The organism is Nocardioides carbamazepini (genome assembly GCF_024614185.1).
GTDB lineage: Bacteria > Actinomycetota > Actinomycetes > Propionibacteriales > Nocardioidaceae > Nocardioides > Nocardioides carbamazepini.
Genome location: NZ_JAHTLF010000015.1, coordinates 111027 through 166060 on the forward strand (window position 1 = coordinate 111027; position 55034 = coordinate 166060).

The 55034-nt window shown below is 71.2% G+C and carries 57 protein-coding genes (2 of these 57 cut by a window edge); 21 read left to right on the forward strand and 36 right to left on the reverse strand.

The window, feature by feature from the left end; all coding sequences use genetic code 11:
* Positions 1-465, forward strand: the 3' portion of a protein-coding gene (pgl, locus tag KVF89_RS10420; protein ID WP_257425439.1) for a 6-phosphogluconolactonase. It extends 297 nt beyond the left edge of the window; only the last 465 of its 762 coding nucleotides appear in the window; the start codon falls outside the window, past its left edge; its stop codon occupies positions 463-465.
* 193 nt (positions 466-658) lie between these two features.
* Entirely contained in the window at positions 659-1630 is a 972-nt protein-coding gene (locus KVF89_RS10425; RefSeq protein ID WP_257425440.1) for a type IV toxin-antitoxin system AbiEi family antitoxin, read from the forward strand.
* Positions 1631-1757: 127 nt separating this feature from the next.
* Here KVF89_RS10425 and KVF89_RS10430 read toward each other — a convergent pair whose 3' ends face one another.
* The 9 genes from KVF89_RS10430 to uvrC form a co-directional block, all read right to left on the reverse strand.
* Positions 1758-2117: an RNA polymerase-binding protein RbpA gene (locus KVF89_RS10430; protein WP_141007576.1), complete on the reverse strand. Its 360-nt coding sequence runs from the start codon at positions 2115-2117 to the stop codon at positions 1758-1760.
* 68 nt (positions 2118-2185) lie between these two features.
* The gene (gene secG / locus KVF89_RS10435; RefSeq protein ID WP_257425444.1) at positions 2186-2422 is read right to left on the reverse strand and encodes a preprotein translocase subunit SecG; all 237 of its coding nucleotides are present in this window, start codon (positions 2420-2422) and stop codon (positions 2186-2188) included.
* A 27-nt stretch (positions 2423-2449) separates the two neighbouring features.
* On the reverse strand, positions 2450-3244 hold the full coding sequence (gene tpiA, locus KVF89_RS10440; RefSeq protein ID WP_257425446.1) for a triose-phosphate isomerase: 795 nt from the start codon (positions 3242-3244) through the stop codon (positions 2450-2452).
* Position 3245: 1 nt separating this feature from the next.
* Positions 3246-4472, reverse strand: a complete 1227-nt coding sequence (locus tag KVF89_RS10445; protein WP_257425448.1) for a phosphoglycerate kinase — start codon at positions 4470-4472, stop codon at positions 3246-3248.
* A gap of 5 nt (positions 4473-4477) precedes the next feature.
* Positions 4478-5476 (reverse strand): type I glyceraldehyde-3-phosphate dehydrogenase, encoded by a 999-nt coding sequence (gene gap, locus KVF89_RS10450; RefSeq protein WP_257425450.1) that lies wholly within the window; start codon positions 5474-5476, stop codon positions 4478-4480.
* A 121-nt stretch (positions 5477-5597) separates the two neighbouring features.
* Positions 5598-6584, reverse strand: coding sequence for a DNA-binding protein WhiA (whiA, locus tag KVF89_RS10455; protein WP_257425452.1), 987 nt, complete (start codon positions 6582-6584; stop codon positions 5598-5600).
* A 22-nt stretch (positions 6585-6606) separates the two neighbouring features.
* Entirely contained in the window at positions 6607-7602 is a 996-nt protein-coding gene (locus tag KVF89_RS10460) for a gluconeogenesis factor YvcK family protein (protein WP_257425454.1), read from the reverse strand.
* Complete coding sequence (gene rapZ, locus KVF89_RS10465; RefSeq protein WP_257425460.1) at positions 7599-8465, reverse strand: RNase adapter RapZ; 867 nt, start codon at positions 8463-8465, stop codon at positions 7599-7601. The genes KVF89_RS10460 and rapZ overlap by 4 nt, the downstream gene beginning before the upstream one ends.
* Positions 8458-10416 (reverse strand): excinuclease ABC subunit UvrC, encoded by a 1959-nt coding sequence (gene uvrC, locus KVF89_RS10470; protein WP_257425462.1) that lies wholly within the window; start codon positions 10414-10416, stop codon positions 8458-8460. The genes rapZ and uvrC overlap by 8 nt, the downstream gene beginning before the upstream one ends.
* A gap of 136 nt (positions 10417-10552) precedes the next feature.
* On the opposite strand from uvrC, the gene KVF89_RS10475 reads away from it, so the two are divergent.
* Complete coding sequence (locus KVF89_RS10475) at positions 10553-11926, forward strand: tetratricopeptide repeat protein (RefSeq protein ID WP_257425464.1); 1374 nt, start codon at positions 10553-10555, stop codon at positions 11924-11926.
* Here KVF89_RS10475 and KVF89_RS10480 read toward each other — a convergent pair.
* The 4 genes from KVF89_RS10480 to uvrA form a co-directional block, all read right to left on the reverse strand.
* A complete protein-coding gene (locus KVF89_RS10480; RefSeq protein ID WP_257425465.1) occupies positions 11827-12252 on the reverse strand; it encodes a Rieske (2Fe-2S) protein in 426 nt (141 codons plus the stop codon). The two genes, KVF89_RS10475 and KVF89_RS10480, sit on opposite strands and share 100 nt — an antisense overlap.
* Positions 12249-12722 carry a Rieske (2Fe-2S) protein gene (locus KVF89_RS10485; protein WP_257425466.1) on the reverse strand — a complete coding sequence of 158 codons (474 nt, stop codon included), beginning with the start codon at positions 12720-12722 and terminating at the stop codon, positions 12249-12251. Before KVF89_RS10485 ends, KVF89_RS10480 begins: the two co-directional genes overlap by 4 nt.
* Positions 12723-12829: 107 nt before the next feature.
* Positions 12830-13285 carry a hypothetical protein gene (locus KVF89_RS10490; RefSeq protein WP_257425467.1) on the reverse strand — a complete coding sequence of 152 codons (456 nt, stop codon included), beginning with the start codon at positions 13283-13285 and terminating at the stop codon, positions 12830-12832.
* A 160-nt stretch (positions 13286-13445) separates the two neighbouring features.
* Entirely contained in the window at positions 13446-16490 is a 3045-nt protein-coding gene (uvrA, locus tag KVF89_RS10495) for an excinuclease ABC subunit UvrA (RefSeq protein ID WP_257425468.1), read from the reverse strand.
* Positions 16491-16638: 148 nt separating this feature from the next.
* Here uvrA and KVF89_RS10500 point away from each other — a divergent pair, with 148 nt between their 5' ends.
* A complete protein-coding gene (locus tag KVF89_RS10500) occupies positions 16639-17322 on the forward strand; it encodes a maleylpyruvate isomerase family mycothiol-dependent enzyme (protein ID WP_257425471.1) in 684 nt (227 codons plus the stop codon).
* Positions 17319-17990, forward strand: coding sequence for an MBL fold metallo-hydrolase (locus KVF89_RS10505; RefSeq protein WP_257425472.1), 672 nt, complete (start codon positions 17319-17321; stop codon positions 17988-17990). The genes KVF89_RS10500 and KVF89_RS10505 overlap by 4 nt, the downstream gene beginning before the upstream one ends.
* 69 nt (positions 17991-18059) lie before the next feature.
* Here KVF89_RS10505 and KVF89_RS10510 read toward each other — a convergent pair whose 3' ends face one another.
* Together KVF89_RS10510 and KVF89_RS10515 are read right to left on the reverse strand one after the other, a co-directional pair.
* Complete coding sequence (locus KVF89_RS10510; protein WP_257425473.1) at positions 18060-18623, reverse strand: dihydrofolate reductase family protein; 564 nt, start codon at positions 18621-18623, stop codon at positions 18060-18062.
* 157 nt (positions 18624-18780) lie between these two features.
* Positions 18781-19374 carry a hypothetical protein gene (locus KVF89_RS10515; RefSeq protein WP_257425474.1) on the reverse strand — a complete coding sequence of 198 codons (594 nt, stop codon included), beginning with the start codon at positions 19372-19374 and terminating at the stop codon, positions 18781-18783.
* A gap of 91 nt (positions 19375-19465) precedes the next feature.
* Here KVF89_RS10515 and KVF89_RS10520 point away from each other — a divergent pair, with 91 nt between their 5' ends.
* Positions 19466-20059: a TetR/AcrR family transcriptional regulator gene (locus KVF89_RS10520; RefSeq protein WP_257425475.1), complete on the forward strand. Its 594-nt coding sequence runs from the start codon at positions 19466-19468 to the stop codon at positions 20057-20059.
* 13 nt (positions 20060-20072) lie between these two features.
* Positions 20073-20606, forward strand: coding sequence for an NUDIX hydrolase (locus KVF89_RS10525; protein WP_257425476.1), 534 nt, complete (start codon positions 20073-20075; stop codon positions 20604-20606).
* On the opposite strand, the gene KVF89_RS10530 is transcribed toward KVF89_RS10525, so the two are convergent.
* Positions 20590-21195, reverse strand: a complete 606-nt coding sequence (locus KVF89_RS10530; protein ID WP_257425477.1) for a DNA-3-methyladenine glycosylase I — start codon at positions 21193-21195, stop codon at positions 20590-20592. The two genes, KVF89_RS10525 and KVF89_RS10530, sit on opposite strands and share 17 nt — an antisense overlap.
* Positions 21196-21326: 131 nt before the next feature.
* Between KVF89_RS10530 and KVF89_RS10535 the strand changes: the two genes are divergently transcribed.
* Positions 21327-21722, forward strand: coding sequence for a hypothetical protein (locus tag KVF89_RS10535; RefSeq protein WP_257425478.1), 396 nt, complete (start codon positions 21327-21329; stop codon positions 21720-21722).
* A gap of 78 nt (positions 21723-21800) precedes the next feature.
* Here KVF89_RS10535 and KVF89_RS10540 read toward each other — a convergent pair whose 3' ends face one another.
* The 3 genes from KVF89_RS10540 to KVF89_RS10550 are packed head-to-tail and all read right to left on the reverse strand — an operon-like array spanning position 21801 to position 24383.
* Positions 21801-22898: a ferredoxin--NADP reductase gene (locus KVF89_RS10540; RefSeq protein ID WP_257425479.1), complete on the reverse strand. Its 1098-nt coding sequence runs from the start codon at positions 22896-22898 to the stop codon at positions 21801-21803.
* Between the two features lie 26 nt (positions 22899-22924).
* Complete coding sequence (locus tag KVF89_RS10545) at positions 22925-23227, reverse strand: hypothetical protein (RefSeq protein WP_257425480.1); 303 nt, start codon at positions 23225-23227, stop codon at positions 22925-22927.
* Positions 23228-23240: 13 nt separating this feature from the next.
* Positions 23241-24383 (reverse strand): 3-ketosteroid-9-alpha-monooxygenase, oxygenase component, encoded by a 1143-nt coding sequence (locus tag KVF89_RS10550; RefSeq protein ID WP_257425481.1) that lies wholly within the window; start codon positions 24381-24383, stop codon positions 23241-23243.
* 61 nt (positions 24384-24444) lie between these two features.
* On the opposite strand from KVF89_RS10550, the gene KVF89_RS10555 reads away from it, so the two are divergent.
* Genes KVF89_RS10555 through KVF89_RS10565 form a run of 3 tightly spaced genes read left to right on the forward strand, consistent with a single transcriptional unit; the run spans position 24445 to position 28209 of the window.
* Positions 24445-25635 (forward strand): acyl-CoA dehydrogenase family protein, encoded by a 1191-nt coding sequence (locus tag KVF89_RS10555; RefSeq protein WP_257425482.1) that lies wholly within the window; start codon positions 24445-24447, stop codon positions 25633-25635.
* 22 nt (positions 25636-25657) lie between these two features.
* A complete protein-coding gene (locus KVF89_RS10560; RefSeq protein ID WP_257425483.1) occupies positions 25658-26701 on the forward strand; it encodes an acyl-CoA dehydrogenase family protein in 1044 nt (347 codons plus the stop codon).
* Positions 26698-28209 (forward strand): AMP-binding protein, encoded by a 1512-nt coding sequence (locus KVF89_RS10565; RefSeq protein ID WP_257425484.1) that lies wholly within the window; start codon positions 26698-26700, stop codon positions 28207-28209. The genes KVF89_RS10560 and KVF89_RS10565 overlap by 4 nt, the downstream gene beginning before the upstream one ends.
* Here the strand turns inward: KVF89_RS10565 and KVF89_RS10570 are convergent, their stop codons facing one another.
* Genes KVF89_RS10570 through KVF89_RS10590 form a run of 5 tightly spaced genes read right to left on the reverse strand, consistent with a single transcriptional unit; the run spans position 28210 to position 34129 of the window.
* Positions 28210-29721 carry an LVIVD repeat-containing protein gene (locus tag KVF89_RS10570; protein WP_257425485.1) on the reverse strand — a complete coding sequence of 504 codons (1512 nt, stop codon included), beginning with the start codon at positions 29719-29721 and terminating at the stop codon, positions 28210-28212.
* A gap of 12 nt (positions 29722-29733) precedes the next feature.
* Complete coding sequence (locus KVF89_RS10575; RefSeq protein ID WP_257425487.1) at positions 29734-30387, reverse strand: SDR family oxidoreductase; 654 nt, start codon at positions 30385-30387, stop codon at positions 29734-29736.
* A 22-nt stretch (positions 30388-30409) separates the two neighbouring features.
* Positions 30410-31333 carry a hypothetical protein gene (locus KVF89_RS10580; protein WP_257425488.1) on the reverse strand — a complete coding sequence of 308 codons (924 nt, stop codon included), beginning with the start codon at positions 31331-31333 and terminating at the stop codon, positions 30410-30412.
* A gap of 58 nt (positions 31334-31391) precedes the next feature.
* The gene (locus KVF89_RS10585; protein WP_257425489.1) at positions 31392-32498 is read right to left on the reverse strand and encodes an NAD(P)H-dependent flavin oxidoreductase; all 1107 of its coding nucleotides are present in this window, start codon (positions 32496-32498) and stop codon (positions 31392-31394) included.
* Positions 32498-34129: an acyl-CoA synthetase gene (locus tag KVF89_RS10590; protein WP_257425490.1), complete on the reverse strand. Its 1632-nt coding sequence runs from the start codon at positions 34127-34129 to the stop codon at positions 32498-32500. The genes KVF89_RS10585 and KVF89_RS10590 overlap by 1 nt, the downstream gene beginning before the upstream one ends.
* 111 nt (positions 34130-34240) lie before the next feature.
* Between KVF89_RS10590 and KVF89_RS10595 the strand changes: the two genes are divergently transcribed.
* The 3 genes from KVF89_RS10595 (at position 34241) to KVF89_RS10605 (ending at position 36898) form a co-directional block, all read left to right on the forward strand.
* Positions 34241-35023 (forward strand): crotonase/enoyl-CoA hydratase family protein, encoded by a 783-nt coding sequence (locus KVF89_RS10595; RefSeq protein WP_257425491.1) that lies wholly within the window; start codon positions 34241-34243, stop codon positions 35021-35023.
* 109 nt (positions 35024-35132) lie between these two features.
* Entirely contained in the window at positions 35133-36104 is a 972-nt protein-coding gene (locus tag KVF89_RS10600; protein WP_257425492.1) for a hypothetical protein, read from the forward strand.
* A gap of 95 nt (positions 36105-36199) precedes the next feature.
* Entirely contained in the window at positions 36200-36898 is a 699-nt protein-coding gene (locus KVF89_RS10605; RefSeq protein ID WP_257425493.1) for a type III secretion system chaperone family protein, read from the forward strand.
* A gap of 23 nt (positions 36899-36921) precedes the next feature.
* Here KVF89_RS10605 and KVF89_RS10610 read toward each other — a convergent pair whose 3' ends face one another.
* The 5 genes from KVF89_RS10610 to KVF89_RS10630 form a co-directional block, all read right to left on the reverse strand.
* Positions 36922-37410, reverse strand: coding sequence for a hypothetical protein (locus KVF89_RS10610; protein WP_257425494.1), 489 nt, complete (start codon positions 37408-37410; stop codon positions 36922-36924).
* Between the two features lie 72 nt (positions 37411-37482).
* Positions 37483-38934 carry an aldehyde dehydrogenase family protein gene (locus tag KVF89_RS10615; protein ID WP_257425495.1) on the reverse strand — a complete coding sequence of 484 codons (1452 nt, stop codon included), beginning with the start codon at positions 38932-38934 and terminating at the stop codon, positions 37483-37485.
* 1 nt (position 38935) lies between these two features.
* Positions 38936-40312, reverse strand: coding sequence for a glutamine synthetase family protein (locus tag KVF89_RS10620; RefSeq protein ID WP_257425498.1), 1377 nt, complete (start codon positions 40310-40312; stop codon positions 38936-38938).
* On the reverse strand, positions 40309-41079 hold the full coding sequence (locus KVF89_RS10625; RefSeq protein ID WP_257425499.1) for an SDR family NAD(P)-dependent oxidoreductase: 771 nt from the start codon (positions 41077-41079) through the stop codon (positions 40309-40311). The genes KVF89_RS10620 and KVF89_RS10625 overlap by 4 nt, the downstream gene beginning before the upstream one ends.
* On the reverse strand, positions 41076-41819 hold the full coding sequence (locus KVF89_RS10630) for a gamma-glutamyl-gamma-aminobutyrate hydrolase family protein (protein WP_257425501.1): 744 nt from the start codon (positions 41817-41819) through the stop codon (positions 41076-41078). Before KVF89_RS10630 ends, KVF89_RS10625 begins: the two co-directional genes overlap by 4 nt.
* 299 nt (positions 41820-42118) lie before the next feature.
* Here KVF89_RS10630 and KVF89_RS10635 point away from each other — a divergent pair, with 299 nt between their 5' ends.
* Positions 42119-43561, forward strand: a complete 1443-nt coding sequence (locus KVF89_RS10635; RefSeq protein WP_257425502.1) for an APC family permease — start codon at positions 42119-42121, stop codon at positions 43559-43561.
* Positions 43562-43573: 12 nt separating this feature from the next.
* Complete coding sequence (locus KVF89_RS10640; protein WP_257425504.1) at positions 43574-44296, forward strand: FadR/GntR family transcriptional regulator; 723 nt, start codon at positions 43574-43576, stop codon at positions 44294-44296.
* 18 nt (positions 44297-44314) lie between these two features.
* Here the strand turns inward: KVF89_RS10640 and fadD8 are convergent, their stop codons facing one another.
* The 3 genes from fadD8 to KVF89_RS10655 all read right to left on the reverse strand — a co-directional run bounded on the left by fadD8 (position 44315) and on the right by KVF89_RS10655 (position 47466).
* The gene (gene fadD8, locus KVF89_RS10645) at positions 44315-45913 is read right to left on the reverse strand and encodes a fatty-acid--CoA ligase FadD8 (RefSeq protein ID WP_257425505.1); all 1599 of its coding nucleotides are present in this window, start codon (positions 45911-45913) and stop codon (positions 44315-44317) included.
* Positions 45914-45968: 55 nt separating this feature from the next.
* A complete protein-coding gene (locus KVF89_RS10650; protein WP_257425507.1) occupies positions 45969-46358 on the reverse strand; it encodes a hypothetical protein in 390 nt (129 codons plus the stop codon).
* 64 nt (positions 46359-46422) lie between these two features.
* The gene (locus tag KVF89_RS10655) at positions 46423-47466 is read right to left on the reverse strand and encodes an LLM class F420-dependent oxidoreductase (protein WP_257425508.1); all 1044 of its coding nucleotides are present in this window, start codon (positions 47464-47466) and stop codon (positions 46423-46425) included.
* Between the two features lie 80 nt (positions 47467-47546).
* On the opposite strand from KVF89_RS10655, the gene KVF89_RS10660 reads away from it, so the two are divergent.
* The 5 genes from KVF89_RS10660 (at position 47547) to KVF89_RS10680 (ending at position 52758) form a co-directional block, all read left to right on the forward strand.
* Positions 47547-48497, forward strand: a complete 951-nt coding sequence (locus tag KVF89_RS10660) for a Zn-ribbon domain-containing OB-fold protein (protein WP_257425509.1) — start codon at positions 47547-47549, stop codon at positions 48495-48497.
* A gap of 24 nt (positions 48498-48521) precedes the next feature.
* Positions 48522-49592: a thiolase family protein gene (locus tag KVF89_RS10665; protein WP_257425511.1), complete on the forward strand. Its 1071-nt coding sequence runs from the start codon at positions 48522-48524 to the stop codon at positions 49590-49592.
* On the forward strand, positions 49592-50755 hold the full coding sequence (locus KVF89_RS10670) for a thiolase family protein (protein WP_257425512.1): 1164 nt from the start codon (positions 49592-49594) through the stop codon (positions 50753-50755). The genes KVF89_RS10665 and KVF89_RS10670 overlap by 1 nt, the downstream gene beginning before the upstream one ends.
* 65 nt (positions 50756-50820) lie before the next feature.
* Positions 50821-51588: a type I methionyl aminopeptidase gene (gene map / locus KVF89_RS10675; protein WP_257425514.1), complete on the forward strand. Its 768-nt coding sequence runs from the start codon at positions 50821-50823 to the stop codon at positions 51586-51588.
* Positions 51589-51660: 72 nt separating this feature from the next.
* Positions 51661-52758, forward strand: coding sequence for a carboxylate-amine ligase (locus KVF89_RS10680; protein ID WP_257425515.1), 1098 nt, complete (start codon positions 51661-51663; stop codon positions 52756-52758).
* Between the two features lie 25 nt (positions 52759-52783).
* Here the strand turns inward: KVF89_RS10680 and KVF89_RS10685 are convergent, their stop codons facing one another.
* From KVF89_RS10685 to KVF89_RS10700, 4 genes are all read right to left on the reverse strand, one after another.
* A complete protein-coding gene (locus KVF89_RS10685; RefSeq protein ID WP_257425516.1) occupies positions 52784-52936 on the reverse strand; it encodes a hypothetical protein in 153 nt (50 codons plus the stop codon).
* A 71-nt stretch (positions 52937-53007) separates the two neighbouring features.
* The gene (locus tag KVF89_RS10690; RefSeq protein ID WP_257425517.1) at positions 53008-53601 is read right to left on the reverse strand and encodes a PepSY domain-containing protein; all 594 of its coding nucleotides are present in this window, start codon (positions 53599-53601) and stop codon (positions 53008-53010) included.
* Positions 53602-53688: 87 nt separating this feature from the next.
* Entirely contained in the window at positions 53689-55023 is a 1335-nt protein-coding gene (locus KVF89_RS10695) for a sensor histidine kinase (RefSeq protein WP_257425518.1), read from the reverse strand.
* Positions 55010-55034, reverse strand: partial view of a response regulator transcription factor gene (locus tag KVF89_RS10700; protein WP_257425519.1) — the 3' portion only. 653 nt of this gene lie beyond the right edge of the window; the window shows 25 of its 678 coding nt (coding positions 654-678); the start codon falls outside the window, past its right edge; its stop codon occupies positions 55010-55012. The genes KVF89_RS10695 and KVF89_RS10700 overlap by 14 nt, the downstream gene beginning before the upstream one ends.

Below are 55034 nucleotides of genomic sequence, written 5' to 3' on the forward strand. Positions count from 1 at the left end.
GCGTTCCTCGACGAGGTCGGCGCCCACCGGGTCCACACCGCGCCCTCCTCGTCCGAGGTGGACTCGGTCGAGGAGTCCGCGGCGTCGTACGCCGACACGATCCGGGCGCAGGGCAGTGGCACCTTCGACGTCCTGATGCTCGGCCTGGGCCCCGACGGCCACGTGGCCTCGCTCTTCCCCGGGCACCCCGGACTCGACGCCGCGGGCGCACCCACCGTCGCGGTCCACGGCTCCCCCAAGCCGCCGCCCGACCGGGTCAGCCTCACCTTCGAGGCGCTGAACCGGGCCCAGTCGGTGTGGTTCGTCGTCAGCGGCGATGCCAAGGCGGACGCCGTACGCCGTGCCCTCGCGGAGGTGTCGCCCGCTGCCGAGCCCGCCGCGCTCCGGGAGACTCCCGCCCGCGGTGTCACCGGCCAGGCCGAGACCATCTGGTTCCTCGACTCCCCTGCCGCCTCTCGTATCTAGCGCGACCCGGCGCAGATTGAACCCAGGAGCTCGCCGAGCCGGCGCAGATTGAACCCAGGAACTCACCGACCCGGCGCCAGGTGATGTCGAGAGACGGTCGGACCGGCGCACGCTGCACGCGGTTCACGCTCCCATCCACAGGGCGTCGCACCCGATGATTGGTCCACAGGCCACAGCGGGCACGCCGCGGGCCATGAGAAGAACCGAACTCGAGGGACTGCCCTTCCTCCCCGCCAGCTTCCCCCTCCCCCTGGACGCTCCGTTCACCACGGCCACAGCTCGCCAGGAGGCCGGGATCTGGCCGACCGACCTCACCTGGCTGGTCGATCGGGGGTACCTGCGCCGGCTCGTCGAAGGCGTCTACGTCGCGAACCCGGTGCCGGACAGCCTCGGTCTGCGCTGCGCCGCGCTGCGGCTCGTCGTACCCACGGACGCGGTGATCTGTGATCGCCATGCCGGCTGGCTGCACGGCGCAGAGATGGTCCTTGCGCCGAACGAGCACATCCACGTCGCACCGGTGTGCGTGTTCCTGCCTTCGCCGGGACGACGGCTGCGCAACGACCTCGCGGACAGCGGTGAGCGAGCCTTCGTCCGCGGTGACGTCGTCGAGGTGAACGGGCTGCGCGTGACCTCTCCGCTCCGCACGGCCTGGGACCTCGGTCGCCACCGGTACGTCGAGCGCTCGCTGGCGGCGATGGACCAGATGCTCCGCCTCGGCTTGTTCTCGAAGGAGGAGCTCGCCGCCGGCGTACCTCGGTTCCGGGGGATGCGCTGGGTCCGGACCCTGCGCGTGATGGTGGACTACGTCGATGGCCGGGCCGAGTCGCCTCCCGAGTCGATCTTGCGGTTGCGCTGGATCCAGGCCCATCTCCCCACACCGGTCCCGCAGCTCGAGGTGTACGACGACCTCGGCGAGTTCCTCGCCCGGCTCGACGTGGGCAATCCCGAACTGTGGTTCGCGGCCGAGTACGACGGCGACGAATGGCACTCGAGCCCGGAGCAGCTGGAGCACGACCGGCGCCGCCGAGCCGCGGTGGAGGCGCAGACTCCGTTCATCGTCAAGGCGCTCCGCAAGGAGAACCTGTTCGGACCACGAGCCGACGCCGAGGCCATCCTTCGCAACGGCATCATCGAGGCGCGGCGGCGTTCTGGCCGGGGACGTTGACCACGGAGAAGCTCAGACTGCGCCGGGTCGGCGCCTTCTCGACCTCAATCTGCGCCGGTTCGGCGACATTCCGAGTTCAATCTGCGACGGGTCGGCGAGCCATCAGACTCAGTTCGAGACGGGTCGGTCAGAAGATGATCTCGCCGGACTTGCGGCGGGAGCGGAGCAGCTGGATCGCCTCGTCGAGGATGACCTCGGCCTCCTTGTCGGAGCGCCGCTCCTTCACGTAGGCGAGATGGGTCTTGTAGGGCTCGATCTTGGGCGCCGGGGGCGCGTTCTCGGAGTCGAGACCGGCGGGCAGGCCGCACTTGGGGCAGTCCCAGGAGTCCGGCACGGACGCCTCGACGGAGAAGGTGATCACCGAGCGGTGGTCGTTCGCACAGAAGTACGTGACCGCCTGACGGGGAGCGGCCTCGCCCCGCTCGGCCTCCCCCATCGGACCCGCACCGACGCGACTACCGCGGATCGCGTTCCCACCACCAGCCAACGGATTCTCTCCTCAAGCCATCGGACGGCACGGCACTCGCCGGGCCGGTTGCAAGACGGTCAGTGCTGCTACTTCTGATAGGCGAGCAGGAGGCCCAGCGCGATCACGCAGGCGAACCAGATCACGCCGATCCCGACCGTGAACCGGTCGAGGTTGCGCTCGGCGATCGAAGAGCCGCCGAGCGAGCTCGACACACCGCCGCCGAACATGTCCGAGAGGCCACCGCCCCGACCCTTGTGCAACAGCACGAGCAGGATCAGGATCAGGCTCGTGATCACGAGCAGCACAGTGAGAAGCGTCGACACGCGAGGAATCCTACGTCAGCCCTGGTTCTACGACAGCACCGGCATGTCGTAGAACCGGCAGATTCCGCCGAACTCGTCCACCTCGAGGCTCGCGCCGCCGACGAGGGCGCCGTCGACATCGGGCTTCACCATGATCCCGGCGACGTTCGCGGCCTTCACCGAGCCGCCGTAGAGGACCCGGACGGCGTCCGCGGCCTCGTCGCCGTACGACTCCCGCACCTGCCCTCGGATCGCCGCGCAGACCTCCTGGGCGTCGTCCGGCGTGGCCACCTCCCCGGTGCCGATCGCCCACACGGGCTCGTAGGCGATGACCAGACCGGCGACCTGCTTCGGCGAGAGACCGGCGAGCGAGCCCTCCACCTGCGCCATCGTGTGCGGCACGTGCTCACCGGCCTGGCGGACCTCGAGACCCTCGCCGACACAGACGATGGGAGTGATCTTCGCGCCGAGCGCGGCCCTGGCCTTGGCGTTGACGACAGCGTCGGTCTCGGCGTGGTACTGCCGGCGCTCGGAGTGGCCCACCACGACGTAGGAGCAGCCGAGCTTGGCGAGCATCGCCGCCGAGATCTCGCCGGTGTAGGCGCCGCTGGCATGCTGCGACACGTCCTGGGCGCCGTACCGGATGGAGAGCCGGTCGCCGTCGATGAGGGTCTGCACGGAGCGGATGTCGGTGAACGGCGGGATCACCGCGACCTCGACCTTGCTGTAGTCGTGCCGCTTGTCGGACAGCGTCCACGCCAGCTTCTGCACGAGGACGACGGCCTCGGCATGGTTGAGGTTCATCTTCCAGTTGCCCGCCATCAGCGGGGTACGGCCTGCCATGTCAGCTCTCCTCCAGGACGGTGATGCCGGGCAGCTCCCTGCCCTCGAGAAACTCCAGACTCGCTCCGCCGCCGGTCGAGATGTGGCCGAAGGCGGCCTCGTCGAACCCGAGGGCCCGTACGGCGGCCGCCGAGTCGCCGCCACCGACGACCGTCAGGACGTCGGCCCCTCGATGTGCAGCCAGCGCCGCCGCGACGACTCGAGTTCCGCCTGCGAACGCCGGCTGCTCGAAGACGCCCATCGGGCCGTTCCAGAACACCGTCCTCGCATCGGCCAGCGCGGCGGCGAACGCGGCCCCGGACTCCGGGCCGATGTCGAGGCCGAGGCTGTCGGCCGGGATCCCCGCGGCGGGTACGACGCGAGCGGAGCTCTCGTCGCCGAAGCTGTCGGCCACCACGATGTCGGTGGGCAGCACGATCTCGACGCCGAGCTCCTTGGCCCGCTCCTGGTAGGTGCGCACCGTGTCGAGCTGGTCCTCCTCGAGGAGGCTGTTGCCGACCTCGAGGCCGGCGGCCTTCAGGAAGGTGAAGACCATGCCCCCGCCGATGAGCAGCTTGTCGGCCTTGCCGAGCAGGTTGTCGATCACGCCGAGCTTGTCGGAGACCTTGGAGCCGCCGAGCACGACGACATAGGGCCGCGCCGGGTCGACGGTGAGGCGGCGCAGCACCTCGACCTCGGCCGCGACGAGGCCGCCCATGGCGTGCGGGAGCCGCTGCGCGACGTCGTACACGCTGGCCTGCTTGCGGTGCACGACACCGAAGCCGTCGGAGACGAAGGCCCCGTCCGCACCGGCGAGCGCCGCGAGCCGGTCGGCGAAGGCGCCGCGCTCGGCGTCGTCCTTGCTCGTCTCACCGGCGTTGAACCGGACGTTCTCCAGCAGCGCGACCTGGCCGTCGGCGAGGCCGGCGACCGTCTCCTGCGCGGAGGCGCCGACCGTGTCGGTCGCGAACGCCACGGGGGCGTCGAGCAGCTCGCCGAGGCGGGCGGCGACGGGCGCCAGCGAGTAGGCCGGGTCCGGCGCGCCCGCCGGACGCCCGAGGTGGGCGGTGACGACCACGCGGGCACCGGCGTCGGCCAGCGCCTTGATCGTCGGGACGCTGGCGCGGATCCGCCCGTCATCGGTGATCCTGCCGTCGTCGAGCGGGACGTTGAGGTCGGAGCGGACGAGGACGCGCTTGCCGCGCACCCCGCCCAGGAATTCCGGGGAGAGGCCCTTGAAGTCGGTCACAAGCGTCAGAGCGTAGCGCCGACGTGCGTGATGAGGTCCGCGAGCCGGTTGGAGTAGCCCCACTCGTTGTCGTACCAGCCCGCGACCTTGACCTGGTTGTCGATCACCTTGGTGAGAGGCGCGTCGAAGATGCACGACGCGGGATGGGTGACGATGTCGGAGGAGACGATCGGGTCGGTGGAGTAGACGAGGTAGCGGCCGTCGGCGGCCGCCTTCACGATCGCGTTGACCTCCTCGACGCTGGTCGAGCGCGACGCCTCGAAGGAGAGATCGGTCAGCGAGCCGGTGGGAGTCGGCACCCGCAGGGCGTAGCCGTCGAGCTTGCCCTTCATCTCCGGCAGCACCAGGCCGATCGCCTTGGCGGCGCCCGTGGAGGTCGGCACGATGTTGATCGCGGCGGCGCGGGCCCGGCGCAGGTCCTTGTGGATGTTGTCCTGCAGGTTCTGGTCGGCGGTGTAGGCGTGCACCGTGGTCATCAGGCCCTTGACGATGCCGAGGCCGTCGTTGAGCGCCTTCGCCATGGGGGCCAGGCAGTTGGTGGTGCACGACGCGTTGGAGATGACCGTGTGCGCCGCCGGGTCGTAGCTGTCGTGGTTGACGCCCATCACGATCGTGACGTCCTCATGGGACGCCGGCGCGGAGATGATGACCTTCTTCGCGCCACCGCCGTCGACATGGGCCCGCGCCTTGGTGGCGTCGGTGAAGAAGCCGGTCGACTCGACGACGACGTCGACGCCGAGGTCGCCCCAGCCCAGCGCCGCCGGGTCGCGCTCGGCGAACGCCCGGATCTCGGTGCCACCGACGATGATCGCGCTGTCGGTCGACTCGACGTCGGCATCGAGCGGCCCGAGGATCGAGTCGTACTTCAGCAGGTGGGCCAGGGTCGCGTTGTCCGTGAGGTCGTTGACTCCGACGATCTCGATGTCGGCACCGCTCGCGCGCACCGCGCGGAAGAAATTGCGGCCGATCCGACCGAATCCGTTGATTCCTACACGAACAGTCACTGCGAACCTCCTGGGAGAGCGGACCTACGTCGGTCCTCCGACCCTATCTCGGGGCGCCGCGCCATCGGAGGGAGGAGGTGATCCGCGCCACAGGCCGGATCAGGACATGGCCGCCGACGTCTCAGGCGTCGCCGGCGAGCATCTCGGGGGTGAGCGACGCCTCGGTGTCCGGTACGCCGAGGTCCTCGGCCCGCTTGTCGGCCATCGCCAGCAGCCGGCGGATCCGCCCGGCGATGGCGTCCTTGGTGAGCACCGGCTCGTGCAGCTGACCGAGCTCCTCCAAGGAGGCCTGCTTGTGCTCCAGCCGCAACTCGCCTGCCATCCGCAGGTGGTCGGGCACCTCGTCGCCGAGGATCTCCATCGCCCGCTGGACGCGCGCGCCAGCGGTCACCGCCGCGCGCGCGGAGCGGCGCAGGTTGGCGTCGTCGAAGTTGGCGAGGCGGTTGGCGGTGGCGCGCACCTCGCGCCGCATCCGTCGCTCCTCCCAGGCCATCAGCGTCTCGTGGGCACCGAGCCGTGCCAGGAGCTGGCCGATCGCGTCGCCGTCGCGGATCACGACCCGGTCGACGCCGCGGACCTCGCGGGCCTTGGACTGGATGCCGAGCCGACGCGCCACACCGACGAGGGCGAGGGCGGCCTCGGAGCCGGGGCAGGTGACCTCGAGCGAGGACGAGCGGCCGGGCTCGGTCAGCGAGCCGTGGGCGAGGAAGGCCCCGCGCCACGCCGCGACCGCGTCGCACGCGCCGCCGGACACGACCGCCGGCGGCAGACCGCGGACCGGTCGGCCGCGCTGGTCGAGCAGGCCGGTCTGGCGGGCCAGCGCCTCGCCGTCCTTCACGACCCGCACGATGTAGCGGCTGCCCTTGCGCAGCCCGCTGCCCTGCACCATCACGACCTCGGAGCCCTGTCCGTAGATCTCCGAGATGTCCTTGCGCAGCCGGCGCGCCGCGGCTCCGGTGTCGAGCTCGGCCTCGACGACGATCCGGCCGGCGACGATATGGAGCCCGCCCGCGAACCTCAGCATCGAGGCGACCTCGGCCTTGCGGCAGCAGACCTTCGTCACCGGGATGTTGGCGAGCTCCGCCTTGACCTGTGCCGTCATCGCCATAGGGGCGATCCTCCCACGCGGGTCAACAATCCGACGCCTCGAAGACTCGTGCGTACGCCGCCGCGAGCTTGACCGGGTCGTGACGCGACCTGCTGTCGTCGGACGCCACCTCGGCGACCACCAGCCGGGCGCCGAGTGCGGCCACGGTCTCCTCGAGCTCGCCCAGGTCCTCGGCGACCGAGCGCCGGTCGGCGAGGACGACGTCGATGCCGAGATCGGGCGCGTGCTCGGCCAGCACGGCGAGGTGGTCGGCCGGCCCGAAGCCGCCGGTCTCGCCCGCCTGCTCCTCCAGGTTGAGGACCACCACCAGCCGCGCGTCGGTGGCGACGAGGGCATCGCGCAGCCGTGGGACGAGCAGGTGCGGCAGCACGCTGGTGAACCACGACCCCGGACCGAGGATCACCCAGTCCGCCTCGGCGATCGCGTTCACGACGGCCGGGCTGACCTCCGGGTCCGCGGGCTCGAGGGCGATGGAGGTGATGACCCCGTCGGTCGTCGCCACCTCGACCTGGCCGCGCACCGAGGTCAGCCCGTCGGGCAGCCCCGATGCCAGGCCGCGCACCTCGGCGGTGATGTCCATCGGGGTCATGGCCATCGGCAGCACCCGGCCTTTGGCGCCGAGGAGCCGTCCGACCCAGTCCAGGGCGTCGACGTGGTCGCCGAGCAGCTCCCAGAGTCCGACGATCAGCAGGTTGCCGACGACGTGCCCCCGCATCTCGCCGTCGCCCTCGAACCGGTGTTGCAGCACCTTCGCCCAGGTGTCGCCCCACTCGTCGTCGCCGCACAGCGCGGCCAGCGCCATCCGGAGGTCGCCGGGCGGCAGCACCCCGAACTCACCGCGCAGGCGACCGGACGAACCTCCGTTGTCGGCGACCGTGACGACGGCTGTCAGCTCGTCGACGGTGAGGTCGTCGACCAGGTGCCGCAAGGCGCTGAGCGAGGCGTGCAGGCCGTGGCCGCCCCCCAGCGCCACGACCGCCTGCGCCCGCTGGTCCGCCCCGAGGTGGTCGGAGCTCACTCGCGCCCCAGGTCGCGGTGGATGGCGCGGGCGACGTGGCCCTGCTCCCCCAGCCGCCGGGCGATCTCCTCGCTCATCGCCACGCTGCGGTGCTTGCCGCCGGTGCAGCCGATCGCGACCCGCATGAACCGCTTGCCCTCGCGGACGTACCCTTGGGCCACCCCCGCCAGCAGCGGGACGTAGGCGTCGACGAACTCCGCGGCGCCCGGACGCCCCAGGACGTACGCCGACACCTCGGCGTCCTGCCCGGTGCGGGGTCTCAGCTCGGGAACCCAGTGCGGGTTGGGCAGGAAGCGCATGTCGGCCACGTAGTCGGCGTCGACCGGGATGCCGTACTTGAAGCCGAAGCTGATCACCGAGACCCGCAGCCGGGTCGTCTCGAGCGTGCCGAACGACTCCGCGATCCGATCGGTGAGCTGGTGCACGTTGAGGCTGGTGGTGTCGATGACGAGGTCGGCCTCGGAGCGCAGCTCGGCGAGGACGACCCGCTCGCGCTGCAGGCCGTCGAGCAGCCGGCCGCCCTGCTGGAGCGGGTGCGGGCGCCGCGCCGCCTCCTGGCGCCGCACCAGCACCTCGTCCGTGGCATCGAGGAACACCAGCGTCGTGACCCGACCGGCGACGCCGTGGGCCAGCGCGCTGCGCAGCCCTTGGAAGAAGGACCCGGAGCGCACGTCGACGACGACCGCGACCGGCTGGGCGGGGCCGTGGCTCTCGTCGACGAGCCGGACCACCTCGGGCAGCAGGCTGGGCGGGAGGTTGTCGACCACGAAGAAGCCGAGGTCCTCGAGCTCCTTGGCGGCGGTGCTGCGGCCGGCACCGGTCATGCCGGTGACGACCACGAGCTGGCCGTGCGTGTCATCCATGGGCGTCATTGTGCCCACTGTCGGTGTGCAGGGCCGCCTTGATGGCCGCCGCGGTCCGGGGCCCGACACCGGGGACCGCGGCGATCTCCTCGACCGTCGCGGCACGGAGCTTGCGCAGGGAGCCGAAGTGGCGCAGCAGCGTCCGGCGGCGTACCTCGCCCAGCCCGGGGACGTCGTCCAGCAGGCTCTCGACCATCGACTTCGAGCGCCGGTTGCGGTGGTGGGCGATCGCGAAGCGGTGCGCCTCGTCGCGGACCCGCTGCAGGAGGTAGAGACCCTCCGAGGTGCGCGGCAGGATGACCGGGTCCTCCTCGCCGGGAACCCAGACCTCCTCGAGCCGCTTGGCCAGGCCGCAGATCGGGATGTCGTCGATGCCGAGCTCGTCGAGGGCGCGCTGCGCGGCGGCGACCTGCGGCGCCCCGCCGTCGACGACGACCAGCCCGGGCGCGTAGGCGAACTTCCGGGGGCGCCCGGTATCGGGATCGACCAGCATCGGACCGGTGCCGGCCGCGGGATCGCCCGGCCGCAGCTCGGAGCGCGCCTGCTCGTCGAGCAGGCGGCGGAAGCGGCGGGTGATCACCTCGTGCATCGCCTTGACGTCGTCGGAGCCGTCCTGGTCCTTGATGACGAACCGCCGGTACTCCCCCTTGCGGGCCAGCCCGTCCTCGAACACGACCATCGAGGCCACGATCTCGGTGCCCTGCATGTGGGAGACGTCGTAGCACTCGATGCGCAGCGGGGCCTCCTCGAGCTCCAGCGCCTCGGCGATCTCGGTGAGCGCCTGGTTGCGGGTGGTCAGGTCGCTGGCGCGCTTCGTCTTGTGCAGGGCGAGGGACTCGGTCGCGTTGCGGGCCACCGTCTCCTGGAGCGTCCTCTTGTCGCCGCGCTGCGGGACCCGGATCTCGACCTTGGAGCCGCGCAGGTCGGAGAGCAGCTGCTCGAAGGTCTCGTGCTCGGCCGGCAGCGCGGGGACGAGGATCTCGCGGGGCACGGCGTCACGGACGTCCTCCGGCGCCACGCCGGCGTACAGCTGGAGCAGGAAGTCCTCCACCAGGGCGGCGGTGTCGCCGTCGTCGGTGCGGTCGGCCACCCACCCGCGCTGGCCGCGGATCCGGCCGCCGCGGACGTAGAAGACCTGGACGGCGACCTCGAGCGGGTCCTCCGCGAGCGCGATCACGTCGGCGTCCGAGCCGTCGCCGAAGACGACGGCCTGCTTCTCGAGGGCCTTGTTCATCGCGCCCAGGTCGTCCCGCAGCCGCGCGGCCTTCTCGAAGTCGAGAGCCTCGGACGCGGCGTACATCTGCTGCTCGATGCGCTTCATGAACGGCCGGGTCCGGCCGGCCATGAACTCGCAGAAGTCGTCCACGATCGCCCGGTGGTCCTCGGGCGAGACATTGCCGACGCACGGCGCCGAGCACTTGTCGATGTAGCCGAGCAGGCAGGGGCGGCCGATTTGGCTGGAGCGCTTGAACACCCCGTTGCTGCACGAGCGCATCGGGAAGACGCGCAGCAGGATGTCGACGGTCTCGCGGATCGCCCAGGCGTGGCCGTAGGGGCCGAAGTAGCGGGTGCCCTTGCGCTTCGCCCCGCGCCCGACCATGACCCGGGGGAACTCGTCGGACACCGTGACCGCGAGCCAGGGGTAGGACTTGTCGTCGCGGTACTTCACGTTGAAGCGCGGGTCGTACTCCTTGATCCAGGAGTACTCCAACTGCAGCGCCTCGACCTCGGTCCCGACGACCGTCCACTCCACCGACGTCGCGGTGGTGACCATGCTCGCGGTGCGCGGGTGCAGGTTGCCGATGTCTTGGAAGTACGACGACAGGCGGGCCCGGAGGTTCTTGGCCTTGCCGACGTAGATGACCCGCCCGGTGCGGTCGCGGAACCGGTAGACCCCCGGCTGGGTGGGGATCGAGCCGGGTTTCGGCCGGTAGCTCAGCGCGGGTGCCACGACACCAACCCTACGGAGGGGCACCGACAGGTCTGCACTGTCGCCCCTCTCACGGCGAGCGGGCTTGGTTTGCGCCAACCCTACGGAGAGCCGTGGCATCTCTTTAATGCCCTTAGTTGCGTGCTTTACTAGACATATGCGATGTCGGGATGCCTACGGCTACGAGCTCACCGCCGGCCCCCTGGCCGCCGACGCCTATGTCGGCGGCATCCGCGACCTGCTCCGGCTGCGCACCGGCGCGGCCGACCGGATCGCGAGCGCCATCGCCTTCGACCCGACCTTCGCGCTCGGTCACGCCACCCTCGCGCTGCTCGGGCACGAGATGTGCGTCGAGGTCGACATCGCCGCCCGGCTCGCCGACGCCCGGCTGCACGCCGGCCGCGCGACCGAGCGGGAGCGCAGCCACGTCCATGCGATCGACCGGCACCTCCAGGGCGACGCCGCTCCCCTGGTGGCCCATCTGGCGTCGTACCCGCGCGACGCGCTTCTGCTCTCCGTCGCCATGCCTACCATCGCCTTCGCGGGGGTCACCGATGTGCCGGAGACCGCCTGGCGCATCGTCGAGGACGCCGCGCCGGCGTACGGCGACGACCCGTGGATCACCGGCCTGATGGCGTTCGTGCGCCAGGAGCAGCGCCGCTTCGACGAAGCGATGGATCTCTCCTGTCGTTCGCTGCGCGCCGAGCCGTCCGGCGGCCATGCCGCCCACGCGCGGGCGCACGCCCACTACGAGACGGGCGACCACACGGCGGGGCTCGCATGGATGGACGCCTGGATCATCGGCGACGGCGCCGCGACCGACAGCCTCACCCACTTCTCGTGGCACGCCGCGCTCCACGAGCTCTCGATCGGCGACCTGGCCGCGGTCCGGGCCCGCTACGACGCCCAGCTGCAGCCGCGCCATGCCGTCGGGTGCCGGGCTCTCGTCGACAGCGGGTCGCTGCTCTTCCGCTGGGCGATCACGCCCGACGCCACCGGCGTCCCGTCGGTGGACGAGGTGGTCGCCCTCACCGGCCGCGACGTACTCGAGCGGCCCGGGACGGCGTTCCTCGGCCTGCACGCCGCGGTCGCCCTGCTGGCCGTCGACGACCGACCCGGCCTCCACGACCTCGCCACCTGGTGCGCCCGGCATCCCGACCCGACGCATCGCGAGGTCGTCGCGCCGCTCGCCGCCGCGCTCGGACTGCTGGCCGCCGGATGCAGCTCGGCCGCGGCCGACCGGCTCGCCGACCTCGCGTCGTCGACCTGGCGACTGGGCGGCTCGGACGCGCAGCGCGAGATCGTCGAGGAGGCCCGGATCGCCGCCCTGCTCCGCGCGGAACGGTACGACGACGCCCGGCAGGTCCTGGACGCCCGCCTCGATCGGCGAGAGTCGCCGCGGGACCGTCGGTGGCGCGCGACCGCGTCTCGTCAGGCGGCCAGGATCCTGTCGCCGTCGACCGTGATGTCCACCGTGGCCAGCGCTGACGGTGCCGGGCCACCCTCGACCTCGCCGGTGCTGGCCGAGTAGGACGAGCCGTGGTTGGCACAGCGGATCGTGCCGTCTTCCACCGAGGTCACCAGGAGGCTCTGGTGGGTGCAGACGGCCGTGAACGCGTGGAACGTGCCTGCCGTCGGCTGAGTGAGCACGACCTTCTCGTCGGTGAGGACGATCCCGCCGCCGACAGGCACCTCGGCCGTCGTCGCGAGCTCGGCGCCCGCGGCGACCTTCGGCCCCGCGGATCCGCCACCGTCTCCGTCGTCCCCGGCACAGCCGGCCAGGGCGGCGGCCACACCGAGCGCGCCCAGGCCCGAGAAGACGATGCGCCGGGTGGCCCGGATCTCACCTGCTGTCACGACCGCCGCACCTGACCGTCGGCGACGGTGACAGCCACCTCGGCCAGCGGTCCGTTGGCGGGACCGCCCTCGACCGAGCCGTCGGTGGCCGAGAAGGAGCTGTCGTGGCAGGGACAGTGGATCGCGCCGTCCGACACCGAGCCCACCAGGCAGCCCTGGTGCGTGCAGACGGCCGTGAATGCCTTGAACTCGCCAGCCGTGGGCTGGGTCACGACGATCTCCTCGTCGTTGAGGACCACCCCACCGCCCACCGGGACGTCGGCTGCGGCGACCAGGCCGGCCTCGGCGGGCGGCGTCGTCGTGGTCGAGCTCGCCGGATCCGAGGACGGCGGCGGCGAGGTCGGGTCGGCGGTCACCGGATCGTCGGCCGACGATGCACCGTCGTCGCCACACGCAGCCAGGAGAGGTACGCCGACGCCGAGCGTCGCGACCCCGGTCAGTGCGCGCCGCCGGCTCACGGAGGAAGTCATGGCGCCAGGCTACGGGCCGCGTGTGAGAGCCGGCTGAGACAGACTCCCGCTACGACCGCGTCGCGGCCTTCGCGCCGCCGCCGCAGCTGACCACCGACCATCCTCGCTCAGTTCGGACCAGCGACCTCCGACTGAAGGTCATCGATGGAGTTGCATTCCTGGACAGTTGCGGGTGACGCGAACCAGCCGCCATCCAGTGTCGGGTGGACGACATAGCTGGACGTGCCCATGGTGACCCACACCGGAGCAGCATTGCCTCTGGCGATCGGTGCGTAGGTCGCTGCCGCCGCTGCCTCCGTCCCCGTCACCGAGGCCATCGCAGCCGCCACCGAATCGGCGCCAACTGTCTTGCCGTTCGGGAAGTTCTCGATGTCGAGCATCGGGACCTTTCCGTCAGGACAGAGCTCCGCCACGGTGTTCTCCGGTGCCGCGACGGCGCCCGAGACGTCAGCGGAAGCCCGTGGGGCGTCGGCGGCGGCGTTGGCGGCGTTTCCGATGACCCACCCAGCTCCGGCAACGGCCGACAGTGTGACTACGGAGGCTGCGACGACGTCCCTCATCATGACCTTGAGGCTAGGGCCCAGGTCCAGCAGAGCAGCCAAGAACCAAGCTATTCGGATTCTCTCCCCTCGACGTTGTCACCGACGTAACAAGTCAGGGAAATGCCGGCTTGAGGCGGCCCTGGACGATGAGGAGGGCGTCGGCGGGCCATCGCCCCCGGCCTCAACCGCGCCGAGACCCCGCCCGCGCGCCTGTCTTCGTCGCAACGGTCTTGGCCGCCGTCTTCTTCGCCGGAGCCTTCGTCGCGACAGCCTTCTTGGCCGCCGGCTTCTTCGCTGCCGCCTTCTTGGCCGGCGCGGCCGCGGGCGGCCGCTTGAGTCCGGTCGGCTGCTCCGCCGACCGCCCGTCCAGCAGCGGCCGGAGGAAGTGACCGGTGTGGCTGGTCGGCGTCACGGCGACGTCCTCGGGGGTGCCCTCGGCGACCACGGTCCCGCCGCGGGAGCCACCCTCGGGACCCATGTCGATCAGCCAGTCCGCGGTCTTGATCACGTCGAGGTTGTGCTCGATGACCAGGACCGTGTTGCCCTTGTCGACCAGTCCGGACAGGACGCCGAGCAGCTTGCGGATGTCCTCGAAGTGCAGGCCGGTGGTCGGCTCGTCGAGGACGTAGACGGTGCGGCCGGTCGAGCGCTTCTGCAGCTCCGCGGCGAGCTTGACCCGCTGCGCCTCTCCACCCGACAGCGTGGTGGCCGGCTGGCCGAGCCGGACGTATCCGAGCCCGACCTCGGTCAGCGTCTTCATGTGCCGCGCGATCGGCGGCACGGCGGCGAAGAACTCCTGGGCCTCCTCGATCGGCATGTCGAGGACCTCGGCGATGGTCTTGCCCTTGTAGTGCACCTCGAGGGTCTCGCGGTTGTAGCGGGCGCCGTGGCAGACCTCGCACGGGACGTAGACGTCCGGCAGGAAGTTCATCTCGATCTTGATCGTGCCGTCGCCGGCGCACGCCTCGCAGCGGCCGCCCTTGACGTTGAACGAGAACCGGCCCTGCTGGTAGCCGCGCATCTTCGCCTCGGGCGTCTGCGCGAACAGCTTGCGGACGTGGTCGAACACGCCGGTGTACGTCGCCGGGTTGGACCGCGGCGTGCGTCCGATCGGCGACTGGTCGACGTGGATCACCTTGTCGACGTGCTCGAGCCCGGTGATCTTCTGGTGGCGGCCGGGGATGGCCCGGGCGTTGTAGATCTGCTTGGCCAGCGAGGTGTAGAGGATGTCGTTGACCAGGGTCGACTTGCCGGACCCCGAGACACCGGTGACCGCGGTGAAGACGCCGAGCGGGAAGCTGACGTCGACGTTCTGCAGGTTGTGCTCGCGAGCACCGACCACCGTGAGCTCGCGGCCCTTGGTGCGCGGGCGGCGCACCGCGGGGACCGGGATCTCGCGGCGCCCGGAGAGGTACTGCCCGGTCATCGAGTCGGGGTGCTCGAGCAGGCCCTTGACCGTGCCGGAGTGGACCACCTGACCGCCGTGCTCGCCGGCGCCGGGGCCGATGTCGACGATCCAGTCGGCGACCCGGATGGTGTCCTCGTCGTGCTCGACGACGATGAGCGTGTTGCCGAGGTCCTTGAGCCGGACCAGGGTCTCGATCAGCTTCTGGTTGTCGCGCTGGTGCAGGCCGATGGACGGCTCGTCGAGGACGTAGAGGACGCCCACCAGGCCGGCGCCGATCTGTGTCGCGAGCCGGATCCGCTGCGCCTCGCCGCCGGACAGCGAGCCGGACGGCCGGTCCAGCGAGAGGTAGTCGAGCCCGACGTCGAGCAGGAAGTTGAGGCGCTCCTGGATCTCCTTGAGCACCCGCTCGCCGATCTGGCGCTCGCGGGCGGACAGGTCGAGGTCGCGCAGGTAGGCGGCCGCCTCGTTGATCGGCAGCGCGCAGACCTCGGCGATGTTCTTGCCGCCGCGCCCGTCAGTACTGTCGCGGGCGCCGAGGGTGACCGACATCGACACCGGCTTGAGCCGGCTGCCCGCGCAGGTCGGGCACGGCACCTCGCGCATGAAGCCTTCGAACCGCTCGCGGCTGGTGTCGCTCTCGGCCTCGCGGTGACGGCGCTCGACATAGGTCCGCACGCCCTCGAAGTCGGCGTAGTAGGAGCGCTCGCGGCCGTAGCGGTTGCGCGTGACGACATGGACCTTGGTGGAGTGGCCCTCGAGGATCGACTTGCGCGCCTTGGGCGAGAGCTGCTCCCAGGGTGTGTCGACGTCGAAGCCGAGCTCCTCGCCGAGGGCGATGAGCAGGCGGCCGAAGTAGTCGGCGACATGGGCGTGGCTCCACGGCTGCAGCGCCCCCTCGGCGAGGGTCGCGGTCGGGTCGGGCACGACCAGCTCGGGATCGACCTCCATCCGGGTGCCGAGGCCGGTGCAGGCGGGGCAGGCGCCGAACGGCGAGTTGAACGAGAACGAGCGGGGCTCGAGGTCGTCGGTCTCGATCGGGTGGTCGTTGGGGCAGGCCATCTTCTCGGAGAACTTCAGCTCACTCTGCTCACCCTTGGCGGCGTCGACGAGGTCGAAGACCACGAGCCCACCTGCGAGGCCGAGCGCGGTCTCGACGGAGTCGGTGAGCCGGCGCTTGGCCGACTCCTTCACCGCGAGCCGGTCGACGACGACCTCGATCGTGTGCTTGAGCTTCTTGTCGAGCGTCGGCGGCACGTCGAGGTTGTGGATCTCGCCGTCGACCCTGGCCCGGGAGAAGCCCTGCGTCTGGAGCTGGCGGAACAGCTCGACGTACTCGCCCTTGCGCCCGCGGACGACCGGTGCCAGCACCTGGAACCGGGTGCCCTCGTCGAGGGCGAGCATCCGGTCGACGATCTGCTGCGGTGTCTGCCGCTCGATCGGCGCGCCGCAGGTCGGGCAGTGCGCGCGGCCGGCGCGGGCGTAGAGCAGGCGGAGGTAGTCGTAGACCTCGGTGATCGTGCCGACCGTCGAGCGCGGGTTCTTGGAGGTCGACTTCTGGTCGATGCTCACCGCGGGCGACAGGCCCTCGATGAAGTCGACGTCGGGCTTGTCCATCTGGCCCAGGAACTGACGGGCGTACGCCGACAGCGACTCGACGTAGCGCCGCTGGCCCTCCGCGAAGATCGTGTCGAACGCGAGGCTCGACTTGCCGGAGCCCGACAGCCCCGTGAACACGATCAGGGAGTCGCGGGGGAGGTCGATCGAGACGTCCTTGAGGTTGTGCTCGCGCGCCCCACGGATGATGAGCTGATCGGTCACTACCGGTCCTTCTCCTCGAAGGTTCGTCTTTCGAACAAGTGTTCGCCATCGTACGTCGACAGGCAAGCCGCCACGCACAGGGACCAGCCTCTCACCCGCCACCGACAGCCCCGCTGTCCGCGCTGCCCCGCACGGGCATGATGGGGGCGTGACCTCCCTCACCGCCGCGACCGAGCGGCTCCTCACCACGGCCCGGTCCCTCACCGACGACGACTGGGCCGCCCCGTCGCTGTGCGCCGGCTGGAGCCGTGCGCACGTGCTCGCCCACCTGGCCCTCAACGCGGAGGGGCTCGCCGGCGTGCTCCGTGGCATCCGGGACGGGCGACCGACGACGATGTACGCCTCCGACGGCGCCCGCGACGGCGATATCGACGTGCTCGCGGCCGAGCCGCCGGCCGTCGTCATCGAGCGGCTCGTCGCCGGCAGCGCGGCACTTGCCGACGTCGCCGGCGTCTCCGCCGGCCTGGCCCCGGGCACCACCTTCGAGCGGACGCCGGGCGGGCAGCTGATGCCGGCCGACGGCGTACCCGCGCTGCGGCTGCGGGAGGTCGAGATCCACCACGCCGACCTCGATGCCGGCTACTCCGCCTCGGACTGGCCGCCCGCCACCGCGATCGCGTTCGTCGGCAACGACGCCGCTCGGTACGACGGCCCCGGCTTCCACGTCGTCGCCACCGACGAGCCCGCCCGGTGGGCCTTCGGCTCCCCCGCCGCGAACGCCCCGACGGTCAGCGGTCCCCTCGGCGCCCTCGCCTGGTGGGCGACCGGACGCGAGCCGGCGGCAGTACTGTCGAGCACGACCGGAACGCTGCCGAGCCTGGAGGGACGATGACCTACACCGGAGAGGTGCGCGTCGGCGGAGCCGCCGACGTGCGCGAGCTGGCCGGCCTGACGATCACCAAGGTCGCCGTCGACGAGAAGATGTCGAACAACTGCTACCTGCTGCGCTGCAACGACTCCGGCGAGCAGGTGCTGATCGACGCCGCCGCGGCACCCGAGACGCTGCTGCCGCTCATCGGCGACGCCGGGCTCACCGCCGTGGTCACCACCCACCAGCACTGGGACCACCACCGGGCGCTGGCGGACGTCGTCCGCGCCACCGGTGCGGCCGTCGTGGCGGGCGAGCCCGACGCGGACGCCATCACCGAGCAGACCGGGGTTCCGGTCGACCGCCGGGTCGGCGACGGCGACACCGTGCCCGTCGGCTCGTGCGAGTTGGAGGTCATCCGGATCACCGGCCACACCCCCGGCTCGATCTGCCTGCTCTACCGCGATCCCGAGGGACACCCCCACCTGTTCACCGGGGACTCGCTCTTCCCCGGCGGCGTCGGCAACACCTTCGGGGACGCCGATGCCTTCGCGACCCTCGTCGACGACGTCGAGTCCAAGCTCTTCGGCACGCTGCCCGACGACACCTGGTTCTACCCGGGCCACGGCAACGACTCGCAGCTCGGCGTCGAGCGCCCGCATCTCGCGGAGTGGCGCAAACGGGGCTGGTGACGCTGCCGGCCGGCGCGGCCACTCCTGCGTGGGCGTCCGGCGGCGGAGTCGCCGGTCCGAGGCCCGGTTTCAGCCCCGGGTCTCGTACCTGGCGAGGTGCACGCCGCCGGGGAAGGTGCGCGTCTCCACCAGACTCAGGTTCACCCAGCTGTCCAGGGCGGTGAAGAACGGTCTGCCACCGCCAACCAGGACCGGGTGGGTGACGACGGTGTACTCGTCGATCAGCCCGGCCCGCATGGCGGCGCCGGCGAGGCTGGCGCCGGTGACGTCCATGGGACCGCCCTCGCCGTTCTTGAGCCGGGTGATCTCGGTGACCGCGTCGCCGGTGACCAGGCGGGCGTTCCAGTCGACCGGGATGGTCGTGGAGGAGAACACCACCTTCGGCATGTCCCGCCAGCGGCCGGCGAACTCGATGTGCGCCGGCGTGGCGCCGGGCTGTTGGTCGGCGGTCGGCCAGTGAGGGCTCATCGTCTCCCATAGCCTGCGCCCGTACAGCGCCAGGCCCGTCGCGGCGACGCGGTCGGACCAGAACTGGAACAACTCGTCGCTCGGCACGCTCCAGCCGAGATCGTCCCCCGGCGCCGCGACGTAGCCGTCCAGACTGATGTTCATGCCAAAGGTCAGTCGCCGCACGGCGTCAGCCTCCTCAGGATCGGTGTGGGCCTACAGGCCGACACAGCTTCTTGTGCTCTGTTCTTGTCGAGAGTCGCGGTTGTGGTGCCAGGGCGAGACGCCGACCGTCGGCAGTCCCGTCGTGGTCCTGGGCGGTTCCGTGGGACGCCCGGTGCGACTACCACGGGAGCAGGACGACGGCGATGAGCCCGAGGCCGAGCAGGAGGTCGAGGCTGAAGCACGCCTCCGCCAGCGGACGAGGCACCACGAGCCGACGGCGATAGTGGATCATGTCCCAGATCGCGTGCGAGGCCAGCACGAGACCGGCGAGCACGACGCCCGCGCGATGGCCCAGGCCCAGGGCAACGACAGCGAGCAGGCCGACCAGGGTGAAGGCCGCCGCCTGGGCGAGGAGCACGGCGCGAGCGCTCGCGTGGCGCAGACCGATGAGCACGAGGACGAGAGCCCCGAGGGCCAGTCCGGTCCACCACGGGAGCCCCATCACCTCACTGGACACGACCACCAGCGAGGCGCCGGGCACGGCGACCCAGGCGACCCAGGGCCGACCGGACGCGGCGGCGGCGACGTAGCACCACGCGGCGGCCGTGGCGCCGATGGCCAGCGTGTCGCGGCTGGCCGCGCCCGTGGCCAGGAGCAGGCTCGCGACGCCCAGGCCCAGGGCCGTCGGCCATCCCTTCCCCCAGCCCTCGGCGCGGCACCCGGGGACGGGGGCGACGGGGGCCGTCGCCTCGACCCGTGGGGGACGCGCCATGGCCGATTCCTGCTTTCCTAGATTGTGAACTGATGTTCATGAACGCTAGTTCACGATATGATGGACGTCAACCACCCACGAAAGGCTCGTGATGGCTCCGCCTCGCCCCCCGACCGACATCGGCGCGCTCCGCCGCACTCTGCTGCACCACGCCCGGACGGTCATCGCGCGCGACGGCGTGGACGCCTTGACCATGCGGACCCTGGCAGGCCAGTCGGGCATGGCGGTCGGCATGTCGTACAAGGCGTTCGACTCGCGGGAGGATCTGCTGCGCGAGCTCGCCCTGACCTCCCTACAGGAGCTGGCGGACCAGATCGAGGAGTGGGCGTCACGATCGGGCGGACAACTCGTCGACCGGCTGATGGAGTTCGCCGACCTGCAGTCCGCGTCCGTCGCGCCTGCTCTCGTGGCACACCTCAGCAACAGCTCCGGTGGGGGCGAGGTTCTTCAGCACGCGGTCGACGAGGGCGTCATCCGATCGTGGGCGAGTGTCATGACCGAGTTCCTGCAGACCCGGCAGCGGGAAGGCACCGTGCGGCAGGACGTCGACGTCGCGGCGTTCGGCTTCTTCATCACCGCCGCCCTCCACTACGTGCTCGTGACGGACGAGCCGTTCCTGGCCCCGGCCCGCGCCACCCTCCGGCAGCACGTCGCAGGCGTCGCCACCCAGATCGAGGGCTCCTGACAGGATGCGACCCATGGCTGCACCGCCGGAGGACACCGTGACCGATCCCGGCGAGGAGCGGGTCGCGCTGTACGGCGCCGACGGCCTCCCGACCGGCGAGGCGGTGCCGCGCTCGCAGATGCGGGCCCGCAACCTGCGCCACGCGGCGACCCTGGTCGTCGTGCGCAACAGCGCCGGCGAGGTCTACGTCCACCGGCGCACCGACACCAAGGACGTGTTCCCGGGGCGCTACGACTTCGCGGCGGGCGGCGTGCTCCAGGCCGGCGAGGAGCCGTACGCCGCGGCGGTGCGCGAGGTGGCCGAGGAGCTGGGTGTCACGGGCGTGACGTTGGCGCCGCTCGGCGAGGACGACTACGCCGACGCGGACACGTCGTACCACGCGTTCGCGTACACCTGTGTCTACGACGGACCGATCACCTGGCAGCCGGAGGAGGTCGCCTGGGGCGAGTGGGTCGGCGTGGAGCGGTTGCGGGAGATGGTGGCGACGCTGCCGTTCGTGCCGGACACGGTGGCGGTGCTGGGCGGGCGGATCATGCCGGAGGCGTGAACGCCCGCCGCGCGGTCGCGACCTCGTCGCGGGTCACACAGCCGACCACGTGGTCGTTGAGCAGCCCCATCGCCTGCATGAACGCGAACATGGTGGTGGGTCCGACGAACTTCCAGCCGCGCCTCTTGAGGTCCTTGGACAGCGCGATGGCAGCGGGCGAGGTGGTGAGCGTCTGCGGCTCGGCCACCTCGCCGGCGGGCGGCTCGAACCCCCACAGGTAGGCCGCGAGCGAGCCGTGCTCGTCGACGGCCTCGATCGCGCGGGCGGCGTTGTTGATCGTGGCCTCGATCTTGCCGCGGTGGCGGACGATGCCGGCATCGGCGAGGAGACGCTCGACGTCGCCCTCGTCGTAGCCTGCGACGACCCGGAAGTCGAAGCCGGCGAAGGCCGCGCGGAACGCCGGACGCTTGACCAGGATGGTGCGCCAGCTCAGTCCCGCCTGGAAGCCCTCGAGCGAGACCTTCTCGAACAGCCGCTGGTCGTCGACGACGGGGAAGCCCCACTCGGTGTCGTGGTAGGGCAGCTCGTCGGGCGAGAGGGACCACCGACAGCGGGGCAGGCCGTCGGGGCCGGGTGCGGCAGCGTTCATCCCCCGACCCTCCCACGAGCCACCGACACGTCCGGAGCCCGGCCCGAGCCCAGGCTGAGCCGATGTAACGGTCCGGACCGTTCGCGACATGTACCGGGTGACGAACGATTCGACCAGAAGGAGCGTCACCCATGACCCTCGCCCGCACCGCCGCAGCCGCGGCCGTCCTCACCCTGGGCATCTCCATCGCGCCCCTCGCGGGCGCCGTCGCCGCACCGCCGACGGACGACGTCCCGTGCGCCAAGGAGCAGGGACAGCTCGACAAGGCCCAGGCCAAGCTCGAGTCCCTGACCGCCAAGCTCGCCGCCAAGAAGGAGGCGATCGCCGAGGCCAAGGCCGAGGTGAAGGCGTCGACCACCGCCCAGGAGAAGCGCTCCGCCCGGGCCGCGGTCGCCACGGCCAAGGAGAAGAAGGCCACGGTCAAGAAGGCCAAGAAGTTCCAGGTGCAGCGCGTCGAGCACGCCCAGGAGCGCCTCGACAAGTGCCTGGCCAAGAACCCCGCTCCGGCGCCGGCTCCGGCCGCCTGACCGGAGGGCACGAGACCAACGGCCGCCGGCTGCATCCTAGGGGGAGGCAGCGGGCGGCCGTTGTCGTCGAGCGCCGACCTACGAGTAGCTGACCTTGACCGTGTCGGTCAGCGGCACCGACTGGCAGCCGAGCCGGATGCCGTCGTCCAGGTCGTCCTTGTCGAGCACGTCGTTGTAGAGCATCTTGACGTCGCCCTCGACGAGCCGGATCGCGCAGGCCGAGCACTCCCCCTCGCGGCAGGAGTACGGCGCCTTCACGCCCTTGCTCTCGAGGAAGTCGAGCAGCTTGGTCCGCGGGTCCCAGTCGTCGAAGGTGAACTCCTCGCCGTCGAGCTCGACCTCGACCTTCACCGGGCCGGCGGGGGCGTCGGCGAAGACGTCCGCCGCCGCGCCGTCGTCGTCGGACTCGGCGAGGGCGATCTCGGTCTCCGCCTGCTGGAGCTCGTTCAGGTCGCCGAAGGGGTTGCCGCCGAGGGAGACGAACTTCTCCTGGTGACGCAGGCTGCGCGGGACCTCGAGCTCCTTGAGCACGGTGGTCACCATCTTCATGAACGGCGCGGGCCCGCACACGAACGAGTCGTAGCCGCCGTACGTCGCGGCGAAGGCCCTCATCTGGGCCTCGGTCGGGATGCCCTGCACCGACTCCAGCCAGTGGATCACCAGGAGCCGGTCCGGGTGCTCGGCGGCGAGCCGGGTGAGCTCGGAGGCGAAGATGACCGACGTCTCGTCGCGATTGGCGTAGAACACCACGATCCTGCCCTTGCCATGGGCGAGCGCGGTGCGGGTGATCGACATGATCGGCGTCACCCCGGAGCCGCCGGCGAACAGCAGCAGGTCCGCGTCGAGCGACGACGGGGTGAAGATGCCGGAGGGCGGCAGCACCCGGAGCGTGTCGCCGACCGCGAGGTTGTCGCAGATCCAGTTGGAGGCGTACCCGTCCGCGGTGCGCTTGACGGTCACCGTGAGCGGTCCGCCGTCGTGGGGGCTGCTGGACAGGGAGTAGCACCGCGCCGCGATGCCGGTCTGGTCGCTCGGCACCGCCACGGTCAGGAACTGGCCGGGCTTGTAGTCGAACCTCTCCTCGGCGCCCGCGGGCACGGCGAAGCTGATCGACTTCGCGTCGGCGGTCTCCTCGACCACACCGACGACGTCCAGCACGAAGGACTCGATGTCCACGGAACTCCCACTCCTAGGAAGATGGCTCAGTAGCCGTCGTACGCGCCGACCGGGACATCCCCGGCCCGGACGGCGTCGTCGATGCTAGCCATCAGCCGCGCGCACGGCTTGTGCACGTCCCGTCCGCCGGGACGCTGATCTCGTCGCACGAACTCTTGACAATCCGACCGGGCCTCTGCAGTCCACTGCACGGACGTCTGGTGGTCGCTGTTCTTCTTGACCCGCACCCGGGCCAGGCAGTCCAGGCAGGCGACCTCGACCAGGCGGTCCTCCGTGTAGTGCCGCAGGTCGTCGAGGGTCTCCTCGCTGGTCGGGACGAACGATGCCATCCGGATCCCGCCCTCAGGCGTCCGCGGACGCGGAGGCCTCCGCCGAGGCCCGCTTGGCGAGGTTCTCGGCGACCTCGGCGTGCCAGTACTCGTTGGCCTTGGTGGTGTCGACCTCGAACTCGAACCGGTCGACCATCTCGGGCTTGACGTCCGCGACGTCGACGTAGAACTGCTCGTACCACCGGCGCAGCTGGTAGACCGGTCCGTCCTCCTCGCAGAGCAGCGGGTTCTGGACGGCGACCTTGTTCTCCCAGATCGCGACGTCCTGCAGGAAGCCCTCGCCGAAGGACTCGGTGTAGCGCTCGGCGATGTAGGCGCAGGTCTTGTCGTCGAGGCCCTCGGGCTTGCGCACGCTGATGCCGTACTGGAGCGTGAAGGTCTCGGGGCCGGTCGGGATGTGGCAGTTGATCAGGATGACCTCGGTGACGAAGCCCTTGTAGTCGACCTCGAGCCAGTTGATCATGTACGCCGGCCCGTAGTAGGTCGCCACCGACTTGAGGGTCGAGTTCTCGTCGCCGTACCCGGCGCCGGAGGTGTCGGGACGTCCCTTCGACTCCATGAACTGGGTCGCGGTGTGGCCGTCGAAGATGTTGCGGAAGCTCGTGGGGAACGCGAAGTGCACGTAGTAGAAGTGCGCCATGTCCGCGACGTTGTCGATGAGCTCGCGGCAGTGCGAGCCGTTGATCTCCTTGGTGTGCCACGACCACGGGGTGTACTTGTCCGTCATCACGTCGGGCAGCTCCGGCGGCAGGATGTCGTGATCGGCCGCCGACCCCTCCGGGTCGTGCCAGACCAGCAGCTGACCGTTGCGCACGGTGGTCTCGTAGCGCTGCGTGCGGGCCCGCAGGGGCACCCGGCGCGCGTAGGGGATCGCCTTGCACTTGCCGTCGCCGCCCCAGCGCCAGTCGTGGAACGGGCAGGCGATGGTGTCGCCCTTGACCTCTCCCTGGGTCAGGTCGCCGCCCATGTGCCGGCAGTAGCCGTCGAGGGCGTTGAGCTCGCCCTCGCTGTCCTGCCAGACCACCAGCTTGCCGCCGAACCCGGGGACGGCGTGGGGCTTGCCGTCGGCGAAGTCCGAGGCCAGCCCGAGGCAGTGCCAGCCGCGCGCGAAGCGGATCGGCGTCGTTCCCTGGTCGAGCATGCGCGTCTCGGTCATGTAGAACACGTTACAGTTTTGCCGTTAGGCTGACAACAACCCAGCCCTTCGAGGAGATCCGATGCACATCGACCTGGAGCCGCAGCAGGTAGCCCTGCGCGAGGAGCTCCGCGAGTACTTCGCCCAGCTCGTCACCCCCGAGGTCCGGGCCGGACTGGCCTCCGCCACGGGCGAGTTCGGCGAGGCCGGCGTCTACAAGGACGTGATCCGCCGCATCGGCAGCGACGGCTGGCTCGGGATCGGCTGGCCCGAGGAGTACGGCGGCCAGGCCCGCTCCATGGTCGAGCAGCTGATCTTCACCGACGTCGCCGCGATCGCAGGTGTCCCGATCCCCTATCTGACGCTGAACACGGTCGGGCCGACGATCATGCGCTTCGGGTCGACTGCGCAGAAGGAGTACTTCCTCCCGAAGATCCTCGCCGGCGACCTGCACTTCTCGATCGGCTACTCCGAGCCCGGGTCGGGCACCGACCTGGCCTCGCTCAAGACCAAGGCGACGCTCGAGGGCGACGAGTGGGTGATCAACGGCCAGAAGATGTGGACCTCGCTCATCCAGTACGCCGACTGGCTCTGGATGGCCTGCCGCACCGAGCCCGACGCGCCCCGCCACAAGGGCCTGTCGATGATCCTCGTCCCGGCCGACGCTCCCGGCGTGTCGTACACCCCGGTCCACACCGTCGCCGGGGTGGGCACGTCGGCGACGTACTACTCGGACGTCCGGGTGCCCGCCGCCAACCTGGTGAGCGAGCGCGGCGGTGGCTGGGCGCTGATGACCAACCAGCTCAACCACGAGCGGGTCGCCCTCACCTCCGCCGCCCCCCTCCAGCACTCGCTGACGCTGGTCAAGGACTGGGCCGCCGAGACCCGCAACCCCGACGGCTCGCGGGTCATCGACACCGAGTGGGTCCAGATCGCGCTCGGCCGCGCGCATGCCCGGATCGAGGCGCTCACCCTCATCAACTGGAAGCTGGCCGCCGACGCCGACCACGGCGTGCCGCTCTCGCCGGCCGAGGCGTCGGCCACCAAGATCTACGGCTCCGAGCTCGCGACCGAGGTCTACCGCTCGCTGATGGAGGTCGTCGGCCCCCACGCCGGCGTCACCGGTGACTCCCCCGGCGCCGTGATCGCCGGCCGCCTGGAGCGGTTCCACCGCTCGTCTCTCGTCATGACCTTCGGCGGCGGCACCAACGAGATCCAGCGCGACATCATCGGGTACGTCGGCCTCGGCCTGCCCGCCGCCAAGCGAGCCTGACCCCGACGACACGGAGCCGACGATGGACTTTCTCTTCACCCCCGAGCAGGACGAGGCCGCCGAGCTCGCGGCGCAGATCCTTGCCGACCAGACCACCAACGAGCGCCTCAAGGAGGTCGAGGCCGGCGGTGACCGCTTCGACCGCGCGCTGTGGAAGGACCTCGACGAGGCCGGCCTGCTGAGCCTGCACCTCCCAGAGGACCAGGGCGGCGCCGGCCTCGGGCTGGTCGAGCTCGCCCGCGTCCTGGTCGAGGTCGGCAAGCGGGTCGCGCCCGTGCCGCTGGCCGTGCACGGCGCCTGCACCGCGCTGCTCGCGGCCCACGGCGTGACGGTGGGCGACCGGCTGTATGCCGCGGCCGTCGCCGAGGAGCGGGCGCACCTACCCGCCGCGCCGGTCGTCACCGTCGCGGCCGACGGCACGCTGACCGGCGTCAAGACGCTGGTGCGGGCCGGCATGGCGGCCGACGCGCTGCTCGTGACCGCGACCGGCCCCGCGGGTGTCGGCGTCCATCTGGTCGACGCGGCGGCGCCCGGCGTCGAGCGGGTCGCGCAGAGGACCAGCGACGGCGACACCGCTGCCCTGATCACCTTCTGCGGTGCCGCCGCGACGCAGGTCGGCGGCGCCGATGCGGCCGAGCGTCTCGGTCAGCTCCTCGTCGCCCTGTCGGCCGCCGAGCAGGTCGGCGTGACCGAGGGCGCGCTGCGCCTGACGGCGGAGTACGCCAAGACCCGGGAGCAGTTCGGCCGCCCGATCGGCACCTTCCAGGCGGTCTCGCAGCGCCTCGCCGACGGGTTCATCGACGTCCTCGGCCAGCGGCTCACGCTGTGGCAGGCCGTGTGGCGGCTCCAGGAGGGCCTGCCGGCCGCGACCGAGGTGGCCACCGCGAAGCTGTGGGCCGCCGACGCGGGACACCGGATCGCCCACACCACGGTCCATGTCCACGGCGGTGTCGGCATCGACCTCGACGGCGAGGCGCACCGGTACTTCACGAGCGGCAAGCGGTTCGAGTTCCTCTTCGGTGGAGCGACCGAGCAGGCGCTGGCGATCGGCCGCTCCTTCGCATGACCGTTCGGGACCTGCTTCTCGCCCGCGCCGAGGACGATCGTCCGGCGTTGCTCTGGCGGGAGGCAGGTCAGGTCAGGTCCCTCTCCTGGCGTGAGTACGTCGCCGCGGCGGTCCGGCTCGCCGGCGAGCTCGACCGCCGGCTGGACCCCGGACTGCCGCCGCATGTCGGCGTGCTGCTGCCCAACGGGCCGGCCTTCGCGCTGCACCTCGCGGCCGCGGGGCTCGGCGGTCACGTCCTGGTCGGACTGAACACGACGCGCCGGGGCGCGGCCCTCGACGCCGACATCGCGAAGGCTGAGTGCCAGCTCGTCGTCGACTCCCCCGACCTGGCGCTGGCCGCGGCCGGCGGCGCCCACGATGCAGCCCTGCCGAACGCGGTCCCGAGCCCGGACACGCTGTTCATGCTGATCTTCACCAGCGGCACGAGCGGCTCACCGAAGGCCGTGCGGGTCACGCACGAGAAGATCACCGGACCGGGCACGCACCTCGTCGGGCGTCTCGGCCTGACTCCAGGCGACGTCCACTACGTGTCGATGCCGATGTTCCACTCCAATGCGGTGATGGCGGGCTGGGCTCCGGCACTCACCACCGGAGCGACGTTCGCGGTCGCCGGGTTCTCGGCGCGCAGATTCCTCCCCGACGTGCGTGAGTTCGGGGCGACGTACGCGAACTACGTGGGGAAGCCGTTGACCTACGTCCTCGCCACACCCGAGCAGCCGGACGACGTCGAGAACCCGCTGCGCCTGGTGTTCGGCAACGAGGCCAACGAGGCCGACATCGCGGCCTTCGCCACCCGCTTCGGCTGCGAGGTCGTCGACTCGTACTCGTCCACCGAGAACGCGGTGATCGTGCAACGCCGGCCGGACATGCCACACGGGTCGCTCGGCATGCCCCTCCCCGGCGTGGCCGTGCTGTCGCCGGACTCCGGCGACCTCACCGCCGACGCCGTGTTCGACGACTCCGGTCGGCTGCTGAACCCGGACGAGGCGATCGGCGAGCTGGTCAACACCACGGGCGCCGGCGCCTTCGCCGGCTACTACCGCGACGACGCCGCCGAGGTCGAGCGGATGCGGGGCGGGATGTACTGGTCCGGGGACCTCGCCTACCGCGACGCCGACGGGTGGGTCTACTTCGCCGGGCGCTCCGGCGAATGGCTGCGCGTCGACGGGGAGAACCTCGCGGCCGCGCCGATCGAGCGGATCCTGCTACGGCATCCCGCCATCGCCGAGGCGGCCGTGTACGCCGTCCCCGATCCCAAGGTGGGCGACCAGGTCGCCTGCGCCCTGATCCTCCGCGCCCCGTTGACGCCGACGGAGCTCGAGGACTTCCTCGCGGAGCAGACCGACCTCTCCCCCAAGGCGTGGCCGCGCCACGTGCGGATCGTCGACGCGCTGCCCCGCACCGCGACCAACAAGGTGCTCAAGCGTGAGCTCACCGCGGCGGGCGTCGCCCCGGCCGACGACGCCCGGGTGTGGGTGCGCGCCGAGCGCGGGACGTCCTACGCCTGATCAGGGCAGCAGCGCCGCCGCCGGTCCGCGGAGGCCGACCGCGAAGAAGCCCTCGTCCATGTCGGTGTACCAGACCTGGGCCCGGTCGACGTCCCACGCGGGCTGCGACAGCGCCGCGGCGCCGTTCGGTCCCGGCTGGTTGAAGTAGCCGACCTCGCGCGGGCGGGTGACGTCGGAGATGTCGAACAGGCGCAGCCCGGAGCCGATCATCGAGCAGCCGGCGATCTTCGGGTCGTCCCTGGTCGGCAGCGAGCAGTAGTGGCCGGTGTAGCTGCGGACGATGAGCCGCGCCCCCGGGTCTGCCATGACGTCGCCGCGCACGAGCGGATCGTGGACCTCGAGCCTCAGGTTGGACACGACGACCGGCGCGCGCGGGTCGGTGACGTCGATGATCCGCGCCGCGCCGACCGGGCTCTTCGGCGAGTTGATCCGGGTGAAGTCGCCGAACAGGTCGCTGAACTCGTCGATCTCGAGGACGTACTGCCGTGAGCCGCTGGTGAACGGCTCCGCGACCTGGGGGATGGACGACTCCTCCCAGGTCAGCCGCGACAGCGTGCGGATGACCGGCTTCGGGCGCCGGTCCTGGATGTCGGAGACATCGAGGATGTCGAGGCCGGCGCCGTCGAGGAGGCCGCCGGTGAGGACGCTCGGGCTGCCGATGTTGGCGACGTACATGGTGCGGCCGTCGTCGGAGAGCCGCAGGCCGTGGTAGACGACACCCGTCTTGGTGTGGAGGATGCGGGGCCGGCGGGGCTCGGTCAGATCGACCGCGGTCAGGGTGAAGCCGGCCGCGCCCGCCGTCCAGAACGTCCGGCCGTCCGGGGAGAACCCGCTCTCGTGGCCCATCACGCCCGACAGCGTCGTCGACCTCAGCCGGGGCTTGCGACAGTCCTGGCTGATGTCATAGACGTCGAGGACGCCGGGCGCCGTGGCCAGCGTGCCCATGACGGCCGCGAGCAGACCTCGCTCCTCGTTGACGAGCAACGACTCGTGGGGCTGGAGCATGGCCGGCGTGACCAGGTTCGCCGTCCGCACCGGCTTGGCGGGATCGGTCATGTCGAGGACGACCACACCCAGGCCGGCACCGCCGGTCAGCAGGCCCGGCAGGTTCAGGCCCACCATCAGCGCAGAGTCGTAGTAGGCGCACGTGCGGCCGGTCGCGTCGGTGTAGCGCTGCACCTTGTAGCCGCCCGAGCCGAGTTGCGAGCGCCTGCCGTGGTGGCCGACCTGCACCGTGTTGCACCGGTAGCCCTGCCGTGCCCGGCCGGACGCGTAGTCGGCGGCCGGCACCCGGCCCTGGGCCGCCGTCTCGGGCAGGTCGCCGGCCGCGCAGGAGGCCTTCGGCACGCCGCTGAGGGACAGGTCCGCCTGTGATGAGCCCGCCGCGACGACCGCGCCGGTCGCCATCAACGCGGCCGCCAGCGTCGCGACCAGCAGTCGCCGAACGGCCGATCGAGAGCGCCGGACCGTCCCGTCGTCGTGAACCATGTCGACCCCCATGTCGACCCCCATGTCTGTCTCGGATCAGCCCTCGTACGGGACCTCGGTACGCCAGTCTGCCTCGTCCTGGTCGATCGCGGCGCGAAGCGCCTTCGCGACGTTGTCCGGTGCGAACGGGCCGTCCTTCTTGAGCAGGCCGCGGACGGTCACCGAGACCGCACGGATGCCGTCGCCCCGGAGCGTCGCGTCGATGCTGTGCACCAGGTTCTGGACACCGGCCTTCTGGACGCCGAGCGAGGCGGCGCCGAACCACGGCGAGTCGGCGGCCATGCTGCCGGTCACCGTGACCCGGCCACCGGGCCCCATGAACGGACGGGCTGCCTGGACGAGCGACAGCAGCGCGCCGACGCCCAGCCGGACGTCCTCGAGCAGCTCGTCCGGGGTCAGGCTGAGCGGGTCCTTCTCGCGGTACGCCGACGGGTTGAAGTGGACCACGTCGAGGTGCCCGACGTGCTCGGCCATCCGGGTGACCGCGGCTCGGGTCGCGGCATCGTCGGTCAGATCGACGACGGACGACCCGGCCAGCGCGCCCGCCGCCTCGACGTCGGCGCGGAGCGCGGTCAACACGTCCTCCTCGGCGCCGAGCAGGCCGACCGAGCCACCCTCCGCGGCGTACAGGCGGGCCAGGGACCCGCTCACTCCCGGCCCGGCGCCGGCGATCAGCACGTTGCGTGTCATTCCGGCAGCCTAGTGCGCCGGCTCACGCCGGCCCGACCCCGGAGGGCGCGTCGGGGTCGACGGTGAAGCTCGGCCTCACGCCCTGCCGGGGGCCGGGCGTGAGCATCCCGACGCGCCGGCCCAGGCGCATCGCCGCGACCTTGGCGGCCGGCACCAGGCCGCGCTCGCGGGTCGATCGCGGGGCCCGACCCAACCGGCTGCGCAGGTAGTAGTTGGCCGTCCACAGGTGCTCGCGGCGCGCCGACTCGGCAGTCCAGTGCTCGGTGGAGAGGGAGACGTTCATGCCGCCGAGGTTCTCGACCCGGTGCGGGCTGTTCTGCGGCCACCAGGCGACCTGCCCCGGCTCCAGGTCGAGCACCGCCGCGTGGGCGTCGTACCCGAGGTCGAAGGGCAGCTCCTCGTCGGTCTCGCCCGCGACCAGCCGCTCCAGGTTCACCCCGCTCACGAACCGCTCCGCGCAGGGATAGACGTAGGCGCGCTTGCGGCCGCGGATGTGCCAGAGCAGGTTGGGCTGGTTGTCGGCGTGGTAGTAGACCATCGCCGACGGCGAGGAGAGGATCAGGGTCGCCGAGGTCCTGATCGGGGCGAACCCCGGGACCAGCTCGCGGATCTCGCCGTACAGCTCGTCGACCTGACGAGCGACGTCGCCGTCGTAGCCGTCGATGCCGACCAGGTTGAGCCACAGGTGGCCGCGCTCCACGATCTCGAGGAGCTCCTTGCCGGGGAGGTCGGTCTCCGCTCCCCGGCGCCAGTCGGCCAGCCGCATCGGGTCGTCGCCCATCGTGTAGGGATGGACGATCGACCGCGGCAGCCGGTCGAGCAGGTCGGCGAGGGCGTCGTCGGTGAACATCGGCTGCTCGTGCAGCCGATGCGGGGCCAGATGCGGCCGGGAGCCGAACGCGGCGATGTCGTCAAAGCTCCACGGGAGCAGGTGGGGATCAGTCACACCCCACCGGTGCGGCCGGCCCCGCGAAAAGATCCCCGCGGCCCGAGATCGTCCCGGATCAGCGGCCGGCGATCCCGTCGAGCCTCTTCACGGTCGCCTCGAACTCGGCGACCAGGTCGGCGACCACCTCGGCGACCGGACGAACCTCGTTCATCCGGCCGACGATCTGCCCGATCGGCATGGAGATGACATCCGGGTCGCCGGACGCGTTGATCCGGTTGTGGGCGTCGGCGACGAGGAGGTTCTGCAGCGGCATCGGCAGCGGTGTCGGAGCATCGTCCTCCGACCACGCCTCGGTCCACTTCGTCTTGAGCAGGCGGGCCGGCTTGCCGGTGTAGATCCGGGTGCGCACCGTGTCGGACGACGTCGCGCGCAGGAAGGCCGTCTCCCAGCCCTTGTTGCCGGCGAGGTTGCGGTACTCCTCCGTGCCGAGCCAGATCGAGCCGGTCCACACACCCTGCGCGCCCAGCGCGAGCGAGGCGGCGATCTGCCGGCCGGAGCCGATGCCACCGGCGCCGAGGACGGGGACGTCGGGGCCGACCGCGTCGGCGATGTCAGGGGTGAGCACCATGCTGGCGATCTCGCCGGTGTGCCCGCCGGCCTCGTAGCCCTGGGCGATGATGATGTCGACGCCGTTGGCGACGTGGCTCAGCGCGTGCTTCGGGGCGCCCGCCAGGGCGGCGACCTTGAGGCCGGCCTCGTGGCACTGCTCGATGACGTCCACTGGCGGTGACCCGAGCGCGTTCGCGATGAGCACCGGGCGGTGCTGCAGCGCCACGTCCACGTGGGAGCGGGCGACCGAGTGCAGCCAACCGAGGACGCCCTCGCGACCCTCGCCCTCCGGCAGCGGCGGGACGCCGAGCTTGAGCAGTGTCTCGTCGACGAACTTCTTGTGGTCCTCGGGGATGTACGACGACAGGTCGGCCGAGGTGCCCTCGGTGGGGATCTTCATCGGCATGACGACGTCGACGCCGTATGGCTTGCCGTCGGTGTTCTCGTCCATCCAGGTCAGGACACGGTCGAGCTCGTCGGTGTCGTTGAACCGGACGCAGCCCAGCACGCCGAGACCGCCCGCACGCGACACGGCGGCGGCGACATGCTCGGACGGGGTGAAGGCGAAGATCGGGTAGTCGATGCCGAAGGCATCGCACAGTGCGGTGCGCATCAGGCACTCACCTCCGCGTCGGTGTGGGCGGCCAGGGCGAGCTCCTTGGCCCGGGGGTACTGCGCCTTGCCCGTCGCGTTGCGCGGGACCTCCTCGACGATGGTCAGGGCCCGGGGCAGCTTGTAGCCGGACAGGTGCGCGCGCAGGAAGGTGCGCAGCTCCTCGAGCTCCACCTCGTGGCCGGGACGGGGCTCGACGACGGCGGCCACGGTCTGGCCGTACTTCTCGTCGGGCAGGCCGACCACCAGGACGTCGTACACACCGGGATGCGCCTTGATCGCCTGCTCGACCTCCTCCGGGTAGACCTTCTCGCCGCCGGTGTTGATGCAGTTGGACCCGCGGCCGAGCAACGTGATCCGGTTGCCCTCCTCGATCCGGGCGTTGTCGCCGGGGATCGAGTAGCGGACGCCGTCGACCTCGACGAAGGTCTTCGCCGACTTCTCGGGGTCCTTGTAGTAGCCGACCGGCACGTTGCCGGCACGGGCGGTGCGGCCGATCTTGCCGATGTCGGTAGCGGGGTCGAGCGGCCTGTTGTCGTCGCCGAGGATGACCGTGGTCGGGGGCAGGGAGACGACCGGGCCGTCGGTCGACAGGGCGCTGGCGTCCTGCAGCCCGGTGCCCTGGAAGCCGGTCTCGGACGAGCCGACGGAGTCGGTGAAGACGGCGTTCGGGAACGCCTTCATCCACCGTTCCTTGACCGACTTCGAGAAGATCGCTGCGCTGGAGGCGATCGCGAAGAGGGTCTGGCCGTCGTAGCCGCCCGCCTCGTAGGCGTCGATGAGCGGGACCGCCATCGCGTCGCCGGTCATGAAGAGCATCTGCACGCCGTGCTTGTCGACCAGCTCCCAGGTGCGGACCGGGTCGAACTTCGGCTCGAGGATGGTCACCTGGCCGGCGAAGAGGTGCATGAGCAGCGACGCCTGCGCGCCGCCGTGCATGAGCGGGCTGAGCGGCAGGGTGACCAGGCTGTCCTGGAGCGCCTTCTTGGACTGGTCGTACTCCTCCAGCGGCTCCGACGTCATGAAGTCGATGCCGCCGCCGAGCACCCGCCAGAAGTCCTCATGGCGCCACATCACGCCCTTGGGGAAGCCGGTGGTGCCGCCCGTGTAGATGATGTGGATGTCGTCGGGGCTGCGCTCACCGAAGTCGCGGGCGTCGGACTGGCCGGCCAGCGCGTCCTCCAGCGTGACACCGCCGTACGCCGACAGGTCGCTGGCGTCGTCGGGCTCGAGAGAGTTGGGGACGGCGATGATCGTCTTCAGGTCGGGGAACTTCGGAGCCACCTCGGCGACCAGCGGCGCGTACACACGGTCGTGGACCAGGCCGACCAGGTCGGCGTTGTCGAAGAGGTACTCAAGCTCGCCGGCGACGTACCGGTAGTTGACGTTGATCGCGACCGCGCGGACCTTGAGGACCGCGATGAGGGCCACGACGTGCTCGATGCTGTTCTTGGCATAGAGGCCGACGTGGTCGCCGGCCCCGATGCCCTGCGCCTGCAGGTAGTGGGCGAGCCGGTTGGACTCGGCCTCGAGCCCGGCGAAGGAGATGACGCGGTCCCCCACCTGCACGGCGGGCTTGTCGGGAACGGCGTCGACGGCATGTTCGAAGAGATCGGCGATGTTCAGGGCCACGGAGCGACACTAGAACACGTTTCACTTTTTCGCTAGCGTTGTTCACATGAGCGAGCGAAGCAAGCGAATCTATCCAGCCTCAGGAGCGCCGACGCACCGCGAGGCAAGCGCATGAGCGATTGCCTCGTCGAGCAGGACGGTCACAAGCTGGTCGTCACCATGAACCGTCCCGAGCGCCGCAACGCCCTGTCGAGCGAGATGCTGCGGATCATGGAGGCCGCCTGGGACCGGGTGAACGACGACCCGGAGATCCGGGTCTGCATCCTCACCGGGGCCGGCGGGTACTTCTGCGCCGGCATGGACCTCAAGGCGGCCGACGACCGGCCGCCGTCGGAGAGCTTCGAGTCCGGTGCCTACGACCCGACGACCATCAAGGGCCTGCTCAAGGGCTTCCGGCTCACCAAGCCGCTGGTCGCGGCCGTGGAGGGGCCGGCCATCGCCGGAGGAACCGAGATCCTCCAGGGCACCGACATCCGGATCGCCGGCGAGTCGGCCAAGTTCGGTGTCGCCGAGGCCCGCTGGTCGCTGTACCCGCTGGGCGGCTCCGCCGTCCGCCTCCCCCGCCAGATCCCCTACACCGTGGCAGCGGAGCTCCTGCTGACCGGCCGCACCCTCGGGGCGCCCGAGGCCAAGGCGCTCGGCCTGATCGGCCACGTGGTCCCCGACGGCGAGGCGCTGGCGAAGGCACACGAGATCGCCGACAAGATCGCCGCCAACGGCCCTCTCGCCGTCCAGGCCATCCTCAAGACGATGCGCGACTCGGAGGGGAAGCACGAGGAGGAGTGCTGGGCCGACGACGCCAAGATCGGTGCGGCCGTGTTCTCCTCCGAGGACGCCAAGGAGGGCCCGCGGGCGTTCCTGGAGAAGCGGGCGCCGCAGTTCAAGGGGCGCTAGGGCCTAGTACTACAGCCGTACTCATGGTCAGGCGGCTCTGGCGGCATAGCGACAGCGCCGGGCTGGGGCTTGGTGTCGACGGCACCAGCGTGACCAGTTGAGGACAGCCGTGACCGAGAATCGCTGCATGTCAGATGACGTGCTGGAGTATCTCATCGGCGCCGGCGCGATCGTGGTGATGATCGTCTTCATCCTGATCGTGCGGCGCGCGGAGGCCACCATTCGCAAACCGCTGCCCGCGCTGGATCGCACAGCGCGCACGGCCACGGTAGTTGGGACGCAGCCCGACCGCGGCCTCATGTTGGTCGAGGTCGAGTACACCGACGGCGATGGGATGGTTCGACGTGAGTGCCTCGCCGATGTGATGTGCGGGCCGGAGCTGGATCGCTTCGCGATCGGGACGACCTGGCAGGTGTACGGGTTCCGCAAGCCGCGGGGCAGGTGCCTACTCACTGAGACCCACGACGATCTTCCACGCAACGGCTACAACCTCGACGGTCTGCGCATCAAGCACGAGCGGATGGTCTTCGAAGCCCGGGACGGCTCATCGGTCCTCGGCGTGCTGCCGTTCCGCGGCGACGGGTCGGTGGGCGGCTCACCGGTCGTGGCTGGCCGGCGCACGTCCTGGCCGGGACACCCGGCGAGCGCGTGGCAGTGGGCGGAGTCGTCCCCGGCCCCGCTTCACCGCCGCAGACCCACCCCGCGCACGGTGCCCATCGACGGCGTGCTCTGCGACGTCTTCAGCTCCCCGCTCACGATGTCGGGCAGTGACTCGGACAGCGAGACCCGCATCCTCGTCGACGTCCGCGTCCCCGATGAGAAGGCCGCGCGCATCGTCGCCGCCTTCACCTCGTGGGCGAGCGACCCCGCAGCCCGCGATGCATGGGGGCCCGTACCGCTAGCGCTGTTCTACGTGGTGATCACCGCCGAAGAGCTCTTTGGTCCCGACGCCGCGGGCGGCTACATCGCCCGCGACTGCAGTATCGAGCCCGGCCGGCGCGCACTGATCACGACAGGTCCCGACCGTGAGTACCCCGACGCGCCGTTTCGGCGCGCACAGGTGCGCGAGGCGTCGCGCTAGGTGTTCAGCACCAGCTAGGGACGTCGCGCTCGGCAGCAATGGGCGAACGCTCTCCGCCGAGGAGTGAGCCGGCCCGGGCCGGGCAGCATGGCGTCATGGGTGTCGTCGCCGTCTTCCTGTTCGGACTCCTCGCGCTGGCCGTCGTCGCGCTGGTCGTGCTCCTGGTGCTGGCCGTGGCCGCCGGCACGAAACGGGCCGCCGAGCGCCGCCAGGGCCTGGCGGCCCTCGCCCACCACCGGGAGTGGGAGTACCGGCCCAGCGATCCCGGGCTGGTCGACAGGTTCACCGGCGCGCCCTTCGGTCGCGGACACGGCCGCCGGGCCGACAACGTCCTCCTCGGCCGGTACGACGGTCGGTCGTTCGCGGCCTTCGACTACCAGTACACGACCGGCTCCGGTGAGGATTCCTCACGCCACGCCTACTCGGTCGTCGCACTCAGCCTGGGCGTCCGGGCTCCGGAGCTGGCGGTCGGGCCGACCGGCACCCTGCGCCGCTGGGTGGACTCGCTGACGGGCCGTGACATCGAGATCGGGGACCCGGTGTTCGACGCCGCCTTCACCGTCCACTCCCCGGCGCCCGCGTTCGCCGCCGACGTGCTGCTGTCCGACGTGCGCGACGTGATGCGACACCACCCGGCCCTGTCGTGGCGGATCACCGGCGACTCGCTGCTCGTCATCCGCTCCGGCGCGCACGCGCCGGCGGAGATCGACGCGAAGCTGCACCTGATGGACGCGCTCCTCGACCGGATCCCCGGTCACGTGTGGGACCGGCTGCAGGGCGAGCAACCCCGCTGACACGGAGGAGGTCAGCGCGAAGCTCAGCGCCCGGTGCGCTTCGCCGTCCAGTCGAGCGGGTCGCCGGCGACGTTGCCCCGCTGGCACGACCCCACCTTGTAGGCGAGGGTGCCCTGGGTGACCTTGCGCTTCTTGGCCACGAGCTTGCCACCGACCTCGACGCGGTACGCCGTGCCGTCCTGGACGCCCTCGAACAGCCCGTGGAAGCGGCCGCTGCGCTTGACCTTCATGGTCGGCATCGACTGGGAGATCAGCTTGACGTCCAAGCCGCAGATCACGTTCATGGTGACCAGCCAGTGCTTGACCTTGCGGCCGTTCTTCGTGACGTCGAAGCCGATCTCCAGCCGGTCGAGCGGGTTGGGCTCGGTCGGAGTCTCGGCCCCGGCGTAGCTGCCGCCCGGTCCCGTCGCCGCGGACGCCGCGTGAACCGGCGCGGGAGACGACGTGACCATCAGCGCGACGGCCAGGAACACCATCACGACTGCCCGAGAGACCCGCGAGTGAGGACGCATGACGAGCATCATAGGGCCGCTGCGTGGGAACCCGGTGGGCTGCCGCGCCGACGCGATGGTGGCCGGACGCGCCTACATCGGGGCATCGACGAGGTCGACGCCCACGATCTGCTTGCCCGCGTAGAACTCCAGGACGTCAGCGTCCCCGTGGCCGCCCAGTCCGCTGTCGCCGAAGAAGCTCTGCGCCGACTCGGCGCACATGTCGAGCAGGCTGGTGCCGTTGACCTTGACCTCCCCGGCCTCGATGCGGCCACCGACCGCGATCGCCCGCTCGACGTCGCCGGCGAACACATAGCCGGCCAGGCCGTGCGGGCCGGCGTTCGACCTCGCGAGCGCCTCCCCGACCGCCGTGAACGGCTCGATCGCGATCATCGGGCCGAACACCTCGCCGGGAAGGTCGACCTGACCGGGCGACGAGACGACTGTCGGAGCGACGAACCACCCGTCGCCGGGGAGATCCGGTCCGTGCCCGGCGGTCGCGCCCGACGCGAGCAGGAGCTCACGCTGCGCCACGAGGTCGTCGCGACGCTGCCGGAACGCCATCGGTCCCACCTCCGTGCCTGCGTCGAGGGCCGATCCGACCCGCGCGCGCCGCAGCCGGTCGGCGAGACCCTCCACCAGGTCGGCGTGCAGGCTCCGGTCGACGAATACCCGGCGCGGCGCCTCGCACCACTGTCCGTTCAACTTGGTCATGCCCTCGGCCAGGTGCTCGACCGTCGCCGCGACATCGGCGTCGGCCAGCACGATGGCCGGGTTGTTGGAGCCCAGCTCGAGGCGCAGCCGCGTGAGGTTCGGCGCGCTCGCCCGGGCGATGAGCCGGCCCGTGGCCGTCGACCCGGTCATGGAGATGGCCTTGATCCGGGGGTCGCCGCAGATCTGCTCACCGACGTCACCGCCGCCGAGGAGCAGCGAGAAGGCCCCCGGCGGCAGGCCGGCCTCCGCGGCGGCGGCCGCGAGGAGCTGGGCACTCCACGGTGAGGCCGGTGACGGTTTGAGCACGACCGGTGCCCCGGCTACCAGTGCGTACGCCATCTTCTTGACGGCCACCGCCGACGGGGCGTTCCACGGGGCGATGAGTGCCGTCGGGCCCCACGGCACCCGGCGCAGCCGCACCGGCCCCTGAGCGGCCGCGAGCTCGGACGACTCGCCCCGTTGCTCGGCCAGTTCGATCGCCGTGCGGATGGTTCCGCCCAGGCTGGACGCGAACAGTGTGGTCTCGCGGAGCGTGACCCCACTGTTGAGGGAGTCGAGCTCCGCGATCGCCGCCTGCTGCTCGTCGATGAGGGCGGCGAGGCGGTGCAGGACCGCGGCCCTCCCGGCCAGTCCCAGGTCGCGCCAGGTGCCGCGGGTGTGCGCGGACCACGCGGCAGCGAGTGCCCGCTCGACCTGCTCGGGCGAGGAGGCCCGGTTGCGCTGCAGCGGCGCACCCGTGTTGGGGTCGTGCAGGACGTCGTCGGTCTCGACGGCCGAGAGCTCCGATGTGCCGTCGATCCAGGTCGCGAGCTCGGGTGGAGTGATCGTCATGTCAGATCCTGTCGAAGTAGCGGTCGAGGTCCCAGTCGTTGACGGTGCCCAGGAAGGACCGCCACTCGTGCTCCAGCAGGATCCGGAAGTGCTCGACGACCTCGTCGCCGTACTCGGCACGGGCGAACGACGAGGCGGCGAAGGCCTTCGCCGCCTCACCGAGATGCAGCGGGACCTCGGCGTCGATCGGCGTCTCGTATCCGTTCCCGTCCGTCATCGGCGGCGGCGTCACGCCCAGCTCGATTCCCTGTCGCGCCGAGGCGAGCAGGCCCGCGAGGGTCAGGTACGGGTTGGTGTCGGCACCCGGCAACCGGAACTCCAGGCGCAGGTCCCGGGGCCGCTTGCCCACGATCCGCACCGAGGTCGTGCGGTTGTCCAGGCCCCAGGTGCGCCCCCAGCCGGCGACGTCGGAGCCGTTCGCCCGCCGGTAGGAGTTGACGGTCGGGGCGTACCAGGCCATGAACGTCGGCACCTCCTGCAGGATGCCGCCGATCGCCTGGTGCATGCTCTCCCCCAGATGGTGCGGGGCGTCGTCGTCCCAGAAGACCGGGCGGCCCTCGTTGTCGACGACGGAGAAGTGCACGTGGCACGACGACCCCGGCTGCCCGCCGTTCAGCGGCTTGGCCATGAAGGTCGCGCTCATGCCGGCGGCCGAGGCACTGTCCCGGACCGCGAGCTTGTAGAGCGCGTGGCGGTCGGCCATCTCGAGCGGATCGCCGTAGCGGAAGGTCATCTCCCACTGCCCCGTGCCCCACTCCGACTGGGCGGCCTCCATCTCGATGCCGGAGGCCTTCAGGTCGGCGCGGAGCTTGCGGAAGAACGGCTCGTAGGTGTTGCCCTCGTGGATCATGAAGTCAGCCGGAACGATGGTCGTCGGCTCCAGATCGCGGAAGCCCGACCGCCGCAGCTCACGCGGCTCGTTGCGGAACAGGTAGAACTCCAGCTCCGTGCCCATCTGGGCACGCAGGCCGTGCGCGCCGAAGCGCTCGATCTGCTGCCGCAGCATCACGCGCGGCGACAGGGGCAGGTACTCGCCCTTCGCGGCGTCCCACGGGTCGGCAAGGCAGATCGCGATGCCGTCGAGCCAGGCGGCGCGCCGCAACGTGCCCAGGTCGGGCCGGAAGGTGACGTCCGGTACGCCGTTGTGCATGCCGCACAGCGGGAACACGTTGGCCTCGACGAGCCCGAGGTCCTGGGTCAGGTCCCAGGCGTACACACAGGTGCAGACCTCGACCCCCTCTTCGACGACCCGATCGAAGGACTCGACCGGAACCCGCCTGCCGACCAGGCGACCCTGGAGATCCGGCGAGGCGACGATGACCGTGTGGATGCCGTGCGCGACCAGGTCGGTGGCATCCAGCAGCCAGGCCGCGCTCATCGGGTCAGCCACCCGCCGTCGACCGGCAGCTGGATGCCGTCGATGAACGAGGCCTCGTCCGAGAGCAGGAAGGAGACCGCGGCGGCGATGTCGGCCGGCTGCCCGACCCGAGGCACCAGCAGCCGCTGCTTCATGAACTCCAGGCCGGCATCCGAGGTGACCATCTCCAGGTCGAAGAAGTCCGTGGCGATCGGGCCGGGGGCGACGCAGTTGACGCGGATGTTGTCGGGCGCCAGCTCGATGGCGAGTGCCTTCGTCAGCATCGGCACCCCGCCCTTGCTCGCGTTGTAGTGCGGCTGCGTCGTGGAGCCGGACGTGACGACCGCGATCGCCTCGACGGTGGACAGGTTGACGATCGCGCCCCCGCCGGAGCGAGCGATGAGCGGCGCCACCACCTGCGCCACGACGAACTGGCCCTTGAGGTTGACGTCGAGCACGAGGTCCCAGGCGTCGTCGGTCAGGTCGCGGAACGAGTGGGGGGTCACCAGGCCGGCGTTGTTGACCAGCAGGTGCAGGGCGCCCCAGCTCTCCTCCACCGTGCGCACCGACGCCGCGACGGCGTCTCGGTCGCGCACGTCGACGGCGGCGGCGAGCGCGGTGCCACCGTCGTCCTCGATCGCCTTGACGGTGGCCTCGGCCAGCGCGAGATCGATGTCGGTCACCATCACGCGGGCGCCGTCGCGGGCCAGCCGCAGGGCCGTCTCCCGCCCGATGCCCGACCCGGCGCCCGTGATGTAGGCGATCTTGCCGCCGTGTACTGCGGTCATGCTGCACTCTCCTGAAGCTTGTGGGCGACACTCGCGTCGACCAGCCAGTTGAAGATCGGATCTGCTGTGAAGCACTCGGGGTGCCACTGGACGCCGACGACCGGACGGTCGGCGACCTCGAACGCCTCCACCACCCCGTCGCCCGCCCGGCCCGTGACCACGACGTCGCGACCGGGCCGGTCGACGGCCTGGTGGTGGAAGGAGTTGACGACCGCCTCGGGCCCGTAGAGCGCCTCGAGCAGGGAGCCGGCGGCGAAGGAGACCGCGTGCGAACGGTGCGCCCGCGGGTAGGCGTACGAGGCGTGCGACTCGCCCTGGCCGATCGGCAGGTCGGCGACCAGCGTGCCGCCGAGCGCCACGTTGAGCAGCTGGGCGCCGCGGCAGATGCCGAGCATCGGTACGCCGGCACCGAGCCCCTGAGTGGCGAGGTCCAGCTCGAACTCGTCGCGCATCGGCTCGAGTCCGCCCGAGCGCGGATGGGGCACGCCGCCGTACCGGCGCGGGTCCACGTCGGCGCCGCCGACGAACACGACCCCGTCGACGAGGTCGAGGACATCCTCGGGACGCATGTCGAGCGGCAGGTGCAGTGGGATGCCCCCGGCATCGATCACCGATGTCGCGTACTCGCTCATGTAGACGTCGAGAGGCGCGTCGTCGAACCCCAGCGGAACGCCGATGACACGCGCCGCCATGCGCCGGCCGGTCAGTCCGATGACCGGCCTGCTGCCGGGGCCCCTCACCGCCTCTCCTCCGCGGTGTCCCCGCCACCCGCCGCCTGACGGCGTGTTGAGCTCCTTCGGCCGACCATGACCACCCTCCTGCTTCGTACTGAGGCGACGGACCGCCTGCATTGGCACATACGGTAGACCAATGGGCCAGCATGGTCCAGCATCTCGTCGAACTTCGCCCCGCTCCCAGTGGGACGCCGCGTGACCAGACGAGGAACGAGCGGAGAAGTTTCTCGCGAAAACCCTCGCCATGGACCATTGGCCTATATTACGGTCCATGCCATCAATACATGGACCACCGAGGAGAACCCATGACGGCACCACGGCGAGACTCCCTCAAGGCCGACAGCATCACCCCCTGGGGCATCGTGTTCATGGTCGTCGCGACCGCTGCGCCACTGACCGCGATGGCCACCGCCCTGCCCCTGGTCGTGGGGTTCGGCAACGGCGTGGCCGCGCCCGGCACCTTCCTGCTCGTCGCGGTCGTCCTCGCGCTCTTCGCCGTCGGCTACACCTCGATGAGCGCCCACGTGGTCAACGCCGGCGCGTTCTACGCCTACATCAGCGCCGGCCTCGGCCGCCGGATCGGCATGGCCGCCGGACTGGTCGCGGTCGTCGCCTACAACGTGCTCACGATCTACGTCGTGGGCCTCATCGGCTACTTCTCCCAACAGACCTTCGAAGCGCAGCTGGGCCTCGACCTGCCATGGTGGCTGTTCTCGGCCGTCGCCCTCGCGATCGCGCTGGTCATCGGCGTCCGCGGCGTCGAGCTGAACGTCCGCGCCCTGGGGGTCATCCTGCTCGTCGAGACCGGAGTCCTGGTGCTCTTCGACCTCGTGGCCGTCGCCCGGCACGGATTGGACGTCCTGCCGGCGGAGTCGTTCTCGCCGAGCGAGATCGTGTCCGGCTCCCCCGGCCTGGCCCTGCTCTTCGCGGTGACCTGCTTCATCGGCTTCGAGGCGACCGCGATCTTCGGTGAGGAGGCGCGCGACCCCCGCCGGACCGTGCCGAAGGCGACCTATCTGGCGATCAGCGTGATCGGCACGCTCTACGTGCTGACGGCGTGGATCCTCGTGGGCACCAACGGCGGCACGGACGCCGGGAGCGTGGCCGCCGCCGATCCGGGAGCCTTCACCATCGACGCGATGGCCTCGGTGCTCGGCGACGGCTCGACCACGGTGATCGACTGGCTGTTGCTCACGAGTCTGCTGGCCGTCCTGATGGCCCTGCACAACATGTCGTCGCGCTACCTCATGGCCTTCGGCCGCGAGGGGGTCCTCCCGCGCTACCTCGCCCGCACCCACCCGGAGCGGCAGACGCCGCAGGCCGCGGGGATCACCCAGGCCGCCATCGTCGCGCTCGTCGCTCTGGTCTACGTGCTCGCCGGCGCGGACCCGTACGTCGACCTCGGCTCGCAGGCCGCGGGCATCGGATCCCTCTCGGTCATCATCCTGATGGCCCTGTGCTCGTTCTCGGTGCCGTTCTACTTCCGTCGCCACGGAGCCGTGCGCCCGTGGCACCACGTGATCGCCCCCGTCACCGCCGGCCTGGCGCTGGCCTACTTCGCCTTCGTGATCCTCGACAACTACGCGGTCGTGACCGGCAGCGACTCCGATCTGGTCAACGCCATGCCTGTGCTGATCCTCGCGACGGCGGTCGTCGGCTACGTGATCGGCTCCCGCCAGCGGCAGGCACCGATCCTGGACGCCGTGGCGCAGGGAGACCAGGCGGAGTCACCGACCCCGACACCCTAGGATGACCTCGTCATGGCCGACACACCGCTGGTGCGCACTCCCGCGACCCTCCGCCCCGATCACCCGCTCGCGGGCTACGCCGACGTCGTCGACCTGATCCGGCGCGAGATCTCGCTGGGCCGTCTGCTGCCGGGCGACAAGCTGCCGGCCGAGCGCAAGCTCGCCGAACGGCTCGGCGTGGCGCGAGAGACGCTGCGCCAGGCGTTCCGGGTCCTGGAGGGCAGCGGTCAGATCCAGATCGTGCGCGGCAATGCGGGCGGTGCGATCATCCAGGACAACAGCGTCGCGCCGGCGGTCGCGCTCCACGAGCTGCGTCAGCGGCGGACCGCGCTGCTGAGCCTCATCGAGTTCCGTCGTGAGCTCGAGTCGGTCGCCGCGCGGCTCTCCGCGACGCGGCGCACCGAGGAGGATCTCGCCGAGATGAGGCTCGCCCAGGAGACGCTGCGCTCCGTGAGCAACAAGGACGAGTTCCGTCGCGCGGACACGGTCTTCCACCTCACCGTGGCTCGCGCCGCGGGCAATCAACATCTCGCGGCCGCGATCGAGGACAGTCGCGCCAGCATGTTCCAACCCGTCGATCTGGCCGACTTCGAGGTGATCAAGGAGTCGAGCCACTCCCAGCACCAGTTCGTGCTCGACCTGATCGCCGAGGGTGACGGCGAGGCGGCGTCAGCGGCGATGCGTCGCCATATCGACTCCTCCCGCGACGAGATACTGCGTCTCATCGACGAGTGACGGGGGCTCCGGCGCCGTTCAGCCGACCGAGCGCTCCCCCGTCCAGAACCGGGCGCGCAGCGCCTTCTTGTCGGGCTTCCCGAGCGCGGTCAGCGGCAGCGCGTCGGCCGCGATGACGTCCTTCGGCGCCTGCACCGAGCCCTTCCGCTCCTTGACGGTCTCCTTGATCTCCGCGACGACCTCGTCGGTGAGCTCGAAGCCCTCGCGCAGGACGACGACAGCGGTGACCGCCTCGCCGAACTTCTCGTGCGGGGTGCCGATGACGCCGACCTGGGCGATCGCCGGGTGCTCGGCGATGACGTCCTCCACCTCACGGGGGAAGACGTTGAAGCCGCCCGTCACGATCATGTCCTTGGTGCGGTCGACGATGTACCAGAAGCCGTCCTCGTCCTCGCGCGCCACGTCACCGGTGTGCATCCAGCCGTCGCGGAAGGTCTCGGCGGTCGCCTCCGGCAGCTGCCAGTAGCCGGCCGAGAGCAGCGGGCCGGCCACGCAGATCTCCCCCGGCTCCCCCTGCGGGACCGGGCGACCGTCCTCGCCGAGCAGCGCGGCGCGCAGGTACGCCGAGGGGCGGCCGCACGACGTCAGCCGGCTCTCGACCGGCCTGCCCTCCGCGTCGACGTGGTCACCCTTCGGGAAGTAGCTGATCACCATCGGCGCCTCGGACTGCCCGTAGTACTGGGCGAAGACCGGGCCGAACCGCTCGATCGCCTCCTTCAGCCGGACCGGGTTGATAGCCGACGCGCCGTAGTAGACGGTCTCGAGCGAGGAGAGGTCGCGCGTGTGGGAGTCCGGATGGTCCATCAGCGCGTAGAGCATGGTCGGCACCAGCATCAGCGAGTTGATCCGCTTCTCCTCGATGGTGCGCAGCACCTCGGCCGGGTCGAAGCGCGAGGAGACGAAGAGCGTCCCGCCCTTGAGCACGACCGGGACGAAGAACGCGGCCCCGGCGTGCGAGAGCGGGGTGCACATGAGGAAGCGCGGCTCCTCGGGCCACTCCCACTCGGCCATCTGGACCTGCGCCATCGTGGAGAAGGCGCGCACCGTCCCGATGACACCCTTCGGCTTGCCGGTCGTGCCACCGGTGTAGGTGATCGAGGTGATGTGGTCGGGCTCGAGGAGGGCGGCCTGGAACGGCTGTGGCTCGAAGGACGCCGCGACCTCGGTGAGGTCGGTGCCGACCTCCGCGAGCTCCGGCGGCACGGGCCCGATGGTCAGCACCTGCTTGAGCCCCGGGCACTTGCCGAGCAGCTCGACGGCACGGCCCGCGAAGTAGGGGTCGATGACCAGCGTGGTGATGCCGGCGTCGTTGATGACGTAGGCGTGATCGTCGGCGGAGCCGAGCGGGTGCAGCGACGTCCGCTGGAAGCCCTGGGTCTGGCCCGCACCGAGGATGAAGAGGACCTCGGGCCGGTTCAGCGCGAGCAGCGCGCCCGGTGTGCCCCGTCCCGCACCGAGGGACTCGAAGGCCTGAATGTACTGCGAGATCCGGTCCGCCGTCTCCTTGCCGGTGAGCGCGACGTCGCCCAGGTGCACGATCGGGCGGTGTGCGTGGCGCTTGAGGGCCGCGACCATCAGGTGGCCGTTGTGGGCAGCGGTGCGAAGCGTGTCGGTCACCGTCGCAGACTAGAACGTGTTCTAGTCGCCCGGCAAGAGCTCCCGCCGCGGTGGCTCAGCTCGCGGGACGCCGCTCGACGGGCGCCACCAGTGGCCGCACCCCGCTGAGACGGCGACGGAAGCGGACCTGGTCCGCGTGGGCGTCGAGCACCTGCCACAGCGCGCGGTGGGCGGACCACGGCAGGGGGTCGTCGCCGCTGGCCCAGCGCTCGCCGAAGCTGATCCACACCGGGACCCAGGCGGCCGCGCAGTCCCAGGCACCGCGCTGCGCCTCGAGCAGCCGGCGGCGTACCTGGAACTCCGTGCGCGGCCCGTCGACGCAGATCGGCGCCGACCGCACCGGCCACACCCACAGGTCGAGCTCGACCAGCTCCAGCTCGAGGTCCGGCAGCAGGACAGGATCGACCAGCACCGTGGCGACGTTCTCGTGCGGCTCGCGCCTCATGCGGAGACGGTAGCCCGCGCCACCGACAGGCGACAGGGTGCCACGCGTGCCCGCGCGGTGAAGATCAGGCGAGCAGGTCGGCGATCCCCCGGACCTCCGCCGCGCTGCGACAGGACAGGAGCAGCGTGGTCACGCCGGTCTCCTCCCACTGGGCGACCCGCTCCTTGACCTCCGTCGGTGTGCCGATGATGTGCATGTCGTCGACGAGCTCGTCCGGGATGAGCGCGGTGGCCTTGTCCTTCTCGCCGGACAGGTACAGCTCCTGCACCTCGTCGGCCAGCTCGCCGTACCCCATCCGCGTGAAGACCTGGTGGTGGAAGTTCTGCTCCTTCGCGCCCATGCCCCCCATGTAGAGCGAGACGAACGGCTTCATGCCATCGATGACCAGCTGCTTCTCCGCGGGCGTGCCGACGACCTGGAGGTGACAGGTCGCGGCGATCTCGAAGTCGGCCCGGGTGCGCCGCGCGCCCGGTCGGGCGAAGCCCTCGTCCAGCCACGGCTGGTACATGCCGGCACTCTTGGGCGTGTAGAAGATCGGGATCCAGCCGTCGGCGATCTCCGCGGTCTGGGCCACGTTCTTCGGCCCCTCGGCGCCGAGCCAGATCGGCAGGTCCGCGCGCAGCGGGTGCACGATCGGCTTGAGCGGCTTGCCGAGGCCGACCGCCCCCGGACCGCCGTAGGGCAGCGGATGGTGCGGGCCGTCATTGGTCACCGGCGCCTCGCGGGCGAGGACCTGGCGGATGATGGAGACCACCTCGCGGGTGCGGGCGAGCGGCTTCGAGAACGGGACGCCGTACCAGCCCTCGACGACCTGCGGTCCGCTGACGCCCATGCCGAGGACGACCCGGCCGCCGGTGAGGTGGTCCAGGGTCAGGGCGTGCATGGCGATCGAGGCAGGGGTCCTGCCCGACATCTGGACGATCGACGTGCCGAGGCGGACCCGCGACGTCTCCCGGCCCCACCAGGCCAGTGGCGTGAACGCGTCGCTCCCCCATGCCTCGGCGGTGAAGATCGCGTCGAAGCCCGACTCCTCCGCCGCGGCGACGAGCTCGCCGACGCCCTGCGGCGGTTGTGCGGACCAGTACCCCAGCTGCAAGCCCAGTTTCATGCCTCGCATCATGACGGATCGACCAGATCCATTTCTAGAACATGTTTCACTTTCTGCCGGAACATGTTTCACTTCGGGTCATGAGTCGCACCCTCTCGGCACCGGTGACGGTGTCCTTCGACTACACCCGCTCGGTCGGCCCGGTGCTCGGCCGCTTCCTCACCGGGCTCCGCGACGGACAGTTCGTCGGCGCCCGCCTCAGCGACGGCCGCGTCGTCGTACCGCCACCGGAGTTCGACCCGGTCACCCACCGGGCCACGGCCGACTTCGTCGACGTCGCCGAGACCGGCACCGTCACCTCGTGGACCTGGGTGAGCGAGCCCGTCGCCGGCCAGCCGTTCGACCGGCCCTTCGCCTTCGCCCTGGTGACCCTCGACGGCACGGACGCCCCGCTGCTGCACGCCGTCGACGTCGCGAGCCCCGACGAGATCAGCACCGGCCTGAAGGTCCGCGCCCGCTGGGCCACCGAGCGCACCGGTGCCATCACCGACGTGGTGTTCGTCCCCGACACCGGTACGGCGGCCGCGGCCGCACCGGTCGCCGGCGAGGGCGAGGTCACCGGCATCGTGACGCCGGTCAGCCTCGACTACACCTACGCCGCCTCGCCCGAGGAGTCGGCCTTCTTCCGCGGGCTCGCCGAGGGCCGGCTCGTCGCCCAACGGTGCCCGCAGTGCCGCAAGGTCTACGTGCCACCGCGGCCGGCCTGCCCGGTCGACGGCGTGCCGACGGTCGAGGAGATCGAGCTGTCCGACACCGGCACCGTCACGACCTTCTGCATCGTCAACGTGCCGTTCCTGGGGCAGAAGATCACGCCGCCGTACGTGTCGGCCTACATCCTGCTCGACGGCGCGGACATCGCGCTGCAGCACCTGATCCTCGACATCCCGGTCGAGGAGATCCGGATGGGCCTGCGGGTCAAGGCGGTCTGGAAGCCCCGCGAGGAGTGGGGCACCACGATCGAGAACATCAGCCACTTCGCGCCGACCGGTGACGCCGACGCGGACTACGACACCTACAAGCACCACCTCTGACCGGGCGACCAGGAGATCACTGAGATGCGTGACGTTGCCGTTGTCGGGTTCGCCCAGCGACAGATGCAGGACTACGACGGGTCACCGACCTGTGCCGAGCTGCTCGTGCCGATCTTCGGCGAGTGCTACGAGCAGACCGGTTGGACGAAGAAGGACATCGGCTTCTGGTGCTCCGGCTCCTCCGACTACCTCGCCGGCCGGTCGTTCTCGTTCGTCAGCGCGATCGACGCGATCGGGGTGCTGCCTCCGGTCAACGAGTCGCACGTCGAGATGGACGCGGCCTGGGCGCTCTACGAGGCGTGGCTGAAGATCCAGACCGGCGAGGTCGACACCGCCCTCGTGTTCGGCTTCGGCAAGGCGTCGGCCGGTGTGCTACGCCGCACCCTCAGCCTCCAGCTCGACCCCTACACCCTCACCCCGCTGTGGCCCGACACCGTGTCGATCGCCGCGCTGCAGGCCCGCCTCGGCATCGACGGCGGCGCGTGGGACGAGGCCGCGATGGCGGAGGTCGTGAACCGGTCGCTGACCGACGCCGAGAAGAACGAGTACGCCGTGCGCGCGGGCGGTTCCTCCGTCAAGGAGCTGCTCGCCCGGCCGATGTTCGCCGACCCGCTCCGCAAGCACGACGCCGCGCCCGTCACCGACGGCGCCGCCGCGATCGTGCTCGCCGCGGGCGACAGGGCACGCGAGGTCCGCGAGCGCCCGGCCTGGATCACCGGCCTGTCCCACTTCACCGACGGGCTCCACCTCGGCACCCGCGACCTGACCCGCGCGGAGTCGGCGTCCCGCGCCGCCGCGGCGGTCGGTGGGCTCGACGGCGTCGAGATCGCCGAGCTGCACGCGCCGTTCAGCCACCAGGAGCTCATCCTGCGTCACGACCTGGGCCTGGCGGACGACGCCCGGATCAACCCGTCGGGCGGCCCGCTCGCCGGCAATCCCATGTTCACCGGCGGCGCGATCCGGATCGGCGAGGCCGCCCGCCGGATCTGGGACGGCACCGCCGACAAGGTGCTCGGCCACGCCACCAGCGGCCCGGCGCTGCAGCAGAACCTCGTCTGTGTGATGGAAACCGTGTCTGAAGGGATGGGGATCTGATGGGCAAGACTCCCGCAGCCGTGATCGGCGTGGGCCAGACCCACCACCGCGCGAAGCGCGAGGACGTGTCCATGGCCGGCCTGTGCCGCGAGGCGATGGACCGCGCGCTCGAGGACGCCGGCATGACGCTCGACGAGATCGACGCGATCGTCGTCGGCAAGGCTCCCGACCTGTTCGAGGGCGTGATGATGCCCGAGCTCTACCTCGCCGAGGCGCTCGGTGCGGTCGGCAAGCCCCTCCTGCGCGTCCACACGGCCGGCTCGGTCGGCGGCTCGACCGCGATCGTCGCGGCCTCGCTCGTGCAGTCGGGCGTGCATCGCAAGGTGCTCACGGTGGCCTTCGAGAAGCAGTCGGAGTCCAACGCGATGTGGGCGCTCTCGGTGCCCGTGCCGTTCGTGATGCCGGTGCACGCGGGCGCGGGCGGCTACTTCGCCCCGCACGTGCGCTCCTACATCCGCCGCTCCGGCGCGCCCAGCCACATCGGCGCGATCGTCGCCGCGAAGGACCGCACCAACGCGCTGAAGAATCCCTACGCGCATCTCCACAACGAGGGCACCACCGTCGAGTCGGTGCTCGCCTCGCAGATGCTCTGGGACCCGATCCGGTACGACGAGACCTGCCCCTCCTCCGACGGCGCGTGCGCGCTCGTCATCGCGGCGGACGACGTCGCCGCCGCCTCGCTGAACCCGGCCTGGATCCACGGCACCGTCATGCGCTCGGAGCCCACCACGGCCGCCGAGCGCGACCAGGTCAACCCGCAGGCCGGCCGGGACGCCGCGGCCGCGCTGTGGAAGCAGGCGGGGATCACCTCACCCATCGACGAGATCGACGCGGCCGAGATCTACGTGCCGTTCTCCTGGTTCGAGCCGATGTGGCTGGAGAACCTCGGCTTCGCCGCCGAAGGGGAGGGCTGGAGGCTCACCGAGGCCGGCGAGACCGCGATGACCGGCCGGCTCCCGGTGAACTGCTCCGGCGGGGTGCTCTCCTCGAACCCGATCGGCGCGTCCGGCATGCTCCGCTTCGGCGAGGCCGCCCTCCAGGTCCGCGGCGCGGCCGGCGAGCACCAGGTCGACGGGGCCCGCAAGGCCCTCGGCCACGCGTACGGCGGCGGGTCGCAGTTCTTCGCGATGTGGGTCGTCGGCGCGGACAGGCCGACCAACTGATCACGCTCCTCCACGGCGCGCCCGCCCCCACACGCGAGTCGGCGGGCGCGCCGTAGTCTGGAGTCGTGATCGAGCTTCGTACCCCGACCCAGATCGAGCAGATGCGCCCCGCCGGACGCTTCGTCGCCTCGGTGATCCAGGCGCTCTCCGAGAAGGCCGATGTCGGGGTCAACCTGCTCGAGCTCGACGAGCTCGCGCACCGGATGATCAAGGACGCCGGTGCCGAGTCGTGCTACATCGACTACCACCCGTCGTTCGGTGCGAGCCCGTTCGGGAAGGTGCTGTGCACCTCGGTCAACGACGCGGTGCTGCACGGCCTCCCCCACGACTACACGCTGCGCGACGGCGACCTGCTCTCCGTGGACTTCGCGGCCGCCGTCGACGGATGGGTCTCCGACTCGGCCCTGTCGGTCGTCGTCGGCACTCCGGACCTGAAGGACCTGGCGCTGATCGACGTCACGCAGCGGGCCCTGGACGCCGGCATCGCGGCCGCCCGCGCCGGCAACCGCCTCGGTGACATCTCCTTCGCCATCGGCAGCGTCGCGCACGAGGCCGGGCTCGAGGTCAACCTGCAGTTCGGCGGCCACGGCGTCGGCCGCACCATGCACGGTGAGCCCCACGTCGCCAACGACGGCCGCGCCGGACGCGGGATCAAGCTGCGGCCCGGCCTGGTCATCGCGATCGAGCCGTGGTTCCTGCACACGACCGACGAGATCGTCTTCGACCCCGACGGCTGGACCATCCGCAGCGCCGACGGCTCTCGCGGCGCCCACTCCGAGCACACGGTCGCGATCACCTCGGGCGACCCGCTCGTCCTCACCGCGCGCGACTGACCCGGTCGGCCTGCGGCTGGCCCTCCTCGCCGGGGGTACCGCCTCGTCACGAGCGAGGTGGCGGTGGGTGCGATGGACCGGCGAACCATGGGCGTCGAGGAGGAGCTGATCCTCGTCGACCCGGAGACCCGCGCCGCTGCCCCGCGCGCGGAGCAGGTGCTCCGGCGGGCTGCCGAGCAGGGCATGGACCCTCGCGAGGAGCTCGACCACGAGCTCTTCGCCCACCAGCTGGAGACGCGAACGCCGCCGGTCACACGCGCGAGCGAGCTCCACGATCACCTCGTCCGGCTGCGCCGGTGCGCCGCCCGCGCCGCCGAGGCGGCCGGTGTCCTGACGGCCGCCTCCGGCGCCGTTCCGCTGCCGGGTGGCCCGCCACGGACGACCCGCGACGACAGGTACCTCACGATGGTGGAGACCTACGGCGAGGTGGCCCGGCCGGGCGGCACCTGCGGCCAGCACGTCCACGTCCGCGTCGCCGACGACGACGAGGGCGTGCGGGCGATCGATGCCCTCGGCCCCTGGCTGCCCGTGCTCCTGGCGATCAGCGCGAACTCGCCCTTCTACCACGGCCGCGACACGCGCTACGCCTCCTGGCGGTCCCACCTGTGGGCGCAGTGGCCGAGTGCCGGCCCGACCGAGGCGTTCGGGTCGGCCGCCGCCTACCACGCCCTGAGCGGGCAGCTGATCGCGTCGGGTGCCGCCATGGACCCGGGGATGCTCTACTTCGACGCACGGCTCTCCGCACATCAGCCGACCGTCGAGGTGCGCATCGGCGACGTGTGCACCGACCCGGACGACGCGACGCTCGTGGCGGTCCTCGCCCGGGCCCTGGTGTGCTCCGTGCTCGACGGCGGCGGCCTGACGGCCGGGCCCTGGCGCGCCGAGCTCCTCAGGGCGGCGCGGTGGCGTGCCGCCCGGTACGGGCTGACCGACCGGCTCCTCGACCCGGCCACCCGCATGCTCACGCCCGCCCGCGAGGTGGTCGCGAGGCTCCTGCGCGCCGTCACCGACCAGCTCGACGCCTATGAGGACACCGACCTGGTCCGCGATGCGCTGCCTCGCGTGCTGTCGGAGGGCGGGGCGTCCCGCCAACGCGCCGCCTACGAGCGCAGCGGCGGCAGCATCCCCGCCGTCGTGGACGATCTGGTGCGGCGTACCAACGGGTCCTGAGCCCGGAGCCCAGACCGGCGGCGGATCAGTGGCTGAGACCCCAGAAGAACCCGAAGACGCCACATGCGACACCCAGACCCACGATCACCCACAGCGAGATCCAGGCGAGGGAGTGCATCCCGTGCTGGTAGTGGTTCTCCGAGAACCCGGGGAACTGATCGGCGTTGACGTCGCTCATCGCAACCTCCTGAATGTCGGCCTGCCTTCACCGCAACGCTACTGCACATCGAGCGTCGCGGGGAGCAGGCCTCAGTTGTCCGCGACCTTGGCCACCACCGCGAACGCGGTATCGAGGTCGACGTCCCACTCGACACCCGCGGCGTCCCGGACCTCTGCCTCGTAGGCGACGCCCGGGTCGTCGCTCGGGTCGACGTCGAGCACGGTGCCGCCGCCCACGGCCGCCAGCGCGGCCTGCTCGGCGGACGCCCGCTCCGCGTCGCTCAGGATGCGGTCGTCGGCGTCGACCCCGTCGACCCCGTCGCGGTCGTCGTACCGGTCGTCGTCGCGGTCGTCGTACCGGTCGTCGTCGCGGTCGTCGTACCGGTCGTCGTCGCGGTCCCTGGTCAGGACCGCGAGGTCCTGGTCCAAGGTGATGTCGACCTCGGTTCCGTCGGCGAGCCGCACCTCCACCTCGTACGCCTCCCCCGGGTCGTCGCTCTTCTCCACGTCCACGGCCTCGCCGCCGCCAGCGGCCTCCACGGCGGCCGCGGCCACGCGGTCGCGCTCACCACCGGAGACGTCGTCGGCCGACGCGGCCCAGAAGACACCGCCGGCGCCGATCACCGCGACCGCCGCGAGGGTGGGGAGGATGATGCGCTTGCGGCGCAGGATGCTGATGTTCATGGGGAGCTGCCTCTCGTTCGGATCGGTTGTTGGCCCGAGCCTGCCGGTAGGTCGCTGAACCTTCCCTGAAGCCGTCTGAAGGCCCGTTCAGGAAGGCAGCCGTACGGCGAACCGGGCGCCGCCGAGGTCGCTCTGCTCGGCGGTGACCGAGCCTCCGTGAGCGGCGACGACCTCGCGCACGATGGCCAGGCCGAGGCCGCTGCCGCCGGCGTCCCGTGCCCGGGCGTCGTCGAGCCGGACGAACCGCTCGAAGACCCGGACGCGGTCGCCGTCCGGGATCCCGGTGCCGTCGTCCTCCACGGTGAGCAAGACAGCACCGTCGGTCGTCCGCAGCGTGAGGGCGAGCCGGGACCCCGCGTGCCGGGCGGCGTTGTCGACGAGGTTCCGCACCACCTGGGCGAGGGCGACGGTGTCGCCGCGGACCCGCCCCGGACCGACACCCCGCGTGTCCACCGCCAGGTCGTCCCGGCCGATCCGCCGGGCGTCGGCGAGGACGAGGTCGTCGAGGTCGACGTCGACCCACGGGCTCCGGGCCCGGGTGTCGCCCGCTCGGGCGAGCGCCAGGAGCTGGTCGACGAGGGCCTGCATCCGCAGCGCCTCCTCGAGGACGGTGTCGGCCAGCTCCGCCTCCGGCAGAGCACCCGGATGGGCGTGGGCGACCTCCGCCGCCTGCCGGATGCTCGCGAGCGGGGAGCGGAGCTCGTGGGAGGCGTCGGCGACGAACTCCTCCTGCCGGTCGCGGGCGCCCTGCAGCCGGGCCAGCATCTGGTTCATCGTGCGGGCCAGCCGGCCGACCTCGTCCCGCGCCGGCGGCTCGGGCACGCGGCGCTCCAGGCTGGACCCGCTGATCAGCTCCACCTCGGCCCGGATCCGCTCCACGGGTCGCAGCGCGCGGGACACGACCAGCCAGGTGGTCGCGCCGACCACGAGGAGCAGCAGCGGCGCGCCCAGCAGGAGCGGCGCTACGAGAGCGGTGGTCGTCTCGTCGACGTCCTCCAGCGACACGGCGACGACCACGACCGACCCGTCCTCGGTGTCGTCGCGGGCGACGACGTACGGGTACTCGCCCCCGGGCAGGGCGACCACGTCGTCGTCCGCGTCGGGGATACTCCCCCGGAGCGAGGGATCCGCGGCCACGACCCGTCCGTCGGGGCCGATCACCTGCCAGACGACGTCCTCGGGCTCGTCGTCGTCATCCTCCTCGTCGGCCGCGACGCCCGGTGGACCACTCGCCTCGACCTGGGCGACGAGGTCGGCGACGCGCTGCTCGGCCGTCGTCTCCGCGGCGTCACGCAGGGAGGAGCGCACCGTCAACACCAGCGCCGCCGCGCCGACGAGCAGTGCCACGGCCACGACGAGAACCGCGGCGAGGGTGGTGCGCAACCGCACCGAGCCGAGGGCGCGCACGTCAGCCGCCGTCACTCGCGAGGCGG

What these genes read in the sequence shown, in the direction of transcription:
- KVF89_RS10425 (WP_257425440.1), top strand. Translation starts at nt 659, where the DNA reads ATGAGAAGAACCGAACTCGAGGGACTGCCCTTCCTCCCCGCCAGCTTC.
- tpiA (WP_257425446.1), bottom strand. Translation starts at nt 3,244, where the DNA reads ATGGCAGGCCGTACCCCGCTGATGGCGGGCAACTGGAAGATGAACCTC.
- whiA (WP_257425452.1), bottom strand. Translation starts at nt 6,584, where the DNA reads ATGGCGATGACGGCACAGGTCAAGGCGGAGCTCGCCAACATCCCGGTG.
- rapZ (WP_257425460.1), bottom strand. Translation starts at nt 8,465, where the DNA reads ATGGATGACACGCACGGCCAGCTCGTGGTCGTCACCGGCATGACCGGT.
- KVF89_RS10475 (WP_257425464.1), top strand. Translation starts at nt 10,553, where the DNA reads ATGCGATGTCGGGATGCCTACGGCTACGAGCTCACCGCCGGCCCCCTG.
- KVF89_RS10485 (WP_257425466.1), bottom strand. Translation starts at nt 12,722, where the DNA reads ATGACTTCCTCCGTGAGCCGGCGGCGCGCACTGACCGGGGTCGCGACG.
- KVF89_RS10490 (WP_257425467.1), bottom strand. Translation starts at nt 13,285, where the DNA reads ATGATGAGGGACGTCGTCGCAGCCTCCGTAGTCACACTGTCGGCCGTT.
- KVF89_RS10505 (WP_257425472.1), top strand. Translation starts at nt 17,319, where the DNA reads ATGACCTACACCGGAGAGGTGCGCGTCGGCGGAGCCGCCGACGTGCGC.
- KVF89_RS10515 (WP_257425474.1), bottom strand. Translation starts at nt 19,374, where the DNA reads ATGGCGCGTCCCCCACGGGTCGAGGCGACGGCCCCCGTCGCCCCCGTC.
- KVF89_RS10520 (WP_257425475.1), top strand. Translation starts at nt 19,466, where the DNA reads ATGGCTCCGCCTCGCCCCCCGACCGACATCGGCGCGCTCCGCCGCACT.
- KVF89_RS10525 (WP_257425476.1), top strand. Translation starts at nt 20,073, where the DNA reads ATGGCTGCACCGCCGGAGGACACCGTGACCGATCCCGGCGAGGAGCGG.
- KVF89_RS10530 (WP_257425477.1), bottom strand. Translation starts at nt 21,195, where the DNA reads ATGAACGCTGCCGCACCCGGCCCCGACGGCCTGCCCCGCTGTCGGTGG.
- KVF89_RS10535 (WP_257425478.1), top strand. Translation starts at nt 21,327, where the DNA reads ATGACCCTCGCCCGCACCGCCGCAGCCGCGGCCGTCCTCACCCTGGGC.
- KVF89_RS10545 (WP_257425480.1), bottom strand. Translation starts at nt 23,227, where the DNA reads ATGGCATCGTTCGTCCCGACCAGCGAGGAGACCCTCGACGACCTGCGG.
- KVF89_RS10550 (WP_257425481.1), bottom strand. Translation starts at nt 24,383, where the DNA reads ATGACCGAGACGCGCATGCTCGACCAGGGAACGACGCCGATCCGCTTC.
- KVF89_RS10555 (WP_257425482.1), top strand. Translation starts at nt 24,445, where the DNA reads ATGCACATCGACCTGGAGCCGCAGCAGGTAGCCCTGCGCGAGGAGCTC.
- KVF89_RS10560 (WP_257425483.1), top strand. Translation starts at nt 25,658, where the DNA reads ATGGACTTTCTCTTCACCCCCGAGCAGGACGAGGCCGCCGAGCTCGCG.
- KVF89_RS10565 (WP_257425484.1), top strand. Translation starts at nt 26,698, where the DNA reads ATGACCGTTCGGGACCTGCTTCTCGCCCGCGCCGAGGACGATCGTCCG.
- KVF89_RS10570 (WP_257425485.1), bottom strand. Translation starts at nt 29,721, where the DNA reads ATGGGGGTCGACATGGGGGTCGACATGGTTCACGACGACGGGACGGTC.
- KVF89_RS10575 (WP_257425487.1), bottom strand. Translation starts at nt 30,387, where the DNA reads ATGACACGCAACGTGCTGATCGCCGGCGCCGGGCCGGGAGTGAGCGGG.
- KVF89_RS10585 (WP_257425489.1), bottom strand. Translation starts at nt 32,498, where the DNA reads ATGCGCACCGCACTGTGCGATGCCTTCGGCATCGACTACCCGATCTTC.
- KVF89_RS10595 (WP_257425491.1), top strand. Translation starts at nt 34,241, where the DNA reads ATGAGCGATTGCCTCGTCGAGCAGGACGGTCACAAGCTGGTCGTCACC.
- KVF89_RS10605 (WP_257425493.1), top strand. Translation starts at nt 36,200, where the DNA reads ATGGGTGTCGTCGCCGTCTTCCTGTTCGGACTCCTCGCGCTGGCCGTC.
- KVF89_RS10610 (WP_257425494.1), bottom strand. Translation starts at nt 37,410, where the DNA reads ATGCGTCCTCACTCGCGGGTCTCTCGGGCAGTCGTGATGGTGTTCCTG.
- KVF89_RS10615 (WP_257425495.1), bottom strand. Translation starts at nt 38,934, where the DNA reads ATGACGATCACTCCACCCGAGCTCGCGACCTGGATCGACGGCACATCG.
- KVF89_RS10620 (WP_257425498.1), bottom strand. Translation starts at nt 40,312, where the DNA reads ATGAGCGCGGCCTGGCTGCTGGATGCCACCGACCTGGTCGCGCACGGC.
- KVF89_RS10625 (WP_257425499.1), bottom strand. Translation starts at nt 41,079, where the DNA reads ATGACCGCAGTACACGGCGGCAAGATCGCCTACATCACGGGCGCCGGG.
- KVF89_RS10635 (WP_257425502.1), top strand. Translation starts at nt 42,119, where the DNA reads ATGACGGCACCACGGCGAGACTCCCTCAAGGCCGACAGCATCACCCCC.
- KVF89_RS10640 (WP_257425504.1), top strand. Translation starts at nt 43,574, where the DNA reads ATGGCCGACACACCGCTGGTGCGCACTCCCGCGACCCTCCGCCCCGAT.
- KVF89_RS10650 (WP_257425507.1), bottom strand. Translation starts at nt 46,358, where the DNA reads ATGAGGCGCGAGCCGCACGAGAACGTCGCCACGGTGCTGGTCGATCCT.
- KVF89_RS10655 (WP_257425508.1), bottom strand. Translation starts at nt 47,466, where the DNA reads ATGAAACTGGGCTTGCAGCTGGGGTACTGGTCCGCACAACCGCCGCAG.
- KVF89_RS10660 (WP_257425509.1), top strand. Translation starts at nt 47,547, where the DNA reads ATGAGTCGCACCCTCTCGGCACCGGTGACGGTGTCCTTCGACTACACC.
- KVF89_RS10665 (WP_257425511.1), top strand. Translation starts at nt 48,522, where the DNA reads ATGCGTGACGTTGCCGTTGTCGGGTTCGCCCAGCGACAGATGCAGGAC.
- KVF89_RS10670 (WP_257425512.1), top strand. Translation starts at nt 49,592, where the DNA reads ATGGGCAAGACTCCCGCAGCCGTGATCGGCGTGGGCCAGACCCACCAC.
- KVF89_RS10680 (WP_257425515.1), top strand. Translation starts at nt 51,661, where the DNA reads ATGGACCGGCGAACCATGGGCGTCGAGGAGGAGCTGATCCTCGTCGAC.
- KVF89_RS10685 (WP_257425516.1), bottom strand. Translation starts at nt 52,936, where the DNA reads ATGAGCGACGTCAACGCCGATCAGTTCCCCGGGTTCTCGGAGAACCAC.
- KVF89_RS10690 (WP_257425517.1), bottom strand. Translation starts at nt 53,601, where the DNA reads ATGAACATCAGCATCCTGCGCCGCAAGCGCATCATCCTCCCCACCCTC.